This is a genomic window from Brachybacterium sp. YJGR34, assembly GCF_003347015.1.
Taxonomy (GTDB): Bacteria; Actinomycetota; Actinomycetes; order Actinomycetales; family Dermabacteraceae; genus Brachybacterium.
Window position 1 is genome coordinate 1 of the sequence record NZ_PNFB01000007.1, and the last position, 57671, is coordinate 57671.

General features: G+C 69.7%; 53 protein-coding genes (1 of these 53 running past the window's edge). 34 read left to right on the forward strand and 19 right to left on the reverse strand.

Annotation, left to right across the window (positions count from 1 at the left end):
* From CXH06_RS08170 to CXH06_RS08200, 6 genes are all read left to right on the forward strand, one after another.
* On the forward strand, nucleotides 1–269 hold a 269-nt coding region (locus CXH06_RS08170), incomplete at its 5' end, for a hypothetical protein (protein WP_157975664.1).
* A gap of 46 nt (nucleotides 270–315) precedes the next feature.
* Nucleotides 316–2418, forward strand: coding sequence for an excinuclease ABC subunit UvrB (gene uvrB / locus CXH06_RS08175; protein WP_114854688.1), 2103 nt, complete (start codon nucleotides 316–318; stop codon nucleotides 2416–2418).
* Between the two features lie 65 nt (nucleotides 2419–2483).
* Nucleotides 2484–2912: an HIT family protein gene (locus tag CXH06_RS08180; RefSeq protein ID WP_114854689.1), complete on the forward strand. Its 429-nt coding sequence runs from the start codon at nucleotides 2484–2486 to the stop codon at nucleotides 2910–2912.
* Nucleotides 2913–3468: 556 nt separating this feature from the next.
* Entirely contained in the window at nucleotides 3469–4032 is a 564-nt protein-coding gene (locus CXH06_RS08190) for a PadR family transcriptional regulator (protein WP_114854691.1), read from the forward strand.
* Entirely contained in the window at nucleotides 4029–4739 is a 711-nt protein-coding gene (locus CXH06_RS08195) for an ABC transporter ATP-binding protein (protein ID WP_232820268.1), read from the forward strand. The genes CXH06_RS08190 and CXH06_RS08195 overlap by 4 nt, the downstream gene beginning before the upstream one ends.
* A gap of 1 nt (nucleotide 4740) precedes the next feature.
* Nucleotides 4741–6672, forward strand: coding sequence for a hypothetical protein (locus tag CXH06_RS08200; RefSeq protein ID WP_114854692.1), 1932 nt, complete (start codon nucleotides 4741–4743; stop codon nucleotides 6670–6672).
* A 271-nt stretch (nucleotides 6673–6943) separates the two neighbouring features.
* Here the strand turns inward: CXH06_RS08200 and CXH06_RS08205 are convergent, their stop codons facing one another.
* The 4 genes from CXH06_RS08205 to CXH06_RS08220 all read right to left on the reverse strand — a co-directional run bounded on the left by CXH06_RS08205 (nucleotide 6944) and on the right by CXH06_RS08220 (nucleotide 10379).
* On the reverse strand, nucleotides 6944–7951 hold the full coding sequence (locus tag CXH06_RS08205) for a GlxA family transcriptional regulator (RefSeq protein WP_114854693.1): 1008 nt from the start codon (nucleotides 7949–7951) through the stop codon (nucleotides 6944–6946).
* Nucleotides 7952–8360: 409 nt separating this feature from the next.
* The gene (locus CXH06_RS08210; protein WP_114854694.1) at nucleotides 8361–9158 is read right to left on the reverse strand and encodes a class I SAM-dependent methyltransferase; all 798 of its coding nucleotides are present in this window, start codon (nucleotides 9156–9158) and stop codon (nucleotides 8361–8363) included.
* 228 nt (nucleotides 9159–9386) lie between these two features.
* The gene (locus CXH06_RS18805) at nucleotides 9387–10013 is read right to left on the reverse strand and encodes an N-acetyltransferase family protein (protein WP_369832982.1); all 627 of its coding nucleotides are present in this window, start codon (nucleotides 10011–10013) and stop codon (nucleotides 9387–9389) included.
* Between the two features lie 48 nt (nucleotides 10014–10061).
* Nucleotides 10062–10379 (reverse strand): hypothetical protein, encoded by a 318-nt coding sequence (locus CXH06_RS08220; protein WP_114854696.1) that lies wholly within the window; start codon nucleotides 10377–10379, stop codon nucleotides 10062–10064.
* A gap of 244 nt (nucleotides 10380–10623) precedes the next feature.
* On the opposite strand from CXH06_RS08220, the gene CXH06_RS08225 reads away from it, so the two are divergent.
* From CXH06_RS08225 to CXH06_RS08240, 4 genes are all read left to right on the forward strand, one after another.
* Nucleotides 10624–11874, forward strand: coding sequence for an MFS transporter (locus tag CXH06_RS08225; protein WP_114854697.1), 1251 nt, complete (start codon nucleotides 10624–10626; stop codon nucleotides 11872–11874).
* Nucleotides 11875–12091: 217 nt separating this feature from the next.
* Nucleotides 12092–12559, forward strand: coding sequence for a GNAT family N-acetyltransferase (locus CXH06_RS08230; RefSeq protein WP_157975668.1), 468 nt, complete (start codon nucleotides 12092–12094; stop codon nucleotides 12557–12559).
* 440 nt (nucleotides 12560–12999) lie between these two features.
* On the forward strand, nucleotides 13000–13500 hold the full coding sequence (locus CXH06_RS08235; RefSeq protein ID WP_114854699.1) for a GNAT family N-acetyltransferase: 501 nt from the start codon (nucleotides 13000–13002) through the stop codon (nucleotides 13498–13500).
* A 155-nt stretch (nucleotides 13501–13655) separates the two neighbouring features.
* Entirely contained in the window at nucleotides 13656–14387 is a 732-nt protein-coding gene (locus CXH06_RS08240; protein WP_114854700.1) for an HAD family hydrolase, read from the forward strand.
* Nucleotides 14388–14499: 112 nt separating this feature from the next.
* Here the strand turns inward: CXH06_RS08240 and pyrH are convergent, their stop codons facing one another.
* From pyrH to CXH06_RS08255, 3 genes are all read right to left on the reverse strand, one after another.
* Complete coding sequence (gene pyrH, locus CXH06_RS08245) at nucleotides 14500–15240, reverse strand: UMP kinase (protein ID WP_114854701.1); 741 nt, start codon at nucleotides 15238–15240, stop codon at nucleotides 14500–14502.
* Between the two features lie 94 nt (nucleotides 15241–15334).
* Complete coding sequence (locus tag CXH06_RS08250; protein ID WP_232820269.1) at nucleotides 15335–15745, reverse strand: ASCH domain-containing protein; 411 nt, start codon at nucleotides 15743–15745, stop codon at nucleotides 15335–15337.
* Between the two features lie 204 nt (nucleotides 15746–15949).
* Nucleotides 15950–17617, reverse strand: a complete 1668-nt coding sequence (locus tag CXH06_RS08255) for an ABC transporter ATP-binding protein (RefSeq protein ID WP_232820270.1) — start codon at nucleotides 17615–17617, stop codon at nucleotides 15950–15952.
* Nucleotides 17618–17937: 320 nt separating this feature from the next.
* On the opposite strand from CXH06_RS08255, the gene CXH06_RS08260 reads away from it, so the two are divergent.
* Nucleotides 17938–18336, forward strand: a complete 399-nt coding sequence (locus CXH06_RS08260; protein WP_114854828.1) for a helix-turn-helix domain-containing protein — start codon at nucleotides 17938–17940, stop codon at nucleotides 18334–18336.
* Between the two features lie 653 nt (nucleotides 18337–18989).
* Here CXH06_RS08260 and CXH06_RS08265 read toward each other — a convergent pair.
* On the reverse strand, nucleotides 18990–19136 hold the full coding sequence (locus CXH06_RS08265; protein WP_198684045.1) for a hypothetical protein: 147 nt from the start codon (nucleotides 19134–19136) through the stop codon (nucleotides 18990–18992).
* Nucleotides 19137–19371: 235 nt separating this feature from the next.
* On the opposite strand from CXH06_RS08265, the gene CXH06_RS08270 reads away from it, so the two are divergent.
* A complete protein-coding gene (locus CXH06_RS08270; protein WP_114854704.1) occupies nucleotides 19372–20559 on the forward strand; it encodes a hypothetical protein in 1188 nt (395 codons plus the stop codon).
* A 258-nt stretch (nucleotides 20560–20817) separates the two neighbouring features.
* On the opposite strand, the gene CXH06_RS08275 is transcribed toward CXH06_RS08270, so the two are convergent.
* The 3 genes from CXH06_RS08275 to CXH06_RS08285 form a co-directional block, all read right to left on the reverse strand.
* The gene (locus CXH06_RS08275) at nucleotides 20818–21330 is read right to left on the reverse strand and encodes a GNAT family N-acetyltransferase (RefSeq protein ID WP_157975671.1); all 513 of its coding nucleotides are present in this window, start codon (nucleotides 21328–21330) and stop codon (nucleotides 20818–20820) included.
* 169 nt (nucleotides 21331–21499) lie between these two features.
* Nucleotides 21500–21802, reverse strand: coding sequence for a hypothetical protein (locus tag CXH06_RS08280; RefSeq protein WP_114854706.1), 303 nt, complete (start codon nucleotides 21800–21802; stop codon nucleotides 21500–21502).
* Nucleotides 21803–21927: 125 nt separating this feature from the next.
* Complete coding sequence (locus tag CXH06_RS08285; protein WP_114854707.1) at nucleotides 21928–22353, reverse strand: hypothetical protein; 426 nt, start codon at nucleotides 22351–22353, stop codon at nucleotides 21928–21930.
* A gap of 756 nt (nucleotides 22354–23109) precedes the next feature.
* Between CXH06_RS08285 and CXH06_RS08290 the strand changes: the two genes are divergently transcribed.
* Nucleotides 23110–23976: an aminoglycoside phosphotransferase family protein gene (locus tag CXH06_RS08290; RefSeq protein WP_114854708.1), complete on the forward strand. Its 867-nt coding sequence runs from the start codon at nucleotides 23110–23112 to the stop codon at nucleotides 23974–23976.
* A 214-nt stretch (nucleotides 23977–24190) separates the two neighbouring features.
* Entirely contained in the window at nucleotides 24191–24736 is a 546-nt protein-coding gene (locus CXH06_RS08295; protein ID WP_114854709.1) for a GNAT family N-acetyltransferase, read from the forward strand.
* 7 nt (nucleotides 24737–24743) lie between these two features.
* Here the strand turns inward: CXH06_RS08295 and CXH06_RS08300 are convergent, their stop codons facing one another.
* From CXH06_RS08300 to CXH06_RS08315, 4 genes are all read right to left on the reverse strand, one after another.
* Nucleotides 24744–25826, reverse strand: coding sequence for a hypothetical protein (locus CXH06_RS08300; protein WP_198684046.1), 1083 nt, complete (start codon nucleotides 25824–25826; stop codon nucleotides 24744–24746).
* Nucleotides 25827–25955: 129 nt separating this feature from the next.
* Nucleotides 25956–26441 carry a pyrimidine dimer DNA glycosylase/endonuclease V gene (locus CXH06_RS08305; protein WP_114854710.1) on the reverse strand — a complete coding sequence of 162 codons (486 nt, stop codon included), beginning with the start codon at nucleotides 26439–26441 and terminating at the stop codon, nucleotides 25956–25958.
* A gap of 111 nt (nucleotides 26442–26552) precedes the next feature.
* Nucleotides 26553–28313, reverse strand: a complete 1761-nt coding sequence (locus CXH06_RS08310) for a bifunctional 3'-5' exonuclease/DNA polymerase (protein ID WP_232820271.1) — start codon at nucleotides 28311–28313, stop codon at nucleotides 26553–26555.
* Nucleotides 28310–28999: an MBL fold metallo-hydrolase gene (locus CXH06_RS08315; RefSeq protein ID WP_114854711.1), complete on the reverse strand. Its 690-nt coding sequence runs from the start codon at nucleotides 28997–28999 to the stop codon at nucleotides 28310–28312. Before CXH06_RS08315 ends, CXH06_RS08310 begins: the two co-directional genes overlap by 4 nt.
* 73 nt (nucleotides 29000–29072) lie before the next feature.
* Between CXH06_RS08315 and uvrA the strand changes: the two genes are divergently transcribed.
* The 9 genes from uvrA to secG all read left to right on the forward strand — a co-directional run bounded on the left by uvrA (nucleotide 29073) and on the right by secG (nucleotide 40548).
* On the forward strand, nucleotides 29073–31940 hold the full coding sequence (gene uvrA / locus CXH06_RS08320) for an excinuclease ABC subunit UvrA (protein WP_114854712.1): 2868 nt from the start codon (nucleotides 29073–29075) through the stop codon (nucleotides 31938–31940).
* 23 nt (nucleotides 31941–31963) lie between these two features.
* Nucleotides 31964–33931, forward strand: a complete 1968-nt coding sequence (gene uvrC, locus CXH06_RS08325; RefSeq protein ID WP_114854713.1) for an excinuclease ABC subunit UvrC — start codon at nucleotides 31964–31966, stop codon at nucleotides 33929–33931.
* A gap of 55 nt (nucleotides 33932–33986) precedes the next feature.
* A complete protein-coding gene (rapZ, locus tag CXH06_RS08330) occupies nucleotides 33987–34883 on the forward strand; it encodes an RNase adapter RapZ (RefSeq protein WP_114854714.1) in 897 nt (298 codons plus the stop codon).
* A complete protein-coding gene (gene yvcK, locus CXH06_RS08335; RefSeq protein ID WP_114854715.1) occupies nucleotides 34880–35989 on the forward strand; it encodes a gluconeogenesis factor YvcK family protein in 1110 nt (369 codons plus the stop codon). The genes rapZ and yvcK overlap by 4 nt, the downstream gene beginning before the upstream one ends.
* The gene (whiA, locus tag CXH06_RS08340) at nucleotides 35980–36978 is read left to right on the forward strand and encodes a DNA-binding protein WhiA (protein WP_114854716.1); all 999 of its coding nucleotides are present in this window, start codon (nucleotides 35980–35982) and stop codon (nucleotides 36976–36978) included. Before yvcK ends, whiA begins: the two co-directional genes overlap by 10 nt.
* A gap of 105 nt (nucleotides 36979–37083) precedes the next feature.
* Nucleotides 37084–38088, forward strand: a complete 1005-nt coding sequence (gap, locus tag CXH06_RS08345; protein WP_114854717.1) for a type I glyceraldehyde-3-phosphate dehydrogenase — start codon at nucleotides 37084–37086, stop codon at nucleotides 38086–38088.
* Nucleotides 38089–38232: 144 nt separating this feature from the next.
* The gene (gene pgk / locus CXH06_RS08350; protein WP_114854718.1) at nucleotides 38233–39435 is read left to right on the forward strand and encodes a phosphoglycerate kinase; all 1203 of its coding nucleotides are present in this window, start codon (nucleotides 38233–38235) and stop codon (nucleotides 39433–39435) included.
* A complete protein-coding gene (gene tpiA, locus CXH06_RS08355; RefSeq protein ID WP_114854719.1) occupies nucleotides 39432–40205 on the forward strand; it encodes a triose-phosphate isomerase in 774 nt (257 codons plus the stop codon). Before pgk ends, tpiA begins: the two co-directional genes overlap by 4 nt.
* A gap of 100 nt (nucleotides 40206–40305) precedes the next feature.
* Nucleotides 40306–40548, forward strand: coding sequence for a preprotein translocase subunit SecG (secG, locus tag CXH06_RS08360; RefSeq protein WP_157975677.1), 243 nt, complete (start codon nucleotides 40306–40308; stop codon nucleotides 40546–40548).
* Nucleotides 40549–40671: 123 nt separating this feature from the next.
* Here secG and pgl read toward each other — a convergent pair whose 3' ends face one another.
* The 4 genes from pgl to tkt form a co-directional block, all read right to left on the reverse strand.
* Nucleotides 40672–42387, reverse strand: a complete 1716-nt coding sequence (gene pgl, locus CXH06_RS08365; RefSeq protein WP_114854721.1) for a 6-phosphogluconolactonase — start codon at nucleotides 42385–42387, stop codon at nucleotides 40672–40674.
* Nucleotides 42384–43937: a glucose-6-phosphate dehydrogenase gene (zwf, locus tag CXH06_RS08370; protein WP_114854722.1), complete on the reverse strand. Its 1554-nt coding sequence runs from the start codon at nucleotides 43935–43937 to the stop codon at nucleotides 42384–42386. Before zwf ends, pgl begins: the two co-directional genes overlap by 4 nt.
* Before the next feature lie 73 nt (nucleotides 43938–44010).
* The gene (gene tal, locus CXH06_RS08375; RefSeq protein WP_114854723.1) at nucleotides 44011–45123 is read right to left on the reverse strand and encodes a transaldolase; all 1113 of its coding nucleotides are present in this window, start codon (nucleotides 45121–45123) and stop codon (nucleotides 44011–44013) included.
* A gap of 152 nt (nucleotides 45124–45275) precedes the next feature.
* Entirely contained in the window at nucleotides 45276–47372 is a 2097-nt protein-coding gene (gene tkt / locus CXH06_RS08380; RefSeq protein WP_114854724.1) for a transketolase, read from the reverse strand.
* A 451-nt stretch (nucleotides 47373–47823) separates the two neighbouring features.
* Between tkt and CXH06_RS08385 the strand changes: the two genes are divergently transcribed.
* From CXH06_RS08385 to CXH06_RS08435, 11 genes are all read left to right on the forward strand, one after another.
* Complete coding sequence (locus tag CXH06_RS08385) at nucleotides 47824–48801, forward strand: heme o synthase (RefSeq protein ID WP_114854725.1); 978 nt, start codon at nucleotides 47824–47826, stop codon at nucleotides 48799–48801.
* Nucleotides 48798–49787 carry a site-specific tyrosine recombinase XerD gene (locus tag CXH06_RS08390; protein ID WP_114854726.1) on the forward strand — a complete coding sequence of 330 codons (990 nt, stop codon included), beginning with the start codon at nucleotides 48798–48800 and terminating at the stop codon, nucleotides 49785–49787. Before CXH06_RS08385 ends, CXH06_RS08390 begins: the two co-directional genes overlap by 4 nt.
* 180 nt (nucleotides 49788–49967) lie before the next feature.
* Complete coding sequence (locus tag CXH06_RS08395) at nucleotides 49968–50840, forward strand: ParA family protein (RefSeq protein ID WP_114854727.1); 873 nt, start codon at nucleotides 49968–49970, stop codon at nucleotides 50838–50840.
* A complete protein-coding gene (locus CXH06_RS08400) occupies nucleotides 50840–51754 on the forward strand; it encodes a pseudouridine synthase (protein WP_114854728.1) in 915 nt (304 codons plus the stop codon). The genes CXH06_RS08395 and CXH06_RS08400 overlap by 1 nt, the downstream gene beginning before the upstream one ends.
* Nucleotides 51751–52860 carry a prephenate dehydrogenase gene (locus CXH06_RS08405; protein ID WP_114854729.1) on the forward strand — a complete coding sequence of 370 codons (1110 nt, stop codon included), beginning with the start codon at nucleotides 51751–51753 and terminating at the stop codon, nucleotides 52858–52860. The genes CXH06_RS08400 and CXH06_RS08405 overlap by 4 nt, the downstream gene beginning before the upstream one ends.
* A 20-nt stretch (nucleotides 52861–52880) precedes the next feature.
* Nucleotides 52881–55139, forward strand: coding sequence for a bifunctional cytidylate kinase/GTPase Der (gene der, locus CXH06_RS08410; RefSeq protein ID WP_114854730.1), 2259 nt, complete (start codon nucleotides 52881–52883; stop codon nucleotides 55137–55139).
* Nucleotides 55140–55241: 102 nt separating this feature from the next.
* Nucleotides 55242–55967, forward strand: coding sequence for a TM2 domain-containing protein (locus CXH06_RS08415; RefSeq protein WP_114854731.1), 726 nt, complete (start codon nucleotides 55242–55244; stop codon nucleotides 55965–55967).
* 41 nt (nucleotides 55968–56008) lie between these two features.
* Nucleotides 56009–56290 (forward strand): DUF4190 domain-containing protein, encoded by a 282-nt coding sequence (locus CXH06_RS08420; RefSeq protein WP_114854732.1) that lies wholly within the window; start codon nucleotides 56009–56011, stop codon nucleotides 56288–56290.
* Nucleotides 56291–56324: 34 nt separating this feature from the next.
* Entirely contained in the window at nucleotides 56325–56801 is a 477-nt protein-coding gene (locus CXH06_RS08425; RefSeq protein ID WP_157975678.1) for an NUDIX domain-containing protein, read from the forward strand.
* Nucleotides 56798–57415, forward strand: coding sequence for a hypothetical protein (locus CXH06_RS08430; protein WP_114854734.1), 618 nt, complete (start codon nucleotides 56798–56800; stop codon nucleotides 57413–57415). Before CXH06_RS08425 ends, CXH06_RS08430 begins: the two co-directional genes overlap by 4 nt.
* Before the next feature lie 119 nt (nucleotides 57416–57534).
* Nucleotides 57535–57671 carry the 5' end (the start) of an extracellular solute-binding protein gene (locus tag CXH06_RS08435; protein WP_114854735.1) on the forward strand. The gene runs 1258 nt beyond the window's last position, so the window shows 137 of its 1395 coding nt (coding positions 1–137); it begins with the start codon at nucleotides 57535–57537; the stop codon falls past the right edge of the window.

Genomic DNA, 57671 nt, shown 5'->3' on the forward strand with positions numbered 1-57671 from the left:
ATGTGATGGTCCACGAGGGCGGGCTCCGTCTCGTCCCGATCAGCCCGGCGACTCCGCTGGGCAGTCGTTTCGGCGTGTTCGATGCGCAGGGAGTGCCGGTCCAGGCACGCTGGCCCGCCGATCACGAGCACCTCACCCTCTCCCGTCCCCGTCCGCCCGAGCCGTCGGGCGACCCGGAGCGGATCGCCGCAGCGACTGGCGGGTACGGCTTCCACCTCGCCGACTGCGTCGACGCCCTCCTCCACAACCTCCTCGACCTCGCCGCCTGACACCGCCGTCCTGCCGAAAGTCGCACCCGGGTCGTAGGCTCGTGCCATGCGTCCCGTCACCGATCTCGTCCGCGCCGAGCACCCCTTCGAGGTGGTCTCCGAGTACAAGCCCTCGGGTGACCAGCCGGAAGCGATCGCGCAGCTCACCGAACGTCTGAACAGCGGCGAGCAGGACGTGGTGCTGCTGGGGGCCACCGGCACCGGCAAGTCCGCCACCACGGCCTGGCTCATCGAGCAGGTGCAGCGGCCCACGCTGATCATGGCGCACAACAAGACCCTCGCCGCCCAGCTCGCCGCCGAGTTCCGTGAGCTGCTGCCGCACAATGCGGTGGAGTACTTCGTCTCCTACTACGACTACTACCAGCCTGAGGCGTACGTCCCGCAGTCGGACACCTACATCGAGAAGGACTCCTCGATCAATGCCGAGGTCGAGCGTCTGCGCCACAGCGCCACCAACTCGCTGCTGACCCGGCGCGACGTGGTGGTCGTCTCCTCGGTGTCCTGCATCTACGGCCTGGGCACGCCGCAGGAGTACGTCGACCGCATGGTGCAGCTCGCGCGCGGCGACGAGCTGGACCGCGACGAGCTGCTCCGCCGGTTCGTCGACATGCAGTACGACCGCAACGACGTCGCCTTCGAGCGCGGCACCTTCCGGGTGCGCGGCGACACGGTGGAGATCATCCCGATGTACGAGGAGCTCGCGATCCGCATCGAGTTCTTCGGCGACGAGATCGATGCGCTGTACACCCTGCACCCGATGACGGGGGAGGTGATCCGCCAGGAGGACCACATCCACATCTTCCCCGCCTCCCACTACGTCGCCGGCCCCGAGCGGCTGTCCCGGGCGATCGACTCGATCGAGGTCGAGCTCGCCGAGCGGCTCGAGGAGCTCGAGGGGCAGGACAAGCTGCTCGAGGCGCAGCGACTGCGGATGCGCACCACGCACGATCTCGAGATGCTGCGCCAGATGGGGTCGACCAACGGCGTGGAGAACTACTCCCGCCATCTCGACGGCCGCGCCCCGGGCACCGCGCCGAACACCCTCATGGACTACTTCCCCGAGGACTTCCTGCTCGTCATCGACGAGTCCCACGTGACCGTCCCGCAGATCGGCGCGATGTACGAGGGGGACCGCTCCCGCAAGCGCACCCTGGTCGACTTCGGCTTCCGACTTCCCAGCGCCCTGGACAACCGCCCGCTGACCTTCTCCGAGTTCACCGAGCGCACCGGCCAGACCGTCTACCTCTCGGCGACTCCCGCCGAGTACGAGCTGGGACGCGCCAACGGCGTGGTCGAGCAGATCATCCGGCCGACGGGCCTGGTGGACCCCGAGGTGATCGTCAAGCCCGTCAAGGGCCAGATCGACGACCTGCGCGAGGAGATCGAGAAGCGAGTCCAGCGCGACGAGCGCGTGCTCGTGACCACCCTGACCAAGCGGATGGCCGAGGACCTCACGGACTTCCTGCTGGAGAACGGAGTGCGAGTGCAGTACCTGCACTCCGACGTCGACACGCTGCGGCGCATCGAGCTGCTGCGCCAGCTGCGCCTGGGGGAGTTCGACGTGCTGGTGGGCATCAACCTGCTGCGTGAGGGCCTGGACCTGCCGGAGGTGTCGCTGGTGGCGATCCTCGATGCGGACAAGGAGGGGTTCCTGCGTTCGCGCACCTCGCTGATCCAGACCATCGGCCGCGCCGCCCGCAACGTCTCAGGTCAGGTGCACATGTACGCCGACCGGATCACCGACTCGATGCAGTCCGCGATCGACGAGACCAACCGGCGCCGTGAGAAGCAGATCGCCTACAACACCGAGCACGGCATCGACCCGACCCCGCTGCGCAAGCGCATCGCCGACGTCACCGACATGCTCGCCCGTGAGGACATCGACACCGACACCCTCATGGCCACCGACTACCGCACCGGCAAGGATCGCGTGGCCCGGGACCGCGCTCGCGCCAACGCGGTCGACGCCGTCAACAACCGCACCGTCGACCTCGGCGAGGATCCCGTGGGCTCGCTGACCGGCATGATCGACGAGATGACCGCCCAGATGCACCAGGCGGCCGAATCCCTGAACTTCGAGGTCGCCGCCCGTCTGCGCGACGAGGTGCAGGAGCTGAAGAAGGAACTGCGCGCCGTGCAGCGGTCCTAGGGCGCGCGAGCTCTCGTCGAAGCACGCTCTCCCGCGACGACGCGGCCCCGTGCGATCCTGGGCCGATGACCACCGACGGCTGTGTCTTCTGCCTGATCGCCGCACGGGAGCTCGATGCCTCCGTCGTGTTCGAGTCATCCACGGTCCTTGCGTTCATGGACGTGGACCCGGTCACGGAAGGTCACGTCTTGGTCGTGCCCAAGGCGCATCTGCCGGGGCTGGGAGATCTGGACGAGGAGATCGCCGCCGAGATGTTCGCCGTGGCCCGATCGGTGGCGGGAGCTCTTCGGCAGTCGTCGCTGCGATGCGACGGCGTCAACCTGTTCTATGCCGACGGTGAAGCCGCGTCCCAGGAGGTGTTCCACTCGCACCTGCATGTCTTCCCGCGTTTCGAGAACGATGGCTTCACGATCGAGGCCAGATGGGGCTCGAACCCGCAGCGCTCGGAACTCGACGCTCACGCTGCAGCACTCCGCGACGCGCTCGGACTTTGAAGCGATCGCGGGCACGTTGGGACGGCGACCAGCACGGCGCCGCGTTGTCAGACGACGGTGAGATTGACGTAGCGAGTTGCGGGGCCGCGCCAGTTCTTCAGGGCGTTGAAGGAACGTGCGACGGCATTGCGGCCCTGGTTGGCGTCGGAGAAGTAGGTGACTGGTCGCCCGCCTCGGCAGCCACCTCGCTTGCGGCGACGTTGCTGGTCCCTGGACTCGGGGATGACCGCGATGATGCCTCGTAGCCGTAGATTCGAGCGGATCGTCCGAGAGAAGAGGGTCCGGTCAGCCAGAAACGAGTCGGGCCGGGTGCGCGGACGCCCTGGGGCGAGGAACGGAACCCGGATCGGGTCCAGCACGAGCAAACACAACGGTGCGCCCCCGCCGTGTCAGGGTCCGACCAGAACGTCACGCGGTGGTGTCACCGATTAGTGCAGCAGTCTCTCCAAGCGTTGCTCGCAGGGAGCTCGAGCTCGCTGGGCGAGCGGGCGCAGATCGGAAGGCTCCTCCAACGCCTGTACTCACTGTGCGTATACACTAGATGTATAGTGACCACATGAGCACCGCGCACGCCTTGCTGGGACTGCTGGACCGGTCGCCGGCCTACGGCTACTCACTCAAACAGGACTTTGACCAACTGCTTGCTCCTGAGCGGCCACTGGCCTTCGGCCAGGTCTATGCCTCGCTGGCCCGTTTCGAGCGTCAGGGCTGGGCGGAGATCCTTACCGTGGAGACCGGTGCAGGGCCCGAGCGCAAGCTCTACGGCATCACGGCAGAGGGCGTCACCGAGCTGGATTCCTGGATCTACACACCGCAGGCCACGGGTGCGTTCGCGGCATCTACCCTGTTCAGCCGCATATCGATTGCTCTGCTCTCCGGCCGGGATGCTGAGGATGTCCTCACCGCTCAACGCGAGAGCCACATGGTGCGAATGCGCGAGCTCACCTCGCGCCGTCGAGGCGCCGAGCCTGCGTTGTTGCTCCAACTCGACTACGAGCTGACGCATCTTGATGCTGATCTGCGCTGGATCCAGGAGGCCGGTCAGCGGCTCGACGCACTGCGGGTGCAGTGGGGGCAGACGGACGGCGGGCCGACCGACAACGCCGGGAGCAGACGATGACCGCCGCGTCCGATCGACGTGAGCGCGCGGCGACAGAGTCTGACGCCGCCATGGCCGTCGAGCTGGCCGGAGTCCACGTCTCCTACGGCGCCGATCCCGCGCTGCGCGGAATCGATCTGCAGATCGCTGCTGGGGAGCAAGTGGCCGTGATGGGCCCGTCGGGTTGCGGAAAGTCGACGCTGTTGCACGTACTCGCCGGTGTGTTGGTGCCAGATGAGGGCGCGCTCCGGGTGCTCGGTGAGGACCTCGGTGCTCTACGGGAGAAGGATCGCGCCCAGCTCCGCTTGGCGCGTATGGGCATGGTGTTCCAGTTCGGCGACCTGATCGGCGAACTCACTCTGCGAGAGAACCTCTCTCTCCCGTTGCAGCTGCTCGGCGGTCGTCCGGCACGAATCCGTGCCGAATCGGAGGTGATGCTCGAGCGGCTCGGACTGAGTGATGTGGCAGACCGTCGGGCCGCCCAGGTCTCCGGTGGGCAGGCGCAGCGCGCCGCGGTCGGCCGTGCGCTGGTCCACCAGCCGACGCTGCTGCTGGCGGATGAACCCACCGGTGCTCTGGATACGGTCGCCGCCGACACGGTGATGGAGGCGCTGATGGAGACGGTCACGGAGCAGGGCACGACGTTGGTGGTCGTCACCCATGACAACCGCGTCGCCGCACACCTGGACCGTCTCGTGAGTATGCGTGACGGGGAGTTGGTGAGCTGAGATGCTGCCGTCCCTGCGCCTTGGACTCACTCTCGCGCTGCGCGCCACGGACCATGGCCGCTTCCGTGCGCTGAGCGCCCTCCTCGTGTCTCTGATCGGCTGTGCGCTGCTGGTCGTCGTGCTGTCCCTGCTGGATGCGAGCCGGCCGCGCAGCCTTGCCCCGGGGATTGCGATGGCGGACGTGTTCGGGCTGATCCTGCCGGGGATTGTTGCCCTCGCGATCGGCCTGCCCGTGCTGGCCGCCGCCGCCGCGACCGGTCGCATGTCCGAGCAGGACAGGTCCCGGCGCACAGCTCGACTGCACCTTCTGGGAATGCGCAGACGGGATCAGGTGGTGATGGGTGTTGGGGAGAGCCTGCCTTCCGCGCTCGTCGGGGCGGTGGCAGGCATCACTGTCGGGACCTTGCTGGTGCCCTGGGCCGGGCGGGCACTGCTCGGAATGAATCCGGCGCCGAGCGCCGCACCGGCCGCGGTCGTCGTCGCGTTCGCAGTGCCGCTGTCCCTGGTCGCCGGGGCCGCGACGCCGCCCGGCCGCGCCCACAGTGAGAACCTCGAGCGCGCTCGCGGTGACGTGGCTCGCCGCCCCGGCCTCTGGCGGGCCGCGATCCTGGTGCTCGGCCTGGGGATGCTGATGCTCAGCTGGAGCCTGCCGCAACTGTCCAACGTCCCGCTCGGGGTACTGTTCCTCGGCGGCGCGGGCCTAGCCGCACTGGGCAGCCTCCTGCTCCCTGCTCTGCTGGTGCGGCGCAGCGCCGACGTGCTTGTCAGGGTCGGTTCACCGGTGACCGTCGTGGCAGGGCGACGCCTGCAGTCACAACCCGCCGTGCTCGGTAGGGTGCTGGGTGCCTTGGTGATCGGCGTCGTGGTGACGACTGCTGCACAGGGGCTTATCAGCGTCCTCTCTGCGACACCGATCTACCAGGCCGGACGTCACTACCGTGATGTTGAGGCCGTCGCCGAAGCATGGGTCCCGGACAGGGCCTCCATCGCGGAACTCGACGGGGCCGTTGAGCGCGTCGGCGGAGCCCGGAATGTCGTCTTCAGCGCTCAGGGGTTGGTCGAAGCCGAGGGAAGCGCCGCGCGGGAAGAGTCCTTTCGGGCACTGATCGCGACGTGCGAGGAGCTCCGCATCCTCCGACCGGAGGTGGAGGGTTGCCGAGATGATCGTGCGGCGTGGATCCCGGCCGCGCGCGAGCTCGGTCTCGGGACACCTCCAGAGGGGACGGTGGACCTGTTCAGCTCCGAATATGACGAGAGTATCGGCGGGTTCGGGGGTCCCGTGCTGCAGCTTGAGGTTTCCGAGACCGATCTCGTCCGGGAGTCAGGGATCGCGGCATGGCAGGACACGGATCCGGCACCGGCTCTGTTCGTCCCGCGGGCCCTGCTCACCGAGGAGCAGTTCTGGCAGTTCGGCGGGTTGCGAGCGACGGTCATCGCCGATCCGCGTCCCGACCTGCCTGCGGAGCTGAGAGCCGAAGGTATAGACGCCCATATCGGCTGGAGGGCGGAGGACTTCGCCCCGTATCAGGCCACGATCGACACCATCCGCCTGTTGAATCTCGTGGTCCTGGCCGTCGGGCTGGGCGCCTTCCTGCTCGGCACGGCCGATCTGGCAATGGGACGCCGACAAGAGCACGCCCGCCTCCGCCTGCTCGGGACCCCTGTGGGTCTGCTGCGCCGTGCGCACTGGCTCGAGGTGGCTCTGCCGCTGGTGGTAGGTGGGGGAGCGGCCCTGGCGATCGGGCACCTGGTCGCCGTCGCCTTCGTCGAGACCGGAAATCGCGGCATGGACCCAGGCCTGATCACGCACCTCGGTGTCTCCAGCCTCACGGGGCCAGTGCTCGCCGTGGCGGGCGGGTCGGTGGCGATCGCATTGCTCACGTCGATCGGAATCGGCTCACCGCTGCGATCCGACCACATCCGGAGGACCTGACTCGCGGCGCTGTCCGCGGGCTGCCCGCCCAACGTGGCCCGCCCGCCCGACGGAGCTACCAGCGGGACGGGCCTGGCGTTTCCTGGTCCACACGCTGAATCCCGCTACTGCCAGGGAAGCGCGTTCATCAACCATGGCTAGGCTGCGCGCCCCAGTTGGGTGAACCCCGCGGCGGAGATCTGTCGTGGAACTGCCGATTCGGACCCTGCGGGACGTGGGAGCCCACGGTGCCGTAGCTGTCACGCAGGTGGTGCTCTACGTGGCAGATGTGTCACGTTGAAGCGTCACCACGTCGCGCAGCAGTCCCCACCTCTTTGAAGGCTGCTCGATAGGCGGTCGGGGAGGTTCCGATGATGGCTCCGAAGTGCCTGCGGAGATTTGCGTCGGAGCGCAGTCCTGTTGCTCCTGCGATCTGGGTGACGGTGAGGTCGGTGCGCTCGAGGAGTTCACGGGCGTGGTCGATGCGGGCGCGAAGCACCCACTGCATCGGGGTGATGCCGGTGTCGGCGGTGAACCGTCGCGAGAAGGTGCGGGGTGAGACGTTGGCTTGCCGGGCGAGCGTAGTGAGCGTGAGGTCTTCGTGGAGGTGCTCGAGGGCCCAGGCGCGGGTGGCTGCGAAGACGTCGCCGAGGGGTTCTGGGATGCTGCGGGGAACGTACTGCGCCTGGCCACCACTGCGGTAAGGGGCGCTGACGAGTCGTCGTGCGACCTGGTTGGCGAGCGTCACGCCGTGGTCGCGCCTGATGAGGTGCAGGCAGAGGTCGATGCCGCTGGCGGCGCCGGCGCTGGTGAGGACCTGTCCGGCATCGACGAAGAGCACGTTCTCGTCGACGTCGATGTGCGGATACTGCTCGTGGAGGACGCGTGTGTAGTGCCAGTGCGTCGTCGCGCAGCGCCCATCGAGCAGGCCGGCGGCGGCGAGAGTGAAGGCGCCGGTGGAGATGGCGGCGATCCGGGTGCCGTGCTGGTGTGCTGCTTGAAGTGCCGCGATCACGGTGGACGGGGTGGTGACGTCGGCCGGGTGTCGGTAGCCGGGAACGAGGACGGTATCTGCCCACGCGAGGGTCTCGAGGTCATGGCTGACGGCGTAGGCGAGCCCGTTCCATCCGTCGACGGTGCCAGCTCGTTCGCCGCAGACCCGAACCTCGTAGGGCATGCTCGGCCGTTTTGCGAAGACGTGCGCCGCGATTCCGACGTCGAGTGCCTTCGCTCCGTCCAGGACGAGTACCGCTACACGGTGGTCGCGGAGGGTATTCACGGAAGTGAACTTAGCGTGCATCGAGCTGCCGTTGCGAACGTGTCTGAGCTGCCAGGACGGGGACGGCTCCAAGGATGACGAGCAGGACGATGACGGACGGGGCGCCGTGCACGGCACGATAAGGATGAGGAATGCCCCCGAGGCCGGCGATGTGACGTAGGCACCGCGAGTACCGCCACCAGGCCGACCCCGGCCAGCGCGCAGAGGAGTAGAGGATGCAGGTAGTCGCCGGCCCGGTCTGCCAGCGCCGGTGTCACCAGCGACGCGATGAATCCGCCGACGTGGCACAGGCCGAGTGCCCACCCGACCTGTGACGGTGTCGCCTCGTAGAGCATGACCAGGAGAACCGCGAGCAGCGGGTTGAGAACCGCGTACAGGAGGGCCCAGAACCACGCGGCCACCGGCCAGCGCAGCCGCCTATCGGCATCGCTCACGGCCGCCCCACGATGAGGCGAAGCGAGCCGTCGAACGTCGGCTGAGTTCGCAGGTGCCCGTAGCGCCCATCCCAAGCCCCGGAGGCAAGATCCGCACGCAGGGTGCGCTCGAAGGCTTCTACGGCGTTCTCGCTCACAAAGCTCCACGCAGAGTTCGCGCGGCGCGCACCAGGATCCAGGAGCGCCTCGGGTCGGCCGTAGTAGGCCTCGGAGAACCCGTCGACGCACGCCAGCGGGATCGGCAGCTGCTCGACCGTCACCGTTCCTCCCAGGCCCGACCGCACATCAGCGATCCGGGGATAGCGGCTGGCTTCCGTCGCGATCATCTGGGGTGCGTAGTCGGTGAGCCAGGAGCGCTCGAGAGCAGCCGGGTCACACGTGAGGATCACGACTGGCCCTCGGGCCACCCGCCGCACCTCACGCAGCCCACCGCGCAGGTCCCGCCACTGATGGATGGTGAACGATGCCAGGGCGGCGTCAAAGGCGCGATCGCCGAACGGCAGATCCTCCGCGACCGCATCCACTGCCGGCGCCGCTCCGGCAGGACGCTGTGCTCGCATCGTCGCGCTGGGCTCAACGGCTGTCACCTCGAGGTGATCGGGCTCGTAGGAGCCGGCTCCGGCGCCGACATTCACCAGGGTCCGCGCTCCACCGAGTGCGGCACGGACAGCGTCGGCGAATGCTGGCTCGGGTTGCCGGTACCGCGAGTAGCCGGAGCCGATCGACCCGTAGTCCGCGTCGCCTGCACTTCCTTCATCGCCGTGGCGTCCATCAGCTAGTCGTTCATCTGTCATGGCACCACCCAACGGCGACTCCGCACCTCGCACCAGCGGCAGCAAGGACGCCGGTCGTACAGATCAAGCCAACCTCGTTGGTGGATCAACCGGCACGACGTGCGGCGACTCGTCTGAGCTGAGCGACACGGAGAGCTGCTGGAAGGCCGCGACTCTGCGCTGGTGGTTCGCGATAGCACCTGGGACGTCCGTGCCGCACTCGGTCGGAAGAGGAAGGCGCCCGCGGCCTCAGCCTCTTCCGGATCCCCTGAGTCCGTCCTCCAGCAAGGCGCGCGAGAAGGTTCGCAACGGCCTCTTCAGGAGAGAGTGCTCGTACTCGTCGCCCACGGCTATCCACCCTTCACTGTGGTAGAGCCCGAGTGCTGGTTGATTGTCGATGAGGGCGTGAAGCACCGCCTGCCTGTAGCCAGCTTCAGCGAGCTGTCCAGCGATAGCTCGAAGGAGTGTGCGCCCCAGTCCGCGAGCTTGCCGGTGCGGATTGACCGCGAGCAGCCCGACCACCGCGGCGCCAGGGGGATCGGTCGAGATGCCGCTCCCAGGGGCGGTTGCCAGGACAAATCCTTCGACCTTTTCACCGCTCGACGCAACGATCCATCCGATGCTTCTATCGAACTTCGGCCGGGCTCGATCCGCGACACCACTCACGGATCGACCGTCGCGCACAGCGCACGCGTCGACCCAGAGGGCGACGCACTGCTCGACGTCAGAGGGAGCTCCGGGCCGAAGAGTGATGTCACGATCAGCGTGGTGTCCCATCGGAACAGTCTCTCCGATGCGGATGCCTGGAGTCGGAAGATGCACCCTCGCGGCCGGGTAGGGCGGAGGTTTCCAACGCGGGAGAGCAGGGCGATCCATGCGGCAGCCCGGCACGCGTCTTAAGCGGTCGGATACGTCACGCCTTCGTCAGTGCAGCAGATTGGCGCCGAGAGCAGCCCAGTCCGTGGTGTTCGGGGGCAGGTGGGGGTGCCATGCCACGGCGTCGACGTCCTCGGGCTGGGATACGCACGGCTCTCCGGAGTCCTTGGCCTGGAAGGGGTGCAGGCCCCATCGGGCGAACTCGAGGCTGCGGTGCAGCTCGCCCTCGTCGTCCACGAAGTCGCGCACGACGGACGCCTTGGTGCGGGGCGCGCTGTTGCAGAACGGCGCCCACTGCCCCGAGCGGTCGTGCTTCGTCGCGACATAGCTATGCAACAGCCCGTCACCGGGACCGGGGACCAGCATCGTTCAGTGGAGAATTCTTCCCCGGCCGAACCTCGCACAACGGTGAGGAGGTGACTCAGGAGATCGCAGCAACACTGGCAATGGCGCTGCTCACCTTGTTCGTGGCCGTGCTACGGGTATTGGAGGCAGGCTTGACTTGGCCTGGGCGGGACCGCAGGGCGCGGTTCCGGAGTCGACCACCTTGCTAGGCTGAAGACATAGAGAGTATGTCTCTCGGGTGGGCGGGGACCGCAAGGACTCCTCTATGCCGTCCTCCACCCCAAGCTCACCACCATCGACAACGACCAAGAGCGTCCATCGTCGGGGCCTCCTGGGGCTGATTGCCATCCTCCTGTGCGCGACTGCGATCGGTGCAGTAAACCTGGCCGCACTGCAGATGGTCTCTGCTCGACTGGGGAGCTACGCCCCCGCCGCCCTTGTCGTCGGCGCCTTCGCTCTGGGTAACGCTGCCGGGCTCGTCGTCCAGGGCCGCTTGATCGACAGGTTCACTCCACCCCGGGTGCTCTATCCAGCGACCGCCCTGTTCTGTGCCGCGCTCAGCACAGCAGCCCTGTGGCACTCGACCCAGCACATCGTCTACCTCGCACTGTTCTTCCTGGCCGGCTTGTCGCTCCCGGCAGTGACCGGTGTCGTGCGCGCGGCCGTGCCCGGCATGTACCCCCAGAGACTCCACTTGAGGCTGTACGCGGCGATCGCTGTGACGTTCCAGGCCGGGATGGCCGTCGGGCCCTTGGCAGCCGTCGCCTTCTCCTCGCTGCGTGAAAGCGGCTACGCCTTCTTCGTGATCGCTGGGTTCGCGGCCACCGCCACACTCTGCCTGGCCCGGTTGCCCCACCCCAGCAAACCTGCGCCGCCCTCCCTCTCGTCGTCAAACGCTGTGCCCGCAGCATCCCGCGCACCGACTCCGGTCCACGACGAGCGCCCCTTGCTGACCCCGGGCTACATCACGGTGCTCTTCGGCACGGTCGGCTTTGGGGTGTCGATCGGAGTGGTGGCTGTCGGGCTTCCCGCGGTGCTCGATGCGACGAGTCCCGGCCTGGTCGGAGCAGCGTTCAGCGCCCTCGCTCTCGGCGATCTCGCTGCGGGTGTGGTCTACGGGAGCCGGAACTGGTCCGGGACGCTGCGGAAGCACCTGCTGGCATCTCTGCTTTGCGCCGCCCTCGCCGCGACGCTCCTGGCGTCGTTGATCAGCTGGCCGATGCTCGCAGTACTTGGCATGTTCCTTCTCGGTGCAATGGGCACACCCGCTGGGATCGCCATGTCTGCACTGCTAGACACCGCCGTCCCCCGTTCCAAACTCACCGTGGCTTTCACGACCATGGTCGCCACGAACCTCGTTGCCGTCTCCGTGGGCAACACCGCGGGCGGAGTCATCATCGAACTCGCCACAGCATCCTCGGCGCTGTTCCTGGCTCCCCTGGCACTCATCGCAGCCGGCCTCACAGTGGCTGGACGCCGCAATTCCCTTCCTGCAGCCAGCTCGCGCCCGGAATGAAGGCAGTTTCACGCGGCGGCAACGATCTAGCGCGCAAAACGGTATGCGGGACTGATGTTCAGATCACCTGAGTCCCGCATCGTTCGGTCGAGCATCGTTCCACGGGCCGAGCCGTTCGGGCATGATCTTGACGTCACAGCGAAGGCTGACCTCCTCAGCACAACGTCGCAGACGCCGTACGCGCCCGCACTCTGGATGGTGCTGCCAAGATGGGGCCATGTCCGAGTTTCGCCTCACCAGCTATCAGCAAGAGGACCAAGAGAGCTTCGCATGCCTCGTCAAAGATGTTCACGCTGAGTTCGGCTTCAGCTACGACGCTGAGCTAGATGCCGACCTCGACGATCCGGAGTCGCACTATCTGTTCATCCTGCTCGTGAAGTGCGGAACCTCAGTGGTCGGCAGCGCGGCACTCACTGAGCCTCGCGCCGAAACCACGATGCTCAAGCGGATGTATCTGCGACCTTCTCTTCGCGGTCTCGGCTGGGGTCGACACCTTCTCGACGGGGTGACAGAACGCGCCATTGAGAACGGGTGCAATCACATCCAACTTGATACCAGAGCTCGCCAAGTGGGCGCGCGCAGACTGTATGAAAAAACCGGCTTCAAGCTAGTCTCCCAAGACGGTGATACTCTGTTCTACGTAAAGGATGTTCGCCCACCCAATCCCGCTACATTCAGAAGGTAGCTCTCCGATCTCCAGAAATGCCCTCATACGTCTCTGCACTCTTCATAGCTGGTCGTGGTCTCGATCCCCACTAGGCCCCCTGGTCGAAGCTGTGATCGTGGATCTGGTTACCGTCCCGGGAGAGGCGAGGACAGCAACGCGGACACCTACGCGGTTGTGTGTGTTGTGCAGATCGGCTCACGCCGAGTCGCCGGTACGAGCGCACAGCTGTTCCCTGGCTCGCGCATACATCGGAGGCCTCCCGGAAGCGTGCACGCGACACCTACCGCGACGGACTCGGCACTGGATCTTCGGAGTCGCACGTGCGCGCAGTGGAGCAGGTGGGCGACTCTGTCCTGATGTCCGGTCTTCGAGGCCACGGACTGGTCCGCAGAGAGGGAAGACATCAGCGGTCCTGGGCATGTGCTCACTGAACTCTGAGGAGCCGCTTTAATGGGTTGATGGACGTCCGACTCTGCAGTGCCGCCGATCTGAAGTCTCTGACCGTAGCCTGGCCTGCCCCGGGAGGCGTTCACGAGGCTCATACCGCGAGGGCAGAGGACGGCTCTCACGACTACCTCGTTGCAGGGTGCCAAGGCGAGCCGCTCGGCTCCTCAGTGATCCGCTGGACAGGGTACGAAGGTGGCGAAGGGAGCGCCGCGCATCCTGACGCTGTTGAGGTCTGCCACCTGCAGGTTCGTCCCGAGTATCGCGGGCAGTGTGTCGGCACAGCTCTGATCAAAGCCTCCGAGCGGAGAGTGCTGCGGCGAGGCCGTCGGAGCATCGCGGTCGGCGTGGCCGACGATAACCCCGGGGCACGGAAGCTGTACGAGCGGCTGGGGTTTCGTCCGACGGGGATCATAGATGTCAGTGAATACGAATGGGTTGACGCCGACGGGGCGACTCATCACGCCCGAGAGTGCGATCAAATGCTACTCAAGGAGCTCCGCGACCAACCATAGAAGGAATGCGTGTGAGCGCTTCGGAACACCACGCGCCTGAGGTTCTACGTCAGATCGTGGTCAATTGTCCCTGAGAGCGATGTGCGATCAGGTGACAGCTGCGTGCCGCGGAGGTGTGCAATAGGGGGCATAGCCGCCGACGATAGAGTCGAGTTGTGACTGCACACGAGGGATCCAAGCCCGCTTCCACGTTTCGGGGTGTCCTGCTCGACTGGCGAGGCACGCTCGTCGTCGCCCCCACTGACCGATGGCTCGTGGAGACGGCGCTGAGGCGCCTGGGGCGGTGCGCGGACAGCGAGGTCGTGGAACATGTGCTGGGCTCCCTGAGGGGCGCCGACAGAACTCGCGTCGACTCGTCGCAGATTGATACTGACGTCACCGCGCACCGCGTGGCGTACGCAGAGTGGTTCCGGGCCGCAGGACTCGACGGCGAGTTGTCTGCGGCGCTCTACGCAGCCGAGTCAGACGTCGCTCTCAACGAGTTCGCGCACGATGTCGGGCCGTTGTTACAGGAGCTTGCATCGGCCGGCGTGCGCATCGGGATCCTGAGCGACATCCACGTCGATCTGCGACCGGTGTTCGCGGTCCATCAGCTGCCTGACGGTCGCCCGTGGTCAGACGTCGTCCATACGTGGACGCTCTCGTTCGAGGCGGGAGCCGCGAAGCCGGACCCGGCGATCTTCCGGGCGGCGCTCGAAGGGATGGGCATGCCTGCATCCGATGTTCTGATGGTTGGCGACCGGGGCGGCTGGGATGGTGCCGCGGTTGACGTGGGCATGACGGCGCTCGTGCTGCCGCCGCTCACGGACGCTGCTGATGAGCGGCTGCACCGAGTGCTGGATCTCGTGCTCCCCGGCCGTCTGAGTGCCGGTCACGGTCGCTGTTGATGCGGGGGCGGCATCAGTGAACCAGGTTGAGGAGCAACGCTGGGTTCGTGCGTGACAGCATCGACCAACGCACACCCCCTGATGGGAGCATGCAGATAGATCATCGAGTGGCTCACCCGTCTGCTTTAGAGGGGAGGTTGGCGCTGACAAGCGTGCCGATGTCCTCGCCCTCGCAGATCCGGCGCATTAGGTACTTGCGGCTCACGTCGAAGATGTGCATGGTGAGGTCCTGCTCGCCCGCGAGAACGAAGGCGCTGGTGTCCATGACCTTGATGCCATTGGCGACGGCGTCCTCGTAGCTCAGGCGATCGAAGCGCACAGCATTGCGGTGGACGTTGGGGTCCTTGTCGTAGACAGCGTCGATGTCGCGCTTCGCGACCAACAGTGCGTCGGCATCGAGCTCGAGGGCTCGCTGCACGGACGGGTAGTCGGTGGTCACGTAAGGCTGCCCGATCCCACCGGCGAGGATCACGATGTGGTTGTGGTCTAGGTGCGAGAGCGCCCGGAGGCGGATGAACGATTCCGCGACCGACTGCATGGGGACCGCGGTCATCACGCGGATGTCGGCGTCGGTCCGTGCTGTAAGAGCCCCTCTGAGCATGAGGGCGTTCATCACCGTGCCTAGCATGCCGATGTTGTCAGCCTCCGCGCGTCCGATGCCCCATCCTTCTGACATCCGGCCGCGGAAGTAGTTCCCTCCGCCAACCACGACGGCGACCTGGACACCGAGCTGATGGACCGCGAGAACCTCATCGCTCAGGTGAGCCAGTCGATCAGGCTCAACACCCCAGCCGCTCTCGCCTGCGAGAGCCTCGCCTGACAGCTTCAAGACGACGCGCTTGTAGCGAGACATGCCGCCCTCTCCCTAGTACCTCGGCCCTCGATTCAAGGCCAGATTGTCGACAAGTATCTCCGAGCATGCCGTCACCAGGCATGGGAGACACGCCTTAGGCGCCGACCTGTTCGACGCGGAATGGGACGATGTCCACGCGGGATTCTGGCTGGATTGTGGGGTAGTGGGTGCGGAGCAAGGCCTGGAGGTCTGCGGCGACGGTTCCACCCTCGCGCTGGGCGTCCTCATCGGTGATCTGGTCGAATCGTTTCGGCTCGATAGAGTTGATGTGGCCGGGGAGGCGCTTGTACTCATCGTCGAACTCGAAGAGCAGCCATGCAGGCCCGATCGCGCAAGGTTCGTCGAATCGGGTGGTCGCCGTCTCGCTGCCGTCCAGCACGGAGTCGTAGTAGAGCGGGTGGAACCGCACCACTCGCTCGCGCATCGCGCTGGGGTTGCTGTACGGGTGCGGCAAGAGCGTGCGCACCGGCGCCGTGGTCAACGCTCCGTCCAGCGGGATGATCACTGAGCAGTCGGGATGCTGGTCGAGGAGCACCTGGCGGGCAGCGGCCGCACGGGGGATCACCCCACGGCCCCGGTTCCCCACAGCCGGAACCCAACCACGCCGGCGCGTGCCAACTTTTGACGGGGGAGCGAGGGGCAGGGGTCTCCATGAGCTCGCCCTTCAGCAAGACGCGCGAGAAGGTTCGCAACGGCCTTACTCCTGCTTCTAGCTCTGCTCGGCGAAGATTGTAGCGAACCGCCCCTCTAGGGCTAGGAGCTGGTCGTAGCTACCTTGTTCGATGACTTTGCCGTTGTCGAAGACGTAGATGCGATCCATGTCCTTCAGCGTCCATGCTCGGTGGGAGACGACGACCGTGATCCGTCCCTGTTTCGTGCGCTGGAGCTCGCGGAAGATCTCCTGTTCGGCCTCTGCGTCGATGGAGGAGGTCGGCTCGTCGAGGATCCAGATCGGGGAGTCGCGGAGGTAGATGCGAGCCAGTGCGAGTCGCTGCCACTGCCCACCGGAGACCCCGACGCCGCCCCACTGCTCGCCGAGCTGCTGGTCGAGTCCGTCGGGCATCGCCTCCACCATATGGGCAGCATGGGCCGATCTCAGCGCGTTCCACACGTCGTCGTCGGAGACGTCTTCTCGGGCCGAGCCGAGTCGCACGGCATCGCGCACGGTCAGCTCGAACCGTCCGAACTCCTGCGTTAAGAGTCCGAAGTGGGCTAACCACGCGGACTCGCCCAGGTCTCCGCGCGTCTCCCCGTCAATCATGACTGTTCCCGTGCCGTTATCGATGAGGCCCAGGATTGCGTTGACTGTCGTGGTTTTACCTGCGCCGTTAACGCCGACCAGGGCGATGACCTCTCCTCGAGAGGCCTCTATGTCTACTCCGGTGATCGCGTCGTGATCGCGGCCGCTGTATCGATGAGTCAAGCCCGCAGTGCGCAGGGATCGCACGTCGCTAGGGGTCGGGTGCACCCTTGTCGCGCGCCCGGCGGAGAGGAAGTCGCGTAGGCCTGAGGTAAGGGGGAGCTGTTCGATCGCGAGGCCGGCGTTCAGGCCGGCGCCCGCTGAGGCCGTCATCGCGGCCATGACTCCGTAGATACCGGCAACGGCCGGTGACTCGAGTTGGGCTCCGATGACGACAGCGACGATCGCGCCTCCAAGAAGGATCGTCGCCACGATGCCGCTGAGCGATGAGCCGACAGTTTGAGGGCGCAGCGCTCTGGCCATGATGGCGTCGATGGTGTGCCAGCGGGCGGCGACCATCTCCGCGACGCGTTCCGAGGTGCCGAGGCTCGACAGCTCCGTGGCGGAACGTTGCCGGACGATGAGCTCTCGCAGGTAGCGTTCGCGGTCGTAGTGAGGACTGACGTGGTCCCATTGGGTCTCCCAGACGCGAGAGAGGTGCCGGGAGTAGATCAGTGGCGGGATGAGGGCGAGCAGCGTGAGCGCACCGGCGATCCAGCTGAACGTGAAGACGGTCGCGATCACTCCGATGGAGGACAGCATCGCCATCACGGCTTTCGTGTACTGGGAGAAGGACCAGGCGATCCCTTCTCCGATCGCCCGCGAGTGACGCTCGACCCGGGAGGCGATGGACGAGTTTACGAGCTCGGCTGGTGCGACGCGCGCCGCCTCCCGCACTAGTGAAGCGTTGAGGTCGGCCTGGAGGCGTTGCGCCGCACGATGCTGAAAGTCCTCACAGATTGTGGTGAGCGCTGGGGCGAAGCCGACAATCAGGACCATCACGAGGAGCAACCCAGCGATGTCACGGAGTTGGTCCGTGCTGCCGAGAGCTTCGATCAGTGCCGCTATGACCAACACCTGTAGGGCAGGGACCGCGGCCAGCGCCAGCGAGACGATCGTTGTCCACGAGAGAATCACCGGTGCCGCGGAGAAGGAGCGCCGCGACAGCCAGGCGACAGTACTCAGTGTTTGCATCTTCGCTCCCGCGCTACCGTCGTCGGCTGAACCGCCACCACTATGCCAAGCCTTAGGCCCCCACGGAGGCGAAAGCTCCAGTTGCGCTCTCGGGCGTACCTCACGGCGCAGAAGTGTCATGAAACTGCCGTTTCGGACCCTGTGGGACGGGGGAGCCTACGGTGCCGTAGCTGTCACGCAGGGTGGCGCTCAAGGTGACAGATGTGTCCGGTTGAGGTGTCACCAACTCGTGTATCAGTCCCAGATGCTGGCACGCCAGCATGATGGAAGCAGACCCTCGAGCACCGAACGGATCCCATGAGCACCAGCGACACGAACAGCCCCTCCCCGCGCCGCAACACGGGCGAGGGCTAGCAACCTCCGCCGGCGACATTTGCACGGCGCTTCGCCCCCTCGAGCACGTCCAGGACGTCCTCTCGATCAGTCGCAGCCAGGCGTACGCCCTCGTGCGCTCCGGCGACCTGCGAGCGAGCCGTGTCGGCGGCGGTGGACAGTGGAGAGTCGAGCTCACCGAACTCGAGGGGTGCATCGAACGCGGTTACCAGGCTGCGGCCGCGGCGCTCTCGGACGAGGACTCCGACTGGAGCCCTATATCGTCGCGTCCATGCCCCCCGACGACTGGCAGCGCCTCTCCATCGCCGACCTCCTGCGCCTTGATGTAGCGCTACACGGTGCCAATACAGCTACTCTGCGATCTTCTGCCTGCGAGACTGGAATGTCAACATCAGCCTCTGATCAGAGTGTGGCAACTCCAATCGAGGGGAGGCGGCCACCCCTGACGGTTCGGTGCGTGGTGGGATTATCCGCCATAATTCTGCTTACAGTCTCCTGCACTGCCCGACATAACGAGCCAGGTCGCGACGAGAACGACACTTCGAGCCCCGTGAGCAGCGCAATATCCAGCCGTATGCTCCAGGCTTGCCTGGACGCTTCAGATGAGGCCTGGATCGAGCGTGACGACCTCGCGGTATTTGATGACTATCCCGATCCTTCGGATTGGCATTCATGTATCAGCGATATTGATTCGGAACCCACCCGCTCCGATGTACTGCATGCGTTCCCGCCTGGAGGTGTCGAGTCATGGCTGAGGGAGTCCCATCTTCCGCCTAACTGCACGGACGACTCGAACTTCGGCAAACTGTTCATTACCAATGGTAAAGACACGTTCCGAGTGAAGCTATTGGGTTGCGGGGTTGCCGAGGCTGTGTAAAGTCGGCACAGTAGTGCTTAACGCGCGGTAAGGCCAAAATGGGCGAGGCGCGCCCTAGTTGCTGGCAGGAGCCGCAGTATGTTCCACTTCTGCAGCCCGTCCATGTCAGGCCTGCTCGATAATTTCGCGGGCAGCCGCGTTGCGCTGGTGGCGGTAGAGCGCCGCCCGGGCCCACGCCTCGAGATGCGCAGCCTCCTCGGCAGCGCGCCACTTCGCACGTTCCTCGGCGGCGACCGCGAGCTTGTGATCCACGCCCTCGGGTCCACGGGCGGTCGACCGAACTTGGGACTGATGCGCACGACTGCGTCACGCGATCTGTGGCGCTGGAGAGCGTTCCAGGAAGGATGTACACCCCATCCCCTCCCTTTCCGCAGGACCTCCGTGACGACGTCGTGCGCGTCGGTCCCTTCAGTCGATGCAACGCTTCGTTGCCTATCGCGGAGTTGGATCCCTTCTGGAGTACGCGTCGGGCAGGAACTCTGCACGAATGCTGAGCATCATTTTCTTTGGCGTGGGCAACTTGACGGTGTCGAAGCGAACTGCGTTGGGAGAGGTGTTCGATGCGCACCCGGTTCTTCGCCCTGCACGGATCGGCGATGACCCGCCTCGGACTATCGTCGGTGACAGCATCGTTTCGCATCTCGCAGCACCGAAACTGCCGTTATGGCTGATCGGCGCTCCAAACCGGCAGGAAGAGGAAGCCACCTGGTTCATAGATCTGAGCCCCGAATGGCAGGCCGTCGAGGGGCCAGGCGGTGCGAAGCAGGTGGTCCGAGCTACCAGCCGGCTCGCTCTCTTCGTTGGGCCTGAGCGGGCACGAGCCGCTGGCGGTCCAGATGGACTGGCAGGGTTCTTTGCAGAGCTTGGCGACGCGCTCGGAGCGAGCTACGGGTGCATCTTCCCCGAGGGTTTCTACGACAAGCTCGACGCGTGGTACCCCGACGTTCAATGCCGACCAGACCCCCGCGAGGGTCTGGGCAGCGTGTACTGGTTGCAGTACTTCGGTCCCGCGTTCGCTGATCGCTATCCCGGGTTACGGGACTTGCCCTTAACCATGACCACTGCCCGGGGCGCCACGGTCTACCGAGCCACCGACCGTCCCGAGCACACGCTGAAGCCTGATGGGGGGCCACTGGAGGGCGACTGGAGGGAACCGCTAGTGTCCGTCCTCGGAGAGAAGCCGTTCCATTTCGACTCGTCGGAGAATGCAGCGCTTCCCAGCGACGAGGAGCACGCCTCGCATGACCCGAACTCCGAGTCTGCCCCCGTCGACCTCCTTGAGCGGCTCGACCGAGAGGCCCGAGAACGAGATGAGAGAAGGGCAAGAGAGTACACCAGGGCACATGATCGCCGCCTTCAACTCGAGCGCCGCCGGGTGCCACCAGCGGAGGTCGACACGTCGCAGGAATGGTCGACAAACTTCGACAGCGACCAGATCCAGAGATTCTGGAAAGCCCTTCGATCCTGTCTTGCACCCGACATCACCGGGCCATACGCGGGCGCCTTGAGCCGGGAGATGGCGAACGCGCCGCGGGAAAGTACGGGCAAGGTTCTTCTCGGCTCAGCGCACGGAGCGTTCGTTCTGTCCTGGTGGGCCGAGGACGAGGAGAGCCTGACCGTCGCGGTCCATGGCCCCCGCGCCGTGATTCGGTGCTTCGAAAGAGCGGTGGACTAGACCCAGCCGAGCAAGAGCCGCCGGCGTCGGGGTGCGGGTTGCGCCACCCACTTGCATGCAGGGAGCATCCCCGCCGTTCCTTTGGGGTGTACCCCACGGCACAGAAGTGTCATGAAACTGCCGTTTCGAACCCTGTGGGACGGGGGACCCTACGGTGCCGTAGCTGTCACGCAGGGTGGCACTCAAGGTGACAGATGTGTCCGGTTGAGGTGTCACCAACTCGTGCAGCAGTCCCAACGCTCGGCTTCGATCTCGAGGTTAAGTGAGGTCACGGCCATAGACATGCATGACAACAGGGCTTCCGTCTTCCAACGTCTCGGTGGTGATGTGCACGTCCCGGAGGTGCACGAATCCCGCCTTCTCCGCAACACGTGACGAGGCAGCGTTGCGGGCGTCTGTGCGGATCACTGCCCGCTTGCCGACAGCCCTCTCCTGGATCGTCGCGCAGATCAGTTCAACAGCGCGGGCAGCCACGCCGCGACCGCGAACCGAAGGGGCGACGCCGTAGGCGATGTTCACGTCCCCGGGCTCCAGGCCATCGGTGACGTCCGGGTCGAAGTCGATCGTGCCCACGAAGGTCCCGTCGAGCCAGATCCCGAAGACCCGTTTGGGCTTGCCCCGCTCGGCATCGCGCGCGAGCTGCGCGATGAACTCCGTGGTCCCCTCGACCGTGCTCTTCGCTTCGCTGAGCCATCGCACCGTCTGCTCATCCTCGGCCTCGACAATCGCTCGGGCGTCCTCGAGGCGGAGAGGTTCGATGGAGACCTGCATAGGAGAACCGTATGCCGAGCGCGCCGCACAGTGCGAGGTCATTTTCATGCTTCAGCGGGCAGGCGCGAGGAGACAGGCCGAATGCTCTGCGTCGAACTGTCCCGCAGTGGCCGTCTCACAAACGGTCCGCTCAAACGGTCGCTTCCAGACCAGGACGTCCTCTCGGCGCTCACTGCTGCGGTCCCGGTTCGGAAATGAAGAACATGGGAAGAATGTTGGCCGAGATTTCTGTAAGCATGATGACCAGGAACGTCGCCCCGATCGTTGTGCCGGCGACCGCCCAAGCTCGCGTCTTGTCACGATGGAGGAGGCCAGCGATGCCGAGCACGATGGCAAAGACAGCGCAGATACACCCCGGAGCGGGAGCCAAGAGGCTGGTCCAGTCAAACCACGGATGATCGGTCTCGCTCTCCGTGGCAGATAGGTGCCCCACGAGAATCCGTGCGATCGCCCAGAGCGCGACCGCGAGCACGCCTGCAGCAGCTGAGTAGCGAGCTAGGTCATCGGCTCTCGCAGCAGTCTTGGGTTTCGTCCTACTCATCTGGCCACGCTACTGCCCCACGAGAACATGGCTGCACCGCAAACGGTCCGATTCGACTACTCCTGGACCGGCACAGCGACGGCGTCGAACGAGTCAGCCTTTTGCACCCGCAGTCGGAGTGTTGAGCGCCCTTCAACCAGGGCTTTCAGCAGCCGGTGCACACCATCAAGGATGATCAGACGTCGCTCCGCCCCTACGTATGTGTCGAGCGGGTAGCGAAGGTCGGCAGCGAGGGTTCGCGCCCATTGCTCGGGATGCACACTCGGCTCGGATGCCACCTCGGCGGGGGACACCTGAAAAGGGCGCCCACCCGCTGCCCAGAACGGCAAGTACAGGTGCCACTCCAGCGTGGAGATGGACACTTCCCGTTCGGGCAACGACAGGGCGTGCAGTCGGTCCAGATCCCAGTGGGAGTCGAGGATCACCCCGTCCAGGCTCGCAGGACGCTCAGCGAGCAGAGGGAAGGGCCGACGCTGCACCATGGCGCCGAGGGTAAGGCGCGCTGCGCCTAAAACGGTCGTTTGCGGCACGGCATTTTCGTTCCAATGGGGTATACCCCAAAGTGACACTCTCGGTTCGAGGACGTCGCGGTTCCCACTAGGGTCCTCGACGCGCATTTAGTGACACATCTGTGCACTTCTCGTGGCCGACGACCTCTGCGGGACATTCTTGTCCCACGCATACCACACAGTACGTCGCCTATGTCCGAGTCTCCTCTGCCGGCCAGAACCTCGACCGTCAGTTGGAGACCGTCGGAGAGGTGAACAAGGCAACCCGCGAGTATCAGTCCGCTGCCATTACCTTCGGCCGGCCTGAGCTGCTCGAGGCCTTGGGCGTCGTGCGAGGGTGACACCGTCGTCGCCTCCTCCCTCGACCGCCACGCACGCTCACTCCGCGACATGATCCGGGAGCGCCTTGCGACGGGGGCACGGCGATCGCCGAGCGCGTTCCGGGCAAATAGCGCGGGCGCAAGCGTCGCCTGAGCGACGATCAGATCCTTGAGGTCCGCACCGCTGCCGTCGCAGGCATCCACTAAGCGCATATCGTCGGTGTATTCAGCATCAGCCGGAGTACGCTGTACCATGACGCTACATGGCCCAGCCCGCGCCGTCGGAAGCCGAGATGCCCAGAACTCCTTCCCTCGTGCCACAGGACCCAGAGTGAGCTGGGGCCGGCCCCCGCCCTCGATGGCGTGAATAATGATGCGGCCCCGGCCCACCCCCTCCAGACTGGCGGCCATGGTCGATATCACCCCTGAGCTCGTGCGCACTCTGGTCGCCGAGCAGTTCCCCGAGTGGCACGACCTCCCCGTGCGGCCCGTAGCCCGTCAGGGTTGGGACAACCGGACGTTCCGGCTCGGCGACGAGCTGGTCGTGCGGCTGCCCAGCGCGGAGGGGTACGTCGCCGCCGTGGCCAAGGAAGATCAGTACCTTCCTCGCCTGGCCGAGCATCTCCCGCTCGCGGTGCCAACGCCCGTCGCCACTGGTCAGCCCGCGACGGACTACCCGTTCCCGTGGTCGGTGCGGCGCTGGCTGCCCGGCGTGACCGTCGAGGAAGCGACTGACATCGACCGACCCCGGCTCGCGCGTGATCTCGGCACCTTCCTGGTAGCCCTTCGCCACGCGCCGACCAGGCCGGGACCGGCCGCCGGCGCCCACTCCCATTACCGCGGCTGCCACCCCAGCGTCTACGGCCATGAGGTCGAGCAGGCTCTGGAGCGGTTCGGAGACGCCGTGGACGCAGCGTCCTGCCGGCGCGTCTGGGCGGAGGCGGTGCGCTCCGCCTGGTCGGACACCCCGGCGTGGTGCCACGGTGACATCGCTGTGGGAAACCTGCTCACCACCGATGGTGCACTGTCCGCGGTCATCGACTTCGGAGGCTGCTGCGTCGGTGACCCGGCGTGCGACCTCGTGATGGCCTGGACGTACTTCACGGCCGAAGAGCGCGCTGCCTTCCGCGAGGCTGTCGGGCTGTCGGCCGACACCTGGCGGCGTGCCCGCGGCTGGGCGCTGTGGAAAGAGCTGGTGACCATGCCAAAGCCGTCCGGCTCCAGCTCGGAGACCCACGTCCTCACCGGGGTTCTTGCCGACCCCGTGGCGGGCTGATCTGCGCACGCGGCATGTGCCCGCAGGTCCCGCGTCCGAGTCATCGATTCTGGCTGCAGCGACGGGAAGCCATGGTGCGGACTGGCCTCCCGTTGCAGCACACTCGGCATGACCTGCCGCGCTGGAGCCAGCCTGAGAGCATCCATCCAATGGTTCAACCGCCCCATTCAGAGACACTCCACAGGGCCGACCCCGAGACAGGGATACTTCGTCCATGGACTCTCGTGTGCGTCTCGACCCCGTCTCCCTGCCGCATGATCGCGAGGCGATCGTCGATTTCCTCAGCTCGCAGCACTTCCCCTTCCACGGCCAGCCCCGGCCCACGCGCGCCCAGGCGGAGCGGAGGATCGCGGACGGCATCTTCGATCCCCCGGAGCACCAGGCCTTCTGGGTGATCGCGCACGGTGAGCGTTCGGGCCTCGCCGTCCTCGACGACCTGCGCGACGACACCGTGCTGTTCGACCTGCGTCTGGCGGAGACCGCCCGTGGCCAGGGGCTCGGGGCGCCCGTGCTCCGCGTCCTCGCCGATGTGCTCTTCGCGCAGTACCCCCACGTGCGACGGTTCGAGGGCCGGACCCGCGCCGACAACATCGCCATGCGCCGCACCTTCCGGCGGGCGGGCTGGGTGCAGGAGGCGCACTACCGCGAGGGGTGGTCCGTGGCGGGGGACGAGCCGGTGGATTCCGTGGGGTACGCGATCCTCCGCCGTGACTGGAGGGACGGCACCACCACGCCGGTCCGCTGGGACGACGACGCCTGACCTGGCATCACGATGGGCGCGCGAGTGACGACCCGCCGACGGCGATGCTCCGGGGACGGGGAATGTCCATGGCGACCACCGAGAGGTGGAAGGGCGCGGGGACCACACCGCGCCGGCGCCGCAGCAGCTGCCGGGCGAGCATCCGCGGCCAGGACGGCGCGGCCCGGACCCCCGTGGCGTACAGGACGGTCCTCTCCTGCTCCTCGAGATGGAGGACCCCGGGACCGTAGGTGCCGCGCCCGATCCGCTCGGCGGTCCCCGCCCGGTCGGTGTCGAGCACCTGCACCGGACGTGACCAGTCCGATCGATCGGCGCTTGCGGTCGCGGAGGTGGTGACCCACAGGCCCTGCGGCGGCACCCCTCCGGTGCCGTGGATGTCCGCCCCACGGGCGAGGACCATCATCCATCCGCCGGGGATCTGCGTGACCGCGTTGTCGAAGAAGCCCTCGTCCGGCGTGGCGAACACGCGCGGCGGTGACCAGCTCAGGCCATCGGCGCTCTCCACGACGCGCAGCTCGTAGTCGGGACGGTCCCCGGGGCCGATCTCGAAGGGATTGGCCTGGTACCACATCACGTAGCGGTCGCCGTCGTGGACCACCAGCGGCTCCAGCGTGCTGAGCCGTGGAGCCACCCCGGAGATGAGCGGACGCTCGAGACGTCGCCACCGGCCGTCCCGGAGCTCCAGCACGCCGATGGCGTACCGGCTGTCCGCCCCGTACTGCCGCCGCGAGGAGCGGCCCGTGTAGTAGATCCGGGCCGGACCGGCGGCGGTCGCAGGGACGAAGGAGGGCGTGTGCATCCCGGCGCCGTCCCAGGAGCCGCGGGGCGGGTCCGGAGCGAGAGCGAGCGCACGCCCCCGAGAATCCGCCTGCAGGCGCCACGGCCCGCGGGCGGGATCCGCAGCGGGATCGAGCGCCGCCGCGTACAGCCGGTTGCGGAAGGTCGTGGAGAAGCCGCCGAGGAGCATGGTCGGCACGCCGTCGATACGGTGGACGTCCGGATCGCCGAGACCCAGGACGCCGGGCGGCATCGGACCGTCCACCATGTCGAAGTGGGTGAACAGCGAGGGGGTCTGCAGGGGTGCGGGCATCTCGGCCTCCATGGACGTGCGCGCGAGGTCGCGCGGACTCCCCTGCGGATCAGGTAGGTCGAGGCCTCCGAGGCTACCCGAGAAGGGCGCGCCGGTCGATGGTCGAGGGCAGAGCCCCACCGCCGACGCTCACCGACCCGGCGTGCCCGTCCGCCCTGTCGAACCGGTCGGCAGCTCCGCACGCTCCCAGGAGGCGACCGGTCCCGGGACGAGCCGGAACAGGGGGTGCAGGGCGGGTCCGTCGAGGGCCGTGCTCCGGGCCCATCTCTCCGGGGAGCGCGCCTCGAGCTTGTCCAGGAGATGGTGCCATTCGAGAGCGATCTGGCCCTCGGTCACCGGGATCGGTGACGGCATCGGGGCCGAGGGGACACGAGGATCGATCCGGGAGCGGTCGAAGCGGTAGCCCCGGGCGCTCGCCTCCTCGGCGAGGGCGGTGAGATAGGAGCCCATCGCCCCGAGCGGGTCCGGGTGCTCACGGAAGCGCTCGAGCTGCGGATGGGCGCGGTACCCGCGCGTGCGCCCGGCGAGCACGGCCTGGGCCAGCAGGGCCTCTCGCCAGCCCCCGGTGAGGCCCTGCCGGTCGAGGTGCTGAGGATGGAGGGACCAGAGGCGCATGCGCCCATCATCGCGCAGGAGGTGCGCCGCGAGCTGCGGACACGGCGCCGGAGACGACAGGGCAGGGCGCGCCGCGAGAGGCCGGGACGGAGGACGAAAGCCTCCGCCTCGTCACTTCTGGGCCGAGCGCTCGCTGATCGTCAGATCGAGCGGGAAGTCGATCGCGCTGCCGGGGAACAGCAGCCGGCCCGCTGCATCGGCCGCCTCCTGGATCGCGTGTGCCGCGTCCTCGGCCTGGGAGGCGGGGGCGTGCACGATCACCTCGTCGTGGAGGAAGAACGCGAGGTGCGCACGGCGCGAGAACACGGGGCCCGAGGGCCCGGCCGCCTCCTGCTCGGGGACCGGTGCGAAGCGGTCCAGAGCCAGGCGCAGCGCCGCCATCCAGGACAGCGCCCATTCCGCCGCGGTGCCCTGCACGACGAAGTTCCGGGTGAAGCGCCCGCGATCGCGGGCCGCGCGCCGTGCCGTCTCCGCCGCGCCGCCCGGTGCGTCGACCTGATGGGCGCTGCGCTGTGCGGCGGTCCAGGCCTCCTCGGGGGCCGGGGAGGAGCGCCCCAGCCACGTGGTCACGGTCCCGCCTCGCTCACCGGTGGCCGCGGCGCCGTCGACGAGCGCCATCGCGGCGGGGAACCGCTGCCGCAGCCGCGGCACCACCCGTCCGCTGTCCCCGGTGGTGCCGCCGTACAGCGCCCCGAGCACCCCGACCTTCGCCTCCTGCCGGGTCGCCACGATCCCGGCCTCGACGATGCCCGAGTAGAGATCCTTGCCGGCCCCGGCCGTGATCATCGCCGCGTCTCCGGACATCGCGGCGAGCACCCGCGGCTCCAGCTGGGAGACGTCGGCGCTCACCAGGCGCCAGCCGGGATCGGCGCGCATCGCCGGGCGCAGCTGCCGCGGGACCTGCAGCGCCCCGCCGCCGCTGCTCGCCCAGCGGCCCGTCACCACCCCGCCGGGCACGTAGACGGGGCGGTAGCGCCCCTCGTGGACCCATTCGTCCAGCCAGGTCCAGCCGTTCGCGGTGAGCAGGCGGGACATCTTCTTGTAGCGCAGCAGCGGATCGATCGCCGGGTGATCGTGCTCCATCAGCTCCCACTGCGAGGTCGAGGAGACGTCGATCCCTGCGCGATGCAGCGCCCGCAGCAGTCTGGGCGGCGAGTCCAGCGGGACCAGCGGGTCGCCGAGCGCCGCGCGCACCTCCGCCCCGGCCTCCACCATCCGGGCCGGCGGGGACCCCGGCGAGGGGCGGGGGCCCAGGGCCTCGGTGAGGATCCGGTCGTGCTCGGCCTCGTCCCAGGGGATCCCCGCGGCCTGCAGCTCCGCGGCGATCAGCGCGCCCGCCGATTCCGCGGCGAGCAGCAGCCGCAGCCGGGACGGGGCGCGGGAGGCGTCGAGGGCGGTGCGCTGCCGGGAGAGCTCCGCGAGGGTCCCGGCAGCGTCGGAGGGGACCTCGGCGGAGCGGGACGCGGCGGTGTCGAGCTCGAAGAGCGCCTGGCCGGTCTCCCGCACCGGCTCGTGCGGCTCCAGCGGCGCGTCCCAGGCGGACGCGGCGCGCAGCAGTGCCGGGTCCTCGACCAGCTCGGAGTGCCGCAGGATGCGATGCACCAGACGGAGATCATGGCAGCGCTCGAGCGTCACGCCGGCGGCCAGCAGCGATGGATACCAGGCGGCGGCATCGCTCCAGACCCAGCGGGGGGAGTGCTCCGCCTCGCAGCGGGCGACGGCCGATGCGAGCTGCTCCGAGACGAGGGACTGGGTCCACAGGGTCTCCCCGTCGGCCCCCAGCGCCGTCAGGCGCACCCCGCCGTCCTCGCGGCCCAGCACGCACCAGCTCGGCGACGGCGGTGCCGACGGGGCCGCGGCGGGCGTGGTCACCAGCCCCGCTCGCGCCACCCGGGGAGGGCGGGCCGCTCCGCGTCGAGCGTGGTCCCCGCCCCGTGCCCGGGATGCACCGCCGTCGCATCCGGCAGGCGATCGAAGACGCGCTCCTCGACGTCGCCGAGGAGCTGGGCGAAGCGCTGCGGGTCGCGGTCGGTGTTGCCCACCCCGCCGGGGAACAGGGAGTCGCCGGTGAAGAGGTGATGGCCGGCCTCCGGCCCCTGGGCGTCGTCGTGCCACAGCAGGGCGATCGACCCGGGGGTGTGGCCGCGCAGGGCGATCACCTCGAGCCGCTGATCGCCGAGCTCGATCACCTCGCCGTGGGCGAGGGGCCGGTCGGTGGGCACCGGGAGCGCCGCGGCGTCCTCGGCGCCCGCCGCGGTGCGGGCACCGCTCGCCTCGACGAGCGCCGCGAGCGCGCCGACGTGGTCGTGATGGCGGTGCGTGGTGACGATGAGGTCCAGCCGCCCCGCGGGGGAGCCCTCCGCGATCAGGGCCTGCAGCCGCTCCGGCTCCGCGGCGGCGTCGATGAGCAGCTGTGCGCCGGTCGACCGACAGGTCAGCAGGTAGGCGTTGTTGTCCATCGGGCCCACGGAGAGGGCGCGGATCTCGAGCGGTCCGGTGCGGAGCAAGGTGCTCCCACCTCGATCTTCGTCGTGTCCTGAGGCTGCTGTGGGGGTCATGGCACCAGTATGTCGCCTTCCTCTCTCACCGAACAGCTGTTCGAACGTCAGGGTTCGCGCCTAGGATGGTCCGGTGACTGAATCGCTGGTCGTCCGTGGTGCGCGCGAGCACAACCTCAAGAACATCGACATCGACATCCCCCGCAACAAGCTGGTGGTGTTCTCCGGGCTGTCCGGGTCGGGGAAGAGCTCCCTGGCCTTCGACACCATCTTCGCCGAGGGACAGCGGCGCTACGTCGAGTCGCTGTCCGCCTATGCCCGGCAGTTCCTGGGCCAGATGGACAAGCCCTCGGTGGACCTCATCGAGGGCCTCTCCCCGGCGGTCTCGATCGACCAGAAGTCGACCAACCGCAACCCTCGCTCGACCGTCGGCACGATCACCGAGATCTACGACTACCTGCGCCTGCTCTTCTCCCGCACCGGCGAGCAGCACTGCCCGGTCTGCGGCGAGAAGGTGATCTCCTCCTCGGCGGAGCAGATCGTGGACACCCTGCTCGAGGAGCCGGCCGGCACCCGCTTCCAGCTGCTGGCCCCGGTGGTCCAGGGCCGCAAGGGAGAGCACGCGGACCTCCTCAGCGCGCTGCGCTCGCAGGGCTACGCCCGTGCCCGCGTGGACGGGACCAACCGTCGGCTGGACGAGGAGATCACCCTCGACAAGAAGGTCAAGCACACCATCGAGGTGGTCGTCGACCGCCTCGCGGCCAAGCCCGATGCCCGGCGCCGCCTGACCGACTCCGTGGAGACCGCCCTGCGCCTGGCCGACGGGCTCCTGATCGTCGACTTCGTGGACCTCGACGAGGACGATCCCGGGCGCAGCCGCCGCTTCTCCGAGAAGCGCGCCTGTCCCAACGACCATCCGCTCGCGATCGACGACATCGAACCGCGCACCTTCTCCTTCAACGCCCCCTACGGCGCCTGCCCGGAGTGCACGGGCCTGGGGCAGCGCCTCGAGGTGGATCCCGAGCTGGTGGTCCCCGATGAGGACCTCTCCCTGGCCGACGGCGCCATCGCTCCCTGGACCATGGGCTCGTCCGATCACCATCTCGAGGTCATGGCCGGCCTCGGCGAGGAGCTCAGCTTCTCGATGGACACCCCGTGGCGGGCGCTGCCGCAGCGCGCCAAGGACGCTCTGCTGCACGGCAAGGACCACAAGGTCCACGTGAAGTACCGCAACCGCTTCGGTCGCGAGCGCACCTACTCCACCGGCTTCGAGGGCGTCATGCACTTCCTCGAGCGCCGCCACAGCGACACCGAGTCCGACTGGGCGAAGGAGCGCTACGAGCAGTTCATGCGCGAGGTGCCGTGCCCGACCTGTCAGGGCGCCCGGCTGCGTCCCGAGGTGCTCGCGGTCACCGTCGGCGGACGCTCCATCGCGGAGGTCTGCGAGATGTCGATCCGGGAGGCCCTCGAGTTCCACCAGGGCCTCGAGCTGGGCGTGCGCGAGGCCGCGATCGCCGACGAGGTGCTGCGGGAGATCCGTGCGCGGCTGGGCTTCCTGCTCGACGTCGGACTGGACTACCTGAGCCTCGCCCGCGCCGCCGCCACCCTCTCCGGCGGGGAAGCCCAGCGCATCCGCCTGGCCACCCAGATCGGCTCCGGCCTGGTGGGCGTGCTCTACGTGCTCGACGAGCCGTCCATCGGCCTGCACCAGCGGGACAACGAGCGCCTCATCGCGACCCTCGAGCGGCTCCGCGACCTCGGCAACACCCTCATCGTCGTCGAGCACGACGAGGACACCCTGAACTCCGCCGACTGGGTGGTCGACATCGGCCCGCTGGCCGGCGCGCACGGCGGCCGTGTGGTCCACTCCGGCGTGGTCGAGGACCTCAAGACCAATCCCGACAGCCTCACCGGCCGCTACCTCTCCGGCGAGCTCGCGATCCCGCTGCCCCTGAGCCGCCGTCCGGTGGACCGCCAGCGCATGCTGAAGGTCGTCGCCCCGCGCGCGAACAACCTCACCGGTCAGGACGTCTCCTTCCCGCTCGGGGTGCTCACCGCCGTCACCGGTGTCTCCGGATCCGGCAAGTCCTCCCTGGTCAACGACATCCTGTTCGCGGTGCTCGCCAAGGAGCTCAACCGCGCCCGCATCGTCCCCGGGCGCCACAAGCGCGTCACGGGCCTCGAGCACCTCGACAAGGTGGTGCACGTCGACCAGTCGCCCATCGGCCGCACGCCGCGCTCGAACCCCGCCACCTACACGGGGGTGTGGGACCGGGTGCGCACCCTGTTCGCCCAGACCAACGAGGCGAAGATCCGCGGATACACCGCCGGGCGCTTCTCCTTCAACGTCAAGGGCGGCCGCTGCGAGGCCTGCTCCGGCGACGGCACCCTGAAGATCGAGATGAACTTCCTGCCCGACGTCTACGTGCAGTGCGAGGTCTGCCACGGCCAGCGCTACAACCGCGAGACCCTCGAGGTGACCTTCAAGGACAAGAACGTCGCCGAGGTGCTGGACATGTCCATCGCCGAGGCGCTCGAGTTCTTCGACGCGGTGCCCGCGATCCGCCGGCAGATGCAGACTCTGGTCGACGTGGGGCTGGGCTACGTGAAGCTGGGCCAGTCCGCGACCACCCTCTCCGGCGGCGAGGCCCAGCGCGTCAAGCTCTCCTCCGAGCTGCACAAGCGCTCCAACGGGCGGACGATCTACGTCCTCGACGAGCCCACCACCGGGCTGCACTTCGAGGATGTGCGCAAGCTGCTCGAGGTGCTGGACGGCCTGGTCGAGAAGGGCAACTCGGTGATCGTCATCGAGCACAACCTGGACGTCATCAAGACCGCAGATCACGTCATCGACCTGGGTCCCGAGGGCGGCGCCGGCGGCGGCCGCGTGGTCGCCACGGGCACGCCCGAGCAGGTCGCGAAGGTCTCCGGCTCCTACACCGGGCAGTTCCTCGCGCCGATGCTCGATGCGACCGCCCCGGGCCGGTCCCGGACGGCCTGAGAGGAAGCAGAGGAGGCACCGCCATGGCCGATCCCGCCACCTATCGTCCCGCGACCGGGTCCATCCCGACCCGGCCGGGGGTGTACCGGTTCCGGGACGAGCACGGGCGCGTCATCTACGTCGGCAAGGCGAAGAACCTCCGCCAGCGGCTGAGCAACTACTTCCAGGACCTCTCCGTCCTGCACGAGCGCACCCGCCGGATGGTCACCACCGCCGCGAGCGTGGAGTGGACGGTGGTGGGGACCGAGGTCGAGGCACTCACCCTCGAGTACACCTGGATCAAGGAGTTCGACCCGCGGTTCAACGTGAAGTTCCGCGACGACAAGTCCTACCCGTACCTGGTGCTCACGATGGGGGAGAAGGTGCCACGGGTCCACATCACCCGTCGGCCCCGTGCCAAGGGCGACCGCGTCTTCGGTCCGTACCCGCAGGTGGGGGCCATCCGCGAGACCCTCGACCTGATGCTGCGCGTGTTCCCGGTCCGCTCCTGCACCGCCGGGGTGTATCGCCGTGCCGAGCGGTCCGGGCGTCCCTGCCTGCTGGGCTTCATCGGCAAGTGCTCGGCCCCCTGCGTCGGGGACGTCTCCGAGGACGAGCATCGGCGCCTGGCCGAGCAGTTCGCGGACTTCATGGCCGGGAACACCGCCACCTACACCCGGCGCATCGAGGGGCAGATGCGGGACGCGGCCGCGGCCATGGACTACGAGGCCGCCGCGGGGCTGCGCGACGACCTCCAGGCGCTCGAGAAGGTCATGGAGAAGAACTCCGTGGTGCTCTCCGACGCCACCGACGCCGATCTGGTGGGCCTGGCCCAGGACGAGCTCGAGGCCTCGGTGCAGGTCTTCCACGTGCGCGGCGGCCGGATCCGGGGGCAGCGCGGCTGGACCGCCGAGATCCTCGACGACAGCACCGCGCCGGACCTCATCGAGCGGGCGCTGACCACCCTGTACGCCGAGAGCCGCGCCCCGCGCGAGATCCTGGTGCCGGTGCTGCCCACGAACCGCGAGCAGGTGCTCGAGATGATCGGCCGCACTGTGGACCTGCGGGTCCCGCAGCGCGGGGAGAAGAAGGAGCTGCTGCGCACGGTGAGCGAGAACGCCACCGAGGCGCTGCGGCTGCACCGGCTCAAGCGCACCGGGGACCTCACCGCCCGCACCAAGGCACTCGAGGACCTCGGCGAGGCGCTCGAGCTCGCCGAGCCGCCGCTGCGCATCGAGTGCTTCGACATCTCCCACTCGCAGGGGACCAACGTGGTGGGCTCGCAGGTCGTCTTCGAGGACGGCCTGCCCAAGAAGAGCGAGTACCGCCGCTACGCGGTGCGGGGTGAGGCGGCCCGGGACGACACCGCCTCGATGTACGACGTGATCTCCCGCCGGCTGCGCCACCACCTCGATCCGCCGGAGAAGACCGAGGAGGAGTCGCGCCGCTTCGCCTACCCGCCCTCGCTGATCCTCGTCGACGGCGGCGCGCCGCAGGTCGCCGCCGCGCAGCGCGCCCTCGACGATCTGGGCGTCACCGACATCGCCCTGGCCGGCATCGCCAAGCGGCTCGAGGAGATCTGGCTGCCGGGCGACGACTACCCGGTGATCCTGCCCCGCACCAGCGAGGCCCTCTTCCTCGTTCAGCGCCTGCGCGACGAGGCCCACCGCTTCGCGATCGCCTACCACCGCTCCAAGCGCGGGCGCGCCATGCAGACCAGCGCACTGGACGGCATCCCCGGGCTCGGCCCGGCGCGGCGGCGCGCGCTCCTGGAGCGCTTCGTGACAGTCTCCGCGATCCGCGCCGCGAGCGCGGAGGAGCTCGCGGAGGTCGACGGGATCGGGCCCGCGTTGGCCGCGCAGGTCACGACCGCGCTACGATCCGAGCAGGGGATGTCGTCCGATGCCGACGCCGAGGGGCGCGGCGACGAGGGCCCTGGGGACCCGGAGGATCCGCAGGACGCGCTCGAGGTGGCCGTGGACATGGCGACCGGAGAGATCCTCGACCGCTGACGCGCCCCCCGCCATCCGACCGACCGCCCGTCCCTCGACCCGGAAGGAGTGTCCCGTGATCGACGACACCCCGCCCGCCCCCGGCTCCACCACCCAGGGGGACGTCGTCATCATCACGGGACTGGCCGGCGCGGGCCGCGAGACCGCCGCCCATGCCCTCGAGGACATGGGCTGGTACGTCGTCTACAACATCGCCCCGCAGCTGATCGGCACCCTCTACGAGCTGCGAGCCTCCGCCGTCGGCCGCGAGAACCGCTTCGCCGTGGTGGTCGACCCTCGCTCCGGACCCTTCTTCAACGAGCTCTCCGACGTGGTCGCCGAGCTGCGCCGCTCCGATCTCCGCCTGCGCCTGCTGTTCCTCACCGCGGACGAGTCCACGCTGGTGCGCCGCTTCGACTCGGTGCGCCGCCCCCACCCGCTGCAGGGTGAGGAGGGGGTGCTCGAGGGGATCCGCCGCGAGCGCGAGATGCTCGCCCCCTACCGGCGGATGGCGGACCTGGTCATCGACACCTCGCCGCTGAACGTCCACCAGCTGACCATGAAGATGCGCACCGTCTTCGGGACCAGCGAGGAGCAGCAGCTCACGGTCACGATGCTGTCCTTCGGGTTCAAGTACGGCATCCCGCTGGAGGCCGACCACGTCAGCGATGTGCGCTTCATCCCCAACCCGTACTGGGTGCCGGAGCTGCGCGCGAAGCGCGGCACCGACGCCGAGGTCGCGGACTTCGTCCTGGGCGACGCCAACGCCGCGGAGTTCGTGGACCGCTACCTGGAGATGATCACGCCGGTGCTGCGCGGCTACAGCGCCGAGAACAAGCACTTCACGACCCTCGCGGTCGGCTGCACCGGCGGGAAGCACCGCTCGGTCGCCGTCTCCGAGAAGATCGGTGACGGGCTGCGTCGCAGCGGGCACGCCGTGCGCATCCGCCACCGGGATCTGGGGCGCGAATGAGCATCGTCCCGCGCAGCCCCGGGCACCGCCTGCGGACCGCCGACCGCTCCGCGAGCGCTCGACGCGGCGGCCGCGGCGACCCGCAGCGCCCCCTGCGGGTGGTAGCCCTGGGCGGCGGCCACGGTCTGGCGGCGAACCTCCGTGCGCTGCGGCTGCTGGCCGACGACCTCACGGCCGTGGTGACGGTCGCCGACAACGGCGGCTCCTCCGGCAGGATCCGCACCGAGATCCCCGTCCTCCCGCCCGGCGATCTGCGGATGGCGCTGGCCGCGCTGTGCGAGGACTCGGACTGGGGGTCCATCTGGGGCGACGTCATCCAGCACCGCTTCGACACGGAGGGAGAGCTGGACGGCCACGCCCTGGGCAACCTCATGATCGTCTCGCTGTGGCAGATCCTCGGCGATCCCATCGAGGGACTGGACCAGATGGGGGAGCTGCTCGGCGCCCGCGGCCGCGTGCTCCCGATGGCCCTGGACCCGCTCGACATCGAGGCCGACGTCCGCGCCGCCGACGGCACCCTGCGCACGGTCTCGGGCCAGTGGCAGGTCGCCACGGCGGAGGGCCGGGTGGAGGACGTGCGACTGATCCCGCCGCGCCCGCGTGTCCCCCAGGACGTGCTGGACGCGCTCCAGGACGCCGACTGGATCATCGTCGGCCCCGGCTCCTGGTACACCTCCGTGCTCCCGCACCTGATGATCCCGGAGATCGCCGAGGCGATCCGCACCAGCCCCGCGAAGCGCTGCATCACCACCAACCTGACGGTGGGCGCCCAGGAGGCCGAGGGCATGACCAGCCTGGACATGCTGGACGTCCTGCTGGAGCACGCCGACGGCTGCCGCTTCGACGCCCTCATCGCCGACCCCACCACGCTCGGGGACGCCCTGGAGCTCGCCGAGGCGGCCCGTGAGCGCGGGATCCGCGCCCTCCTGCGCCAGGTGAGCGTCGGGGACGGACGGCCGCATCACGACCCGGTCCGCCTCGCCGCCGCCTACCGCGACCTGTTCGACGACGCCTACGGGGATGTCGAACCGGAGATCAGCCCGGCCGCGGGCCGGAGGACGCGCACCCCCCACCCCATCGAACGAGGAGGACATGCATGGCGCTGACCGGTGAGGCCAAGGAAGAGCTGAGCCGCCTCGAGGTGACCAGGCCGTCCGCCCGCAAGGCGGAGGCGGCGGCCATGCTCCGCTTCGCCGGGGGGCTGCATCTGGTGGCCGGGCGCGTGGTGGTGGAGGCGGAGCTGGACTCCGCCGCCGTGGCGCGCCGGCTGCACGGGATCATCGCCGAGATGTACGGGCATCGCGCGGAGCTGGCCGTGCTGGCTCCCTCCGGGATCCGGCGCAGCTCGCGCTATCTGGTCCGCGTCGAGCGCGAGGGCGGGATGCTCGCGCGGCAGACCGGTCTGCTCGATGCCCGCGGCCGGCCCGTCCGCGGGATGCCGCCCTTCGTGGTGGGCGGGGCGACGATCGACGCCGAGGCCGCCTGGCGCGGGGCGTTCCTGGCCCGCGGCACCCTCACCGAGCCGGGCCGCTCCTCCGCCATGGAGCTCTCGTGCCCGGGCCCGGAGGTGGCGCTCGCGATGGTGGGCGCCGCCCGCCGCCTCGGCGTCTCCTCCAAGGCGCGCGAGGCCCGCGGAGCGGATCGCGTGGTGCTGCGTGACGGCGACGCGATCTCGCTGCTGCTGGGGAGGATGGGTGCTCCCGAGACGGTGGGGACCTGGGAGGACCGCCGGACCAAGCGCGAGGTGAAGGCGACCGCGCACCGGCTCGCGAACTTCGACGACGCGAACCTGCGGCGCTCCGCCCGGGCGGCCGTCGCCGCGGGGCAGCGCATCGAGCGGGCTCTGGAGATCCTCGGCGACGAGGTGCCCGAGCATCTGCGGGCCGCCGGGCGGCTGCGTCTCGAGAACCGCCAGGCGAGCCTCGAGGAGCTCGGCCAGCTGGCCGATCCGCCGCTCACGAAGGACGCCGTCGCGGGACGGATCCGGCGGCTGCTGGCCATGGCGGACAAGCGCGCCGAGGACCTCGGGCTGCCCGGCACGGAGGACGGGGTGGACGAGGAGCGGTTGCCGCCGTCGCCCGATCCCGGACGTTGATAGGATCGTCCCGGTCGTCGGTCACATCCGGCACCGTCCGAGCGTACGAGGGCGTGCGCGCCACTGTCCATATTTCACAGATCCCCTGTGAATCTAGGAGGAACCGTGACCATTAAGGTCGGAATCAACGGATTCGGTCGCATCGGCCGCAACTACCTGCGCGCCGCTCTCGAGCAGAAGGCTGACATCCAGATCGTCGGGGTCAACGACCTGACCGACAACGCCACGCTCGCCAACCTCATCAAGTACGACTCCATCGGCGGCGTCCTGCCCTACGAGGTCTCCCACGACGAGAACTCGATCACCGTCGGCGACAGCACCTTCAAGGCGTTCGCCGAGCGCGACCCCAAGAACATCCCGTGGGGCGAGATCGGCGCCGACGTCGTCATCGAGTCCACCGGCATCTTCACGGACGCCGAGAAGGCGAAGGCCCACCTCGAGGCCGGCGCCAAGAAGGTCATCATCTCCGCTCCGGCGAAGAACGAGGACGCGACCTTCGTGATCGGTGTCAACGAGGGCGACTACGACCCGGCGGCGCACACGATCATCTCGAACGCGTCCTGCACCACCAACTCCCTCGCCCCCGTGGCGAAGGTGCTGAACGACGAGTTCGGCATCGTCAAGGGCCTGATGACCACCATCCACGCCTACACCTCGGACCAGGTGCTGCAGGACGGCCCGCACAAGGACCCGCGCCGTGCCCGCGCCGCCGCCCTGAACATCGTCCCGACCACCACCGGTGCGGCCAAGGCCGTGGCGCTGGTGCTCCCGGAGCTCAAGGGCAAGCTCGACGGCTACTCGCTGCGCGTGCCGGTCCCGACCGGCTCCATCACGGACCTCACCTTCGAGGCGTCCCGCGAGGTCACCGCCGAGGAGATCAACGCGGCGATCAAGAAGGCCGCCGAGGGTCCCCTCAAGGGCGTCCTGCGCTACACCGAGGACCCGATCGTCTCCAAGGACATCGAGGGCGATCCGCACTCCTCGATCTTCGACGCGCAGCTCACCAAGGTGATCGGCAACCAGGTGAAGGTCTTCACCTGGTACGACAACGAGTGGGGCTTCTCGAACCGCCTCGTCGAGCTCTCGCAGCTCGTGGGCAAGTCGCTCTGATCCCCGCGCGGTCGCACTGACGACCCGGACCACCCCGGAGCCCGCCGGTCGCCACCCCGAGGGGTCGGCGCCCGGCGGGCTCCGCTCGTCCCACGGCCGGGCCGCTCCGTGCGTCCCCGGCCCCGACACGAAGGAACCACCACAGTGCTGAAGACCATCGATTCGCTCGGGGAGCTGCGCGGCAAGCGCGTGCTCGTCCGTGCCGATCTCAATGTGCCGCTGGACGGCACCACCATCACCGATGACGGACGCATCCGCGCCGCCCTCCCCACGCTCTCCCGACTCGTCGAGGCCGGCGCCCGGGTGGTCGTGATCTCCCACCTGGGCCGCCCGAAGGGTGCGCCGGAGGACAAGTACTCCCTGCGCCCGGTCGTGGGCCGTCTGGGCGAGCTGCTGGGCCAGGACGTCGCCTTCTCCCCGGAGACCGTGGGCGCCTCCGCCGCCGAGGTCGTCTCCTCCCTCGAGGACGGACAGGTCGCCGTCCTCGAGAACCTCCGCTTCAACGCCGGCGAGACCGCGAAGGACGAGGCCGAGCGCCGCGACTTCGCGACCCAGCTCGCCGAGCTCGGCGACGCCTTCGTCTCCGACGGCTTCGGCGTGGTCCACCGCAAGCAGGCCTCGGTCTACGAGCTCGCCACCCTGCTGCCCTCCGCGGCCGGCGAGCTGGTGCTGCGCGAGGTCGAGTCCCTGCGCAAGGTCACCGACTCCCCGGAGCGCCCCTTCGTGGTGGTCCTCGGCGGGGCCAAGGTGGCGGACAAGCTCTCCGTCATCGACGCCCTGCTGGGCAAGGCCGACCGTCTCCTGATCGGCGGCGGCATGGCCTACACCTTCCAGAAGGCCCGCGGCCACGAGGTGGGCCAGTCGCTGCTGGACGAGAGCAAGCTCGACGTGGTCCGTGAGTACATGGAGCGCGCCGAGGCGAACGGCGTGGAGCTCGTGCTCCCCGTCGACACGGTCGTGTCCCCGGAGTTCTCCGCCGACGCCCCCGCCACCGTGGTGGGCGCCGATCAGATCCCCGCGGACCAGGAGGGCATGGACATCGGCCCCGAGACCGCGAAGCTGTTCGGCGAGAAGGTCGCCGATGCCGCGACCGTGTTCTGGAACGGCCCCATGGGCGTGTTCGAGTTCGCGCCCTTCGCCGGCGGGACGAAGGCGGTCGCCGACTCCCTCGCGAAGGCCCCCGGCTACACCGTGGTCGGCGGCGGCGACTCCGCCTCCGCCGTCCGCAACCTGGGATTCGACGAGTCCCTCTTCTCGCACATCTCCACCGGCGGGGGTGCGAGCCTCGAACTCATCGAGGGCAAGGACCTGCCGGGCATCTCGATCCTCGAGGAGGGCACCAAGTGAGCACCCGTACCCCGCTGATGGCGGGCAACTGGAAGATGAACCTCGACTGGAAGCAGGGCCTGGCCCTCGTCGAGGAGCTGGGTGAGCGGCTCAAGGACGTGGACACCTCCGCCGTCGAGGTCGTCGTGCTGCCCCCGTTCGTGGACATCCGCACCGTGCAGACGGTCGTCGAGTCGGACCGGATCCCGCTGGCCTACGGCGGTCAGGACATCTCCGCCCACGAGTCCGGCGCCTACACCGGCGAGGTCTCCGGGCAGATGCTCAAGGCCCTCGGCGCGAGCTACGCGGCCGTGGGTCACTCGGAGCGCCGCGAGTACCACGGCGAGGACGAGCAGGTCACGAACGCCAAGGTGAAGGCCGCATTCGCCGCGGGCCTGGTCCCGATCCTGTGCGTCGGCGAGCCGCTCGAGCAGCGGCAGGCCGGCAAGCACGTCGAGTACACCCTCGCGCAGCTCGAGGGCGGCATCGAGGGGCTCACCGCCGAGCAGGCCGCGCAGATCGTCATCGCCTACGAGCCCGTCTGGGCCATCGGCACCGGCGAGGTCGCGACCCCGGACGACGCCCAGGAGGTGTGCCGGGAGATCCGTGAGGCCCTGCGCGCGATCCACGGCGACTCGGTCGCCGACGCCGTGCGCGTCCTGTACGGCGGCAGCGTGAAGTCCTCGAACGTCGTCGAGCTCATGGGCAAGGAGGACGTCGACGGCGCGCTCGTCGGCGGGGCCTCGCTCAAGGCCGAGGAGTTCGCCAAGATCGCCGGGTTCCAGAGCTGAGTAAGCCGTACCACGCGAGCCGGGCCTCTTCGGGGCCCGGCTCGTGGCGTATGCTGGATCGGTCCGCCTGTTCCCGTGGAAGGTGTCGCACCTCGTGGATCTGACTCTCCTGAAGCTCATCCTTCAGATCCTGCTGGCCGTTCTGGGCCTGCTGACGATCATGCTCGTGCTCCTGCACAAGGGGCGCGGTGGTGGTCTGTCCGACATGTTCGGCGGCGGCGTGACCTCCTCGGCCAGCGCCTCGGGCGTGGCCGAGCGCAATCTGAACCGGTTGACCGTGACGATCGCGGTCGCCTGGGGGATGTGCGCCGTGGGCCTGGGCATCATCGAGAAGATCCTCTGACGCACAGCGCACCTCGAGCACAGCAGAAGGGCCGGTCACCATCACGGTGACCGGCCCTTCTCGCATGCTCCCGCCCGTCCCGGGCGGGGAGAGCGCGGCGGGCCCGGAGGCCCGCCGCGGGAGTCAGGACTCCAGCGACCTCGCCGCGGCGCGATCGAGGAACCAGACGGTGGACTCCAGGCCCCGCACGCCGGAGGCCGGAACGGTCCAGGGGTCGATGTCCCCGTGCCCGTGCCGCACGGCGGCGGCCTTCTCCTCGCCGGCGGCGAGGAGCACCACGTGGCGGGAGGAGTTGAGCACCGGCCAGGTCAGCGAGATCCGCTCCGACGGCGGCTTGGGCGACTGCGTCACCGGCACGGCGCTGGCGCGGACGTGGGTCTGGTCCGGATGCTCGGGGAACAGCGAGGCGACGTGGCCGTCGGGCCCCACCCCGAGCAGCAGCACGTCGAAGAACGCGCGGCCACGGGTGCGGAAGGGCTCGTCGCCGCCCATCTGGTCCAGCTGCTGGCCGTACCAGGCCGCGGCGTCGTCCAGAGACATGCCGTCGGCGGGGGAGGGCATCACGTGCACGTTGCGCCGGGGGAGCCCGGCCTCGACCAGCGGCTCGAGCAGACCGGCGCGCACGCCCACCTCGTTGCGCTCGGGGGAGTCCGGATCGACGAAGCGCTCGTCGCCCCACCAGAGGTGCAGACGGGAGACGTCGACCTCGGCCGTCGCGAGCGCCGCGGGCAGGGCCTGCGCGGTCCTCGTGCCGACGCTGCCTCCGGTGACCACGAGGTGGGCGACCGACCGCTCCGCGAGGGCGGTGCGCAGCTGGTTCGCGGTCCGCTCGGCGGCCGCGACGGCGATCGCCTCCGCGTCGGCGACCACGACATCGGCCGGGGAGGGCTTGCCGGTGGCGTAGGTGGACGTGTCGTCGATGCCGCTGAAGGTCTCGGCGAGGACCTCGCCGTAGACCTCGTCGGGATCCAGACGGCGCAGCTCCTCGGTGATGAGCTCGGCGAGGGCGCGCCGGGGCATCGTCACGTGCTGACCGGTGTCGTCCCCCGGCAGCTTCATGACCACCGAGTCGTCGCTGACGCGCGTGAGCTCGATGGCGCCGTCGCGGCGGACCAGTCGCACGCTGTGGACGCCGGCGAAGTCGCTGTCGTCCGCGGGCGGGGCCACGATCTCGGCGCGGACCCCGAGCGCATGGGCGAGCCAGCCCGCCATGAGCTCGACCGACGGGTTGCCGGGGGTCCCGGAGACCTCGACGGAGGTCGGGGTGGAGATCGGGGGCACCTCGTAGGCGCTCGCGACCAGTCCGCGCCAGCGGGTCAGCCGCGCCCAGGCGAAGTCGGAGTCACCGCTGGAGTAGCCGCGGCGCAGCCGCTTGAGGGTCGCCAGCGGATCGGAGCTCGCCGCGGAATCGGTGATGCGGCGCTGCGACATCGAGCCCAGCACGTCGTGGACCGGGGAGGACGGTGCCGTCTCCGGCCACCAGGTGACGATCGGGGCGTCGGGCAGCAGCAGCGCCATGATCAGGGTGTCCAGCGAGTACAGCACGTCCCCGCGCGCGTGCAGGATGACGATCTCGCCGGAGCCGGCGTCCCGGCCCACCCGGATCTCGGCGTCGAGGCCGGAGGTCTCCGCCTCGGGGTTCGCATCGACCACCAGCACCCGGGCGGGATGCTCGTGGCTCGCGGCGATGGCCGCCTCGAGCGGCTCCTCGATGTCCCCGGTGGAGACGATGATGAGGGTGAGCACTCGGCCGATGGTGTTGGCACCGAAGGTCTCCCGCATCTCGATCATCTTCTTGTCGATGGCCGATGCGGTGGTGTCGGTCAGGGTGGTGATCACGGTCGCCTCCAGGTACGTCCGTCGCGGGCGAGCATCTCATGAGCGGTGTCGGGACCCCAGGTGCCGGGACGGTAGGGCGCCGGCCGGAGGTTCTCCTCCCAGTACTCGGTGATGGGGTCGAGGATCTGCCAGGAGAGCTCGACCTCCTTCTGCCGGGGGAACAGCGGCGGATCCCCGAGCAGCATGTCGAGGATGAGCCGCTCGTAGGCCTCGGGGGACTCCTCGGTGAAGTTCATGCCGTACGCGAAGTCCATCGTCACGTCGCGCACCTCCATCTGGGTGCCGGGCACCTTGGAGCCGAAGCGCATGGTCACGCCCTCGTCCGGCTGGACGCGGATGACGATCGCGTTCTGGCCCAGGTCCGCGGTGTCCGTGGTGCGGAACGGCAGGAAGGGGGCGCGCTTGAAGACGACCGCGATCTCGGTGACGCGGCGTCCCAGGCGCTTGCCGGCCCGGAGGTAGAAGGGCACGCCCGCCCAGCGGCGGGTGGCGATGTCCAGGCGCATGGCGGCGAAGGTCTCGGTGGTGGAGTCGGCGGGGATGCCGTCCTCCTCGAGGTACGGGCGCGCCTCCACGCCGCCCTGCCAGCCGCCCACGTACTGCCCGCGGGCGGTGTGGGCACCCAGGTCCTCGGGCAGCTCGACCGCGGCCAGCACCTTCTCCTTCTCCGCCCGCAGGTCGGAGGCGCGGAAGGTCACCGGCTCCTCCATCGCCGTCAGCGCGAGCAGCTGCAGCAGGTGATTCTGGATCACGTCGCGCGCGGTGCCGATGCCGTCGTAGTAGCCGGCGCGGGACCCGATCCCGATGTCCTCGGCCATCGTGATCTGGACGTGGTCGACGTAGTTCGCGTTCCACAGCGGCTCGTACAGCTGATTGGAGAACCGCAGCGCCAGGATGTTCTGGACGGTCTCCTTGCCGAGGTAGTGGTCGATGCGGAAGACGTCCTCGGGGCGGAAGGCCTGCTCGACGACGTCGTTCAGCTCGCGTGCGGAGGCGAGGTCGTGCCCGAAGGGCTTCTCGATGACCACACGGCGCCAGGAGCCGTCCCGCGGGGTGTTCAGCCCGGAGTTGGCCAGCTGCCCGCACACCTGCGGGAAGGCGTCCGGCGGGATCGAGAGGTAGAAGGCGTGGTTCCCGCCCGTGCCGCGGGTGCGGTCCAGCTCGCCGACCACCTCGGTCAGCCGCTCGAAGGCGGCGGTGTCGTCGAAGGTGCCGGTGACGAAGCGCAGGCCGCCGCGCAGCTGCTCGAAGACGCTCTCGGAGAACCCGGTGCGGGAGTGCTCGGAGACCGACTTGCGGACGTACTCGGCGAAGTCGTCGTCCGACCAGTCGCGTCGGCCGTAGCCGACCAGACCGAAGCTGGGAGGCAGCAGTCCGCGGTGGGTGAGGTCGTAGATCGCGGGCAGGAGCTTCTTGCGCGCCAGGTCGCCGGTGACGCCGAACATCACCATGGAGCTCGGGCCCGCGATGAGGGGGAGTCGGCGGTCCCGGGGGTCGCGCAGCGGGTTCGCGGCGTCGGTCCCGGCGGGGGAGGGGGAGGTGTCGGTCACGATGGTCCTTTCTCGGACACGGGACGAGCGGGCCGGGACCCGCCGCGGACGGCGGAGCCCGGCCCTGGCGGGATCAGGCGCGCGCGGCCTCGACCGAGGCCGAGACAGTGGCGATGAGCTCGATCCAGGCCTTCTCGAACTTCTCGACGCCCTCGCGCTCGAGGACGGCGAAGACGTCGGCCACGTCGACGCCGGCCTCGGCCACGCGCTCGAGGACGGCTTCGCCGGTGACGGCGGTCTCGGCGGTCAGCGCCGCCTCCGGCGCGGCGTGGTCCGCCGCGGCGAACAGCGTCTTCTCCGGCATGGTGTTGACCGTGGGATCGGCGACCAGGCGGTCGACGTACAGGGTGTCCGGGTAGTCGGGGTTCTTCACGCCGGTGGACGCCCACAGGGCGCGCTGCACGTTGGCTCCCTGGGCCTTCAGGGCCTCGAAGCGCTCGGCGGCGAAGGACGTCAGGTACACGCCGAAGGCGGCCTGGGCGTTGGCCACGCCGGCGCTGCCGCGCAGGGTCTCCGCCTCTCCGCCGAGCTGCTCGAGACGAGCATCGATCTCGGAATCGACCCGGGAGACGAAGAAGGAGGCCACGGAGTGGATGGTGGAGAGGTCGTGGCCGCCCGCCGCGGCCTGCTCGAGGCCGCTGAGGTAGGCGTCGATGACGGCCTCGTAGCGCTCGACCGAGAAGATCAGGGTGACGTTGACGCTGATGCCCTCGGCGATGACCGCGGTGATGGCCGGCAGGCCCTCCTCGGTGGCGGGGATCTTGATCATGACGTTCTCGCGGCCGACGACGGCGTGCAGGTGCTTCGCCTGCTCGATGGTCTTCTCGGTCTCGTGCGCGAGGCGCGGGTCCACCTCGATGCTCACACGGCCGTCGAAGCCGTGCGAGGAGGCGTACACGTCCGCGAAGAGGTCGGCGGCGCTGCGCACGTCGTCGGTGGTGAGCACCTCGATGACCTCGTCCACGCTCTTCCCCTCGCCGGCGAGGCGGGTGATGTCCGCGTCGTACTCCTCGGAGCCGGAGATCGCGGCCTGGAAGATCGAGGGGTTGGTGGTCACGCCGACGACGTTGTGGGAGGCGAGGAGCTCGGCGAGGTTGCCGGTGCGGAGGCGGTCGCGGGAGAGGTCGTCCAGCCAGATGGAGACTCCGGCGTCGGAGAGGGCCTGGGTGCGGGGGTTCTGAGCCATGGGTGTTCCTTCCGGACGCGGGGCGCCCTGTGTCGAACGGGGATCGAAAGTCGCAACGCTGTCGAGGCCGGGGGCCTTCCTCCCTGTGGCGGAGGGAACCTCGGCGGGTGAGGGGCGGGGGCGGGACCCGGGGGTCCCGCCCCCGCGGGTGGTCAGGCGCCGGCGGCGGCGAGCGAGTCCTTCGCCGCGGCCACCACGGCCTCGGCGGTGAACCCGTACTCCCGGAACAGCGTCTTGGCATCGGCCGACGCGCCGTAGTGCTCGAGCGAGACGGCGCGGCCGTGCGTGCCCAGGAAGCGGTACCACGGCATCGCGATGCCGGCCTCGACGCTCACACGCGCGGTGACCGAGGAGGGCAGGACCGACTCCCGGTACTCCTCGTCCTGCTCGTCGAACCACTCGACCGACGGCATCGACACCAGGCGGGTGGGCACGCCCTCCGCCTCGAGCTGCTTCTGCGCCTCGGCGGCGTACTGCACCTCGGAGCCGGTGGCGATGAGGATCAGCTGCGGCGCGGCCGAGGCCTCCTTCATGACGTAGGCGCCCCGGGCGAGGCCCTCGGCGCCCGCGTACTCCTCGCGGTCGAAGGTGGGCATCGCCTGGCGGCTGAGGATGAGACCGACGGGCCCGCTGTCGCGCTCGAGGATCGCCTTCCAGGCCTGAGCGGTCTCGTTGGCGTCCGCGGGGCGCACGAGCGCCAGGTTCGGGATCGCGCGGTAGGCGGCCAGGTGCTCGACCGGCTGGTGGGTCGGGCCGTCCTCGCCGAGGCCGATCGAGTCGTGGGTCCACACGTAGGTGGCCGGGACCTTCATCAGCGAGGCGAGGCGCACCGCGCCGCGCATGTAGTCGGCGAACTGGAAGAAGGTGCCGCCGTAGGGCCGGGTCAGGCCGTGCAGCGCGATGCCGGAGAGGATCGACCCCATGGCGTGCTCGCGGATGCCGAAGTGCAGCGTGCGGCCGTACTCGTGACCCGGGAACTCCGCGGAGGCGTTGGCCTCGGGGAGGAAGGACGGCTCGCCCTTCATGGTGGTGTTGTTCGAGCCGGCGAGGTCGGCGGAGCCGCCCCACAGCTCGGGCAGGACCGGGGCGAGCTCGGCGAGGACCTTGCCGGAGGCGGCGCGCGTGGCGATGCCCTTGGCGTCGGCCTCGAAGGTCGGGAAGGCGTCCTCGAAGCCGCTCGGCAGCTCGCGGGCGCTGAGGCGGTCCAGCAGGGTGGCCGCCTCCGGGTTCGCGGAGCGCCAGGCCTGGTAGCCCTTCTCCCACTCGGCCTTCGCGGCGGCGGCGCGCTCGGCGAGGCCGCGGGTATGGGCCAGGACGTCCTCGTCGACCTGGAACTGCTGCTCCGGGTCGAAGCCGACGGCCTTCTTCAGGCCCGCGACGCCCTCGGGGCCGAGCTTGGCACCGTGCACGCTGTGGCTGCCGGCGAGCTCCGGGATCGGCCAGCCGATGACGGTGCGCAGGCGGATGAAGGTGGGCTTGTCCGTGACCTTCTGCGCGGCGAGGATCTCGGCCTTGAGCGCGGCGACGTCCTCGACGTACTCGGTGCCGCCCTGGGTCCAGTCCACGGTGCGCACGTCCCAGCCGTAGGCCTCGTAGCGTGCGGCGGTGTCCTCGGTGAAGGCGATCGAGGTGTCGCCCTCGATGGAGATCTCGTTGTCGTCCCAGAGGACGATGAGGTTGCCGAGCTGCTGGGTGCCGGCGATGGAGCTGGCCTCGCTGCTGACACCCTCCTGCAGGTCGCCGTCGGAGGCGATCACGTAGGTGAAGTGGTCGAAGGGGCTGGTGCCCGCGGCGGCCTCGGGGTCGAGCAGGCCGCGCTCGCGACGCTGCGCCATCGCGAAGCCGACGGCCGAGGAGATGCCCTGGCCCAGCGGGCCGGTGGTGATCTCCACGCCGGTGGTGTGGAAGTTCTCGGGGTGGCCGGGAGTCTTCGAGCCCCAGGTGCGCAGCTCCTCGATGTCCTGCTTCTCGAGGCCGAAGCCGCCGAGGTACAGCTGGATGTACTGGGTGAGGCTGGAGTGGCCCGCCGAGAGCACGAAGCGGTCGCGGCCGATCCAGGCCGGGTCCTTCGGGTCGTGGCGCATGAGGTCCTGGTACAGGAGGTACGCGGCCGGGGCGAGGCTGACGGCGGTGCCCGGGTGGCCGTTGCCGACCTTCTCCACGGCGTCGGCGGCGAGGACGCGCACGGTGTCGACCGCCCGCTTGTCCAGCTCGGTCCAGCCGTCGGGGGCCTTGAAGTTCTCCGTCATGTCGAGTGGTTCCTTTCGCCGGGGTGCGGCTGCTGCCGCGGGGATCGACAGGCCTCCGCGGGTCCTCCCGTGCAGACGACTGTCGCAGGATGGGCGCGCGAGGCGACGCGGTCCACCTTAGTCCCGCAGGCACGAGCGCCGCGCGCCCGTCCCACCACGCGCTCCGGCGCGGCCCCCAGGTGGGAGCTGCGTCACGTCCCGGGCGTGCTCCGGCCCACGCCGGGGCCGGATGGACGTGCGAGGAGACCGGCCCCCGTCCGCTCGCCGGGCGCTCCGGTCACGGTTCGGCAACAGGCCCTCCGTGCCCTGGAGCGGCGGCCGGGCAGGGGCGCGCCGCCGCCGACGGTGCGGGTTCTCACCCGTGTCCGCGCGCCGTCCGCGGCCGCGTCGGCCTAGACTGGCGGGGTTCACGCGGCGAGTGCGCCGCGCCCAGGAGGAAGGACGGTGGGCGGTGACCGCCACCCAGGGAGCGTCGGTACAGGACTCGGGCCCGGAGGGCGGGAGCTCCGGTCGCCGGGACGGCGGGGGCTTCGGTTCGCGGACCCTCCGCTCGGTCGTCGGGAGCTACGTCGCGCTGACCAAGCCGCGCATCATCGAGCTGCTGCTCATCACGACCATCCCCACCATGTTCCTCGCCGCGGGCGGGTTCCCCTCGCTGGGTCTGATCCTGGCCACCATGGTGGGCGGCTATCTGGCCGCGGGCGGCGCGAACGCGCTGAACATGTACCTCGACCGCGACATCGACGCGAAGATGAAGCGGACCCGGAACCGTCCGCTCGTCACCGGGGACATCTCGCCCCGCGCCGGCCTGATCTTCGGGCTCACGCTCTCTCTCGTCTCCGGTCTGTGGCTGGGCCTGCTGGTCAACTGGATGTCCGCCGCCCTCGCCCTGGGCGCGATCCTGCTCTACGTCGTCTTCTACACGATGATCCTCAAGCGGCGCACCAGCCAGAACATCGTCTGGGGCGGCGTGGCCGGCTGCATGCCCGTGCTCATCGGCTGGTCGGCCGTGACCGGGACGGTGTCCTGGACCGCGGTGCTGCTGTTCCTGGTCATCTTCTTCTGGACGCCCCCGCACTACTGGCCGCTCGCGGAGAAGTTCTCGACCGACTACGCCGACGCCGGGGTGCCGATGCTTCCCGTGGTCGCCTCCCGTCGGAGCGTCGCCCGCCAGATGGTGATGCACACCGCGCTGATGATCGCCTGCAGCCTCGCGATCATCCCGCTGGGCCACACCGGCTGGGTCTACGGCGTCGCGGCCGTGGCCAGCGGTGCCTGGTTCGCCTTCCTCGTGGTCCGCTACGCGCTGCGCGTGCGTCGCGGCCTGACCGGCAAGGCCCTGGGTCCGATGGTGGTCTTCCACGGCTCCATCACCTACCTCACCGTCCTGTTCGTGGCGCTGGCGATCGACCCCTTCGTCACCCTGTGAGCGCAGGCGGCTCGTCGCCCGGGGCCGAGGAGTCGACGCTCCGGCCCGGTGACCGCCGCCTGCTCGAGCAGTACCTCAGCCACCTGCGCAGCGAGCGCGGGCTCTCGGCCAACACTCTCGCCGCCTACCGTCGCGACCTCCTGCGCTATCTCGCCGGACTGGCTCGGGAGGGCATCGATCCCGGGGCCGTCGAGGCCGGGCAGCTCGGCGCCTGGCTCCGCGCGCTGCGCACCGGTGCCGACGGCGGCCGCGCCCTCTCGGCCTCCTCGGCCGCCCGCTCCCTCGCCGCGGTGCGCGGTCTGCACGCCTTCCTCGACGCCGAACGGGCCTCGGAGACCGGCGACCCCACCCGCCTGGTCCCCACGCCCGCGCTCCCTGCACGGCTGCCGCATCCGCTGACCATCGACCAGGTGCTGCGCCTGCTGGAGGCGGCGGGCCGGCCCGGCCCCGGCCGGGACGGCGCCGAGCGCGCGCTGCGCGATCGTGCTCTGCTCGAGCTGCTCTACGGGATCGGGGCACGGATCTCGGAGGTGACCGGCATGGACGTCGACGACGTCGACCGGACGTCCCGGTCGGCCGTCCTGCGGGGCAAGGGCGACAAGCATCGGGTGGTGCCCGTGGGCCGCCACGCCCTCGAGGCGCTCGAGGCCTACCTCACCCGGGGGCGCCCGGCACTGGCGGCCCGGGGGAGCGGCACGCCCGCGATCTTCCTCGGCGCCCGGGGCACCCGGCTGACCCGGCAGGCCGCCTGGCAGGTGGTCCAGCGGGCCGCCGAGGACGCCGAGCTCGACGATCTGCCGGAGCCGATCAGCCCGCACACCCTGCGCCATTCCTATGCGACCCATCTGCTGCACGGCGGGGCGGACGTGCGCAGCGTGCAGGAGCTGCTGGGCCACGCCTCGGTGACCACCACGCAGCTCTACACGCAGGTGACGGTCGACTCTCTGCGCGAGACCCACGCCGGAGCCCACCCCCGGGCCCGTTGAGGGGCTTAGACTTGCACGGCGCGGCGACCCCGCACGGCCCCGCCCGCCGGAGTCGTCCGCCGCAGGACATCGACGGCCGCTCGAGGCCGTCGCCGCCCGGGCCGGTTCGGATCCCCACCCGGCCGTCGACGGAACCCCCGCGCCCGCACCAGAGAACGACGCCGACGACAGGACAACGACGTGAGCCCGACCTCCCCCCAGCAGCTGGACATCGACCTCGGCCCCACCGGCCGCCCGATGCCGGAGCTCCCGGAGCCGGCCGCCCTCGACGGCCACGGTCCGGCGCGGATCATCTCGATGGTGAACCAGAAGGGCGGGGTCGGGAAGACCACGAGCGTCATCAACCTCGGGGCGGCCCTCGCCGAGCTGGGCCGCAAGGTGCTGCTCGTGGACCTCGACCCGCAGGGCGCGCTGAGCGCCGGCAGCGGCGTGAACCCGTACGACCTCGACATCACCGTCTACAACCTGCTCATGGAGCGCGGCCACGACGTGCGGACCGTGATCCAGGAGACCGAGACCGAGAACCTCGACGTGCTGCCGGCGAACATCGACCTCTCGGCCGCCGAGGTGACGCTGGTCAACGAGGTCGCCCGCGAGATGGCGCTGGCCCGGGTGCTGCGCCCGGTGGCCGACGAGTACGACGTCATCATCATCGACTGCCAGCCCTCGCTGGGCCTGCTGACCGTCAACGCGCTGGCCGCGAGCCACGGCGTGATCATCCCGCTGGAGGCCGAGTACTTCGCGCTGCGCGGCGTGGCGCTCCTGGTGGAGACCATCGAGAAGGTGCAGGACCGCATCAACCCGCGCCTCGAGCTCGACGGCATCCTGATCACGATGTTCGACCCGCGCACCCTGCATGCGCGCGAGGTCTGCCAGCGTGTGGTCGAGGCCTTCCCGGACAAGGTCTTCCACACCACGATCAACCGCACCGTGAAGTTCCCGGACGCCTCGGTGGCCGCCGAGCCGATCATCTCCTTCGCCTCCGCGAACAAGGGCGCCGCCGCGTACCGTCAGCTCGCTCGCGAGCTCATCGCCCGCGGCGCGGCGGCCTGATGGGGTCGTCCCGCTCCGGCGGCGGCTCGGGCGAGGGTTCCGGCCGGACCTCGGGGGGCTCCTCCCGCCGCCGGCGCCGCAGCGCCTTCACCCCGCCGAAGAAGGTCCGCCTGCGCGACGACGCCGGGGCGCCGATGCCGGCCCCGGCCGGTGCGGACACCACCGACGGGGACCAGCACCGCGAGGGCGGGGAGCGCCTGCAGAAGGTCCTCGCGCGGGCCGGCTTCGGATCCCGGCGCGCCTGCGAGGCGCTGATCTCCGGCGGCCGGGTGATGGTCGACGGCGCCGTGGTCCACGAGCAGGGGGTCCGCATCGACCCCGCGACGCAGGTGATCCACGTCGACGGCCGGCGCCTCCAGCTCGATGCGACCAAGGTGACCGTGGTGCTGAACAAGCCGCGCCATGTGGTCTCCGCGATGAGCGATCCCGAGGGGCGCCGGGACCTCTCCGAGTTCGCGGGGCGCTATCCGCAGCGGCTCTACCACGTGGGTCGGCTCGACTACGAGACCGAGGGCCTGCTGCTGCTGACGAACGACGGCGAGCTCGCCCACCGCCTCACCCACCCCAGCTTCGAGGTCGACAAGACCTACGTCTGCCGCTTCGACGCCCCCGGCGGTCCGCCCCGCGGGCTGGTCAAGGCGCTGCGCGAGGGCGTCGAGCTCGAGGACGGCCCCGCCCGCGCTGACCGCGCCCGGGTGCTCGCGCAGGACGGCCGGGAGGCGGTGGTCGAGGTGACCCTCCATGAGGGGCGCAATCGCATCGTCCGCCGCATGTTCGCCTCCCAGGGCTTCGAGCTGACCGCCCTGGTGCGCACCCGCATCGGCCCCGTGCTGCTGGGGGACCTGGCCCCGGGGGAGACCCGCGAGATCACCGGGCGCGAGCTCGGCACCCTGATGGCGGAGGTGGGACTGTGAGGACCCTGGTGCCCTCCCCGGTGCGGGTCATCGGCACCGGGCTGATCGGCGGCTCGCTCGGCATGGCGCTCACCCGCGCCGGGGCCGCCGTGCAGGTCGAGGACGTCTCCCCGGGCACCACGGCGCTGGCGGTCGAGCTCGGCGTGGGCGCCCTGCCCGCCGCCGAGGACCCCGATCCCGCGCTGGTGCTCGTCGCCGCGCCGCCGGACGTGGCCGCGGGGCTCGTGGACCGAGCCCTCCGTGCCTGGCCCGAGGCGCTGGTCGCGGACGTCGCGAGCGTGAAGGCCACGGTCCTGGACGGTCTGCGCGCCCTCGCCCGTCCGGAGGACCTCCCGCGCTACATCGGCGCCCATCCGATGGCCGGCCGCGAGGTCTCCGGCGTGATCGCCGCCCGCGCCGACCTCTTCCGGGGCCGTCCCTTCGTGGTCGTCCCCCACGAGAGCACCGGAGCGGAGGCGGTGACCGTGCTGAAGGGCCTGGCCACCGAGATCGGCTCCGTGCCGATCGTGCTGGACGCCGCGAGCCATGACACGGCCGTCGCCCAGGTCTCCCACGTGCCGCAGGTCATGGCGAGCCTGCTCGGCGCGACCCTCCTGGAGCCCACCGAGAGCGCGCTGGGCCTCGCTGGGCAGGGGCTCCGCGACACCACCCGCATCGCGGACTCGGATCCGCGGCTCTGGGTCGAGATCCTCGGCGCCAATGCCGGGGCCGTGCGGACCGTGCTGGGGGAGGTCCGCGAGCGCCTCGACCAGGTGATGGGCGCGCTGGAGACCCTGTCGGGGTCCCCGGATCCGGCGATCGGCTCGCGCCGCGCGCTCGCGGACCTCGTCGCCGACGGCAACCGGGGCGTGCGGCGGATCCCCGGCAAGCACGGGGGCTCCACCGAGGTGTTCGCGACCCTCGTGGTCCTGGTCCCGGACCGGCCCGGGGAGCTGGCTCGGCTGCTGGGCGAGATCGGGGAGATCGGGGTGAACCTCGAGGACCTCCGGCTCGAGCACGAGATCGGCCGTGCGGTGGGTCTCGCGCACATCGCCGTCGACGCCGCTCGTGAGGACCTGCTCACGCGTGAGCTCGCGGATCGCGGCTGGACCGTCGCCGAGGCCTGAACGCCCCGTATCCTTCTGGGATGCACACCAGCTCGCCGCTCGACCACTCCGCCCACGCGTCCGACGGCGCCGGAGCCGGCATCGCCATCGCGATCGACGGGCCGGCCGGATCCGGCAAGTCCACCGTCTCCCGTCTCGTGGCCGAGGCGCTGGACGGCGGCATCCTCGACACCGGCGCCATGTATCGCGCCGTCACCTGGTCCTGCCTCGAGCACGACGTAGATCTCGCCGATCGCGAGGCCGTCGCCGCCGTGGCCGAGGACCTCGACCTCGCGCTCGGGACGGACCCCGCCGGCGCGACCGTCGCCGTCGGCGGCACGGACATCACCGCCGCCATCCGCACCGAGCGGATCTCCTCGAGCGTGAGCGCCGTGGCCACGAACACCCTGGTCCGCGCGATCCTTCAGCGCCGCCAGCGGGAGGTCCTCTTCGCCACCGCCGCCGAGCGCGGGTTCTGCGTGGCCGAAGGACGGGACATCACCACGGTGGTCGCCCCCGACGCCCCGGTGCGCGTGCTGCTGACCGCCTCCGACGAGGAGCGGATGCGTCGCCGCGCCGCGGAGCTCGAGCTCGAGGACAGCGAGGACACCCGGGCCCGCATGGCCGACCAGGTGCTGCGCCGGGACCGGGACGACTCGACCGTCTCGGAGTTCCTCACCGCCGCCGAGGGCGTCCAGACCGTCGACACCACCGGGCTGGGGATCGAGGACGTGGTCGAGCAGGTGCTCATGCTCGTCGCCGCCGCGGAATCCGCCCAGGAGGACGCCGCGGAGCAGGAGGCCGCATCCCGGCCCGCGCAGCCGGCCGTCCCGGCGCCGACGGCCGCCGCGGGCGCCGCCGACGGGCCCAGCGACGAGGACATCGAGTCGGCGCTGCGCGCCGGCCTCGGCGACTACGAGCTCGACGACGAGGACCTGGCCCTGCTGGAGGGGGAGGAGGGCGAGGACCCGCGGCGGGGGATCCCGCGCAACCTGCCCGTGGTCGCTGTCGTCGGCCGTCCCAACGTCGGCAAGTCCACCCTGGTCAACCGCATCCTGGGTCGCCGCGAAGCCGTGGTCGAGGACCGTCCCGGCGTCACCCGTGACCGGGTCTTCTACGAGGCCGAGTGGACCGGGACGGACTTCTGGCTGGTGGACACCGGCGGCTGGGAGGACCGGGTGCAGGGCATCGCCTACCGGGTCGCCGAGCAGGCCGAGGTCGCCGTCTCCCTCGCGGACGTCGTGATGTTCATCGTGGACGCGAACGTCGGCATCACCACCACCGACGAGCAGCTGCTCAAGGTGCTGCGCTCGGCGAACGTGCCGATCGTGCTGGTCGCCAACAAGGTCGACGACCAGCGCGGCGAGCTCGAGGCCGCGGCCCTGTGGAACCTGGGCCTCGGCGAGCCCCATCCGGTCTCCGCGCTCCACGGGCGCGGCTCCGGCGACCTGCTGGACGCCGTGGTCTCCGCCATGCCCGAGGAGGGCCGCGGGGCTCCCGTGGACCACGGTCCGCGGCGCGTGGCGCTGGTGGGACGGCCGAACGTCGGCAAGTCCTCGCTGCTGAACCGGCTGGCGCGGGAGCAGCGCGTGGTGGTCGACGAGGTCGCCGGCACCACCCGCGACCCTGTGGACGAGAAGATCGTCCTGGGCGGGCGCGAGTGGACCTTCGTGGACACCGCCGGGATCCGCCGCCGCGTGCTGCAGTCGCAGGGAGCGGACTACTACGCCTCTCTGCGCACGCGGGCGGCGCTCGACCGCGCCGAGGTGGCGGTGGTCCTCCTCGAGGCCTCCGAGCCGGTCTCCACCCAGGACCTGAAGATCATCGACATGGTCCTGGAGTCCGGTCGGGCCCTCGTGCTCGCCTTCAACAAGTGGGATCTGCTGGACGAGGAGCGGCACAAGGCTCTCGAGCGCGAGATCGAGCGCGATCTGGCCCATGTGGCCTGGGCGCCGCGGGTCAACATCTCCGCCCACACCGGTCGGCACGCCGAGAAGCTGGTGCCCGCCATCGAGGCGGCGCTCGAGTCCTGGGACCGCCGCATCCCGACCGGCCGCCTCAACGCCTTCCTCGGTCAGCTGGTCGCGGCGCACCCTCATCCGCTGCGCGGCGGCAAGCAGGCCCGCATCCTGTTCGCCACGCAGGCCCGGACGCGGCCGCCGCGCTTCGTCATCTTCGCCAGCGGCTTCCTCGAGCACGGGTACCGCCGCTTCATCGAGCGTCGTCTCCGCGAGGACTTCTCCTTCACCGGCTCGCCCATCGTCATCGGCGTGCGGATCCGCGAGAAGCGCCGCCGCTGAGCGCACCGGAGCCCCGTCCACGGGACCCTCTCCCGGCTCGCGGCGGCTCGGCGCCGGGTGTCGAGGTGCGTGGGCACGCGACGAGCACGTATCGTGGGTTCCATGAGCACTTCCGGTGAAGACGGCTCCTGGGCTCCCCAGGGGAACAACCACGGCGCCCAGGACCCCTGGGCGCGGCCGCCGGCGGAGTCCTCCGCGCCGCAGAGCCCCTACGGCTCCGCGGAGCCGGGCGGCACGCAGGACCAGTACGGCCAGCAGAACCCCTACGGCGCGCCGAGCCAGCCGGCGCAGCACGGCCAGCAGGACCCCGACGGCCAGCAGGGCCAGCCGGCGCAGTACGGCCAGCAGGATCCCTACGGTGCGCCGAGCCAGCCGGCGCAGTACGGCCAGCAGGACCCCTATGGCCAGCAGGGCCAGCAGGATCCCTTCGGTCAGCAGAGCCCCTACGGCGAGCCCTCGGCGTCGGATCCCTATGGCCAGCCGGCGCAGCCGACCTGGGCGCCCGCCCAGAACTCCGGGGCCTCGGCCTCGGATGCGTACGCCGGTGGTGCCGCCTACGGCGCGGGCGGTCCGGCCCCGCAGGGCGGCACGGCGGCGCAGGGCGAACCCACGAGCCGGCTCCTGGCGGGCCTCCTGGGCATCTTCCTCGGTGGGTTCGGCGTGCATCGCTTCCTGCTGGGCTACACGACCATCGGCATCATCCAGATCGTCGTCACCGTGATCACCTGTGGTTTCGGCGCCTGGTGGGGCCTGATCGAGGGCATCATGATCCTCGCGAAGTCGCCGGCCTTCCTGCGTGACGCCCACGGGCGCCCGCTGAAGGACTGACCCCGCACACCACCACCCCAGGGACGAGGACACCACGCACGATGAACTATCAGAACCCGGCACCGTTCGTGGACAAGGACGCCCTGAGGACCAACGCCATCATCCTCACCGTGGTGGGCTTCCTCTGCGGAGGGACGATCCCGGCCATTTTCGGCATCATCGCGCTCGTGCAGCTCGACACGAATCCTGCCTCGGCGCAGTCGATGGCGAAGGTCGGCTGGATCATCTTCTGGGTCCTGCTCGCGGTCGGGATCCTCTTCGCCGTGCTGTGGCTGCTGCTGTTCGGCGGGATGATGGCCCTCCCGTTCCTGGTCAACCCCTGATCCGCAGCGCGGCTCGACCCTGAGGAGGGACACGATCGCGACGCCGGACTTCGTGCTGTCCCTGCGCCGGCGCATCGGGCACGACCCGCTGTGGATGCCGGGAGTGACCGCGATGGTGCTCGACCCCGCCCGCACCCGCCTGCTGGGCGTCCGCCGTGCGGACGACGGCCGCTGGACCCCTGTCACCGGGATCATCGACCCGGGGGAGGAGCCCGCCCGTGCGGCCGTCCGTGAGGTCGCCGAGGAGGCGGGGATCGCCTGCCGGCCGCTGCGGCTCGTCGACGTGCGCACCCTGCCCGAGGTCACCTACGCCAACGGCGACCGCGCCCAGTACCTGGATCTGTGCTTCCTGTGCGAGGCCGCGGAGGACGCGACCCCCTTCCCGGCCGACGGCGAGAACACCGAGGCGCGCTGGTTCCTGCTCGAGGAGCTCCCCCCGATGAACGACCGCTTCCGCGAGCAGCTCGCGCTGGCCCTGGCCGATGTCCCCGCGGCCCGCTTCCGCGCATGAGGCGCCCGGATCCGCTGCCCGGCACACGGGTCACCGTCCCCCTCACCGAGCATCCCGGCGACCTCGCCGTGGTGCGGGTGATCACCGCCCCGCGTCGGGATCTGACCCGTGCCGGGCGGCTCAGCGTCCCCCTGCAGCCCTTCGCGGACGCGCTGCTCGTCGACGTCGCCGTGGACGGCCGACTGGTCCTGCCCGGTGCCTGGGTGCAGCACGAGGTGCTCGAGCGCGGCGCGCCGCTGCATCCCACGCCCGTCTCCGCCGCTGACCTGCGCCCGCCCGCCGTCCTCGTCGGGACGCCCGAGCAGGCGGCCCTGCACTGGGGAGAGACCGTCTGGCCGCTCGAGCTCGGCGGCGCGGTGGGGATCCCGCCGGCTGCCCGCGCGGACCCGCACCCCCTCTCGCGGCTGCGGCGCCTGCTGATGGTCGCCACCGGTCGCCGGGAGCAGATCGGGCTGACCCTCTGGCGGGACCCGGCCTTCGAGATCCCCTGGCAGGACGTGCGGCTGCTGCCGCGGGCCGCGGCCTGGTTCGAGCTCGCCCAGGTCCCGCCGGGCCTGCGCTACGCCGATGCCGAGAGGTTCCAGGGCGTGGGCCGCGCCCGGAACTGGATGTGACAGCGCTTTCCCACGTGGTACTCGCATGACCTGCGCCACAAAGGCGGGGTGTCGAGTGCGACGCAGCACACTGCGGGGGTCTACTCTCGGGGCTCGTCAACGTCGATGAGGAGGCCTCTGTGTCCCGTGGACAGTCACTCCGGCGCCCGCCGGACCGACGCACCTTCCTGCGGATCTCCGCCGGGGTCGCGACCCTGCTCCCGCTGAGCGCCCTCGCCGGCTGCTCGGGGAGCGATCGCGACCCGAACACCCTGCG

Excerpts from the sequence above, each read along its gene's own strand:
- CXH06_RS08285 (WP_114854707.1), bottom strand. The coding sequence starts at position 22,353 with ATGGTGCAGCGTCGGCCCTTCCCTCTGCTCGCTGAGCGTCCTGCGAGC.
- CXH06_RS08225 (WP_114854697.1), top strand. The coding sequence starts at position 10,624 with ATGCCGTCCTCCACCCCAAGCTCACCACCATCGACAACGACCAAGAGC.
- CXH06_RS08430 (WP_114854734.1), top strand. The coding sequence starts at position 56,798 with ATGAGGCGCCCGGATCCGCTGCCCGGCACACGGGTCACCGTCCCCCTC.
- CXH06_RS08210 (WP_114854694.1), bottom strand. The coding sequence starts at position 9,158 with ATGACAGATGAACGACTAGCTGATGGACGCCACGGCGATGAAGGAAGT.
- CXH06_RS08235 (WP_114854699.1), top strand. The coding sequence starts at position 13,000 with ATGGACGTCCGACTCTGCAGTGCCGCCGATCTGAAGTCTCTGACCGTA.
- tkt (WP_114854724.1), bottom strand. The coding sequence starts at position 47,372 with ATGACGGAGAACTTCAAGGCCCCCGACGGCTGGACCGAGCTGGACAAG.
- CXH06_RS08205 (WP_114854693.1), bottom strand. The coding sequence starts at position 7,951 with ATGCACGCTAAGTTCACTTCCGTGAATACCCTCCGCGACCACCGTGTA.
- CXH06_RS08275 (WP_157975671.1), bottom strand. The coding sequence starts at position 21,330 with ATGCAGGTCTCCATCGAACCTCTCCGCCTCGAGGACGCCCGAGCGATT.
- CXH06_RS08420 (WP_114854732.1), top strand. The coding sequence starts at position 56,009 with ATGAACTATCAGAACCCGGCACCGTTCGTGGACAAGGACGCCCTGAGG.
- whiA (WP_114854716.1), top strand. The coding sequence starts at position 35,980 with ATGGCGCTGACCGGTGAGGCCAAGGAAGAGCTGAGCCGCCTCGAGGTG.
- der (WP_114854730.1), top strand. The coding sequence starts at position 52,881 with ATGCACACCAGCTCGCCGCTCGACCACTCCGCCCACGCGTCCGACGGC.
- tal (WP_114854723.1), bottom strand. The coding sequence starts at position 45,123 with ATGGCTCAGAACCCCCGCACCCAGGCCCTCTCCGACGCCGGAGTCTCC.
- CXH06_RS08295 (WP_114854709.1), top strand. The coding sequence starts at position 24,191 with ATGGACTCTCGTGTGCGTCTCGACCCCGTCTCCCTGCCGCATGATCGC.
- CXH06_RS08270 (WP_114854704.1), top strand. The coding sequence starts at position 19,372 with ATGCTGAGCATCATTTTCTTTGGCGTGGGCAACTTGACGGTGTCGAAG.
- CXH06_RS08415 (WP_114854731.1), top strand. The coding sequence starts at position 55,242 with ATGAGCACTTCCGGTGAAGACGGCTCCTGGGCTCCCCAGGGGAACAAC.
- pyrH (WP_114854701.1), bottom strand. The coding sequence starts at position 15,240 with ATGTCTCGCTACAAGCGCGTCGTCTTGAAGCTGTCAGGCGAGGCTCTC.
- CXH06_RS08180 (WP_114854689.1), top strand. The coding sequence starts at position 2,484 with ATGACCACCGACGGCTGTGTCTTCTGCCTGATCGCCGCACGGGAGCTC.
- CXH06_RS08230 (WP_157975668.1), top strand. The coding sequence starts at position 12,092 with ATGTCCGAGTTTCGCCTCACCAGCTATCAGCAAGAGGACCAAGAGAGC.
- CXH06_RS08400 (WP_114854728.1), top strand. The coding sequence starts at position 50,840 with ATGGGGTCGTCCCGCTCCGGCGGCGGCTCGGGCGAGGGTTCCGGCCGG.
- uvrC (WP_114854713.1), top strand. The coding sequence starts at position 31,964 with ATGGCCGATCCCGCCACCTATCGTCCCGCGACCGGGTCCATCCCGACC.
- CXH06_RS08305 (WP_114854710.1), bottom strand. The coding sequence starts at position 26,441 with ATGCGCCTCTGGTCCCTCCATCCTCAGCACCTCGACCGGCAGGGCCTC.
- CXH06_RS08200 (WP_114854692.1), top strand. The coding sequence starts at position 4,741 with ATGCTGCCGTCCCTGCGCCTTGGACTCACTCTCGCGCTGCGCGCCACG.
- CXH06_RS08260 (WP_114854828.1), top strand. The coding sequence starts at position 17,938 with ATGGAAGCAGACCCTCGAGCACCGAACGGATCCCATGAGCACCAGCGA.
- CXH06_RS18805 (WP_369832982.1), bottom strand. The coding sequence starts at position 10,013 with ATGGATCGCCCTGCTCTCCCGCGTTGGAAACCTCCGCCCTACCCGGCC.
- CXH06_RS08300 (WP_198684046.1), bottom strand. The coding sequence starts at position 25,826 with ATGCCCGCACCCCTGCAGACCCCCTCGCTGTTCACCCACTTCGACATG.
- uvrB (WP_114854688.1), top strand. The coding sequence starts at position 316 with ATGCGTCCCGTCACCGATCTCGTCCGCGCCGAGCACCCCTTCGAGGTG.
- CXH06_RS08220 (WP_114854696.1), bottom strand. The coding sequence starts at position 10,379 with ATGCTGGTCCCCGGTCCCGGTGACGGGCTGTTGCATAGCTATGTCGCG.
- CXH06_RS08315 (WP_114854711.1), bottom strand. The coding sequence starts at position 28,999 with ATGACCCCCACAGCAGCCTCAGGACACGACGAAGATCGAGGTGGGAGC.
- yvcK (WP_114854715.1), top strand. The coding sequence starts at position 34,880 with ATGAGCATCGTCCCGCGCAGCCCCGGGCACCGCCTGCGGACCGCCGAC.
- CXH06_RS08290 (WP_114854708.1), top strand. The coding sequence starts at position 23,110 with ATGGTCGATATCACCCCTGAGCTCGTGCGCACTCTGGTCGCCGAGCAG.
- CXH06_RS08190 (WP_114854691.1), top strand. The coding sequence starts at position 3,469 with ATGAGCACCGCGCACGCCTTGCTGGGACTGCTGGACCGGTCGCCGGCC.
- CXH06_RS08195 (WP_232820268.1), top strand. The coding sequence starts at position 4,029 with ATGACCGCCGCGTCCGATCGACGTGAGCGCGCGGCGACAGAGTCTGAC.